Origin of the sequence: Pantoea sp. UBA5035 (assembly GCF_002415245.1) — a bacterium.
In the GTDB taxonomy this organism is placed as follows: Bacteria; Pseudomonadota; Gammaproteobacteria; order Enterobacterales; family Enterobacteriaceae; genus Pantoea; species Pantoea septica.
Genome location: NZ_DICD01000012.1, coordinates 1 through 56865, shown reverse-complemented (window position 1 = coordinate 56865; position 56865 = coordinate 1). Strand labels below are relative to the sequence as shown.

52 protein-coding genes and 1 riboswitch (1 of these 53 only partly in view) are annotated in these 56865 nt (G+C 59.6%); of the genes, 27 read left to right on the top strand and 25 right to left on the bottom strand.

All coding sequences use genetic code 11. The annotated features are described in order from the left end of the window. From B3229_RS09380 to B3229_RS09360, 5 genes are all read right to left on the bottom strand, one after another. A protein-coding gene (locus B3229_RS09380; protein ID WP_286870437.1) for a sugar phosphate isomerase/epimerase family protein crosses the window boundary here: on the bottom strand, positions 1-293 show its start. 457 nt of this gene lie to the left of the window's left edge; 293 of the gene's 750 nt are visible here — the first part of the coding sequence; it begins with the start codon at positions 291-293; its stop codon lies off the left edge, out of view. A 139-nt stretch (positions 294-432) separates the two neighbouring features. Further along, positions 433-1458, bottom strand: a complete 1026-nt coding sequence (locus B3229_RS09375; RefSeq protein ID WP_286870436.1) for a LacI family DNA-binding transcriptional regulator — start codon at positions 1456-1458, stop codon at positions 433-435. Positions 1459-1525: 67 nt separating this feature from the next. Next, positions 1526-2512, bottom strand: a complete 987-nt coding sequence (locus B3229_RS09370; protein WP_286870435.1) for a LacI family DNA-binding transcriptional regulator — start codon at positions 2510-2512, stop codon at positions 1526-1528. 161 nt (positions 2513-2673) lie between these two features. Then, complete coding sequence (locus B3229_RS09365) at positions 2674-3336, bottom strand: OmpA family lipoprotein (protein ID WP_033755493.1); 663 nt, start codon at positions 3334-3336, stop codon at positions 2674-2676. A gap of 88 nt (positions 3337-3424) precedes the next feature. Further along, entirely contained in the window at positions 3425-4006 is a 582-nt protein-coding gene (locus tag B3229_RS09360; RefSeq protein ID WP_286870434.1) for a DNA-3-methyladenine glycosylase I, read from the bottom strand. Positions 4007-4146: 140 nt separating this feature from the next. Here B3229_RS09360 and B3229_RS09355 point away from each other — a divergent pair, with 140 nt between their 5' ends. The 5 genes from B3229_RS09355 to B3229_RS09335 all read left to right on the top strand — a co-directional run bounded on the left by B3229_RS09355 (position 4147) and on the right by B3229_RS09335 (position 8269). Continuing rightward, positions 4147-4836, top strand: coding sequence for an autotransporter (locus B3229_RS09355; RefSeq protein WP_286870433.1), 690 nt, complete (start codon positions 4147-4149; stop codon positions 4834-4836). 76 nt (positions 4837-4912) lie between these two features. Further along, positions 4913-5590, top strand: a complete 678-nt coding sequence (locus B3229_RS09350) for a hypothetical protein (protein ID WP_286870432.1) — start codon at positions 4913-4915, stop codon at positions 5588-5590. Between the two features lie 103 nt (positions 5591-5693). Then, the gene (gene dnaT / locus B3229_RS09345; protein WP_277268681.1) at positions 5694-6230 is read left to right on the top strand and encodes a primosomal protein DnaT; all 537 of its coding nucleotides are present in this window, start codon (positions 5694-5696) and stop codon (positions 6228-6230) included. Continuing rightward, complete coding sequence (dnaC, locus tag B3229_RS09340) at positions 6230-6970, top strand: DNA replication protein DnaC (protein ID WP_048784757.1); 741 nt, start codon at positions 6230-6232, stop codon at positions 6968-6970. Before dnaT ends, dnaC begins: the two co-directional genes overlap by 1 nt. Before the next feature lie 222 nt (positions 6971-7192). Beyond that, positions 7193-8269, top strand: a complete 1077-nt coding sequence (locus tag B3229_RS09335; protein ID WP_239670416.1) for an ROK family protein — start codon at positions 7193-7195, stop codon at positions 8267-8269. A gap of 31 nt (positions 8270-8300) precedes the next feature. Here the strand turns inward: B3229_RS09335 and xylR are convergent, their stop codons facing one another. The 4 genes from xylR to xylF form a co-directional block, all read right to left on the bottom strand. Beyond that, positions 8301-9479, bottom strand: coding sequence for a D-xylose utilization transcriptional activator XylR (xylR, locus tag B3229_RS09330; RefSeq protein ID WP_033793021.1), 1179 nt, complete (start codon positions 9477-9479; stop codon positions 8301-8303). A 92-nt stretch (positions 9480-9571) separates the two neighbouring features. Beyond that, positions 9572-10747 (bottom strand): xylose ABC transporter permease XylH, encoded by a 1176-nt coding sequence (xylH, locus tag B3229_RS09325; RefSeq protein WP_048784761.1) that lies wholly within the window; start codon positions 10745-10747, stop codon positions 9572-9574. Then, positions 10740-12260: a xylose ABC transporter ATP-binding protein gene (locus B3229_RS09320; protein WP_286870431.1), complete on the bottom strand. Its 1521-nt coding sequence runs from the start codon at positions 12258-12260 to the stop codon at positions 10740-10742. The genes xylH and B3229_RS09320 overlap by 8 nt, the downstream gene beginning before the upstream one ends. 29 nt (positions 12261-12289) lie before the next feature. Next, positions 12290-13282 (bottom strand): D-xylose ABC transporter substrate-binding protein, encoded by a 993-nt coding sequence (gene xylF / locus B3229_RS09315; protein ID WP_033755515.1) that lies wholly within the window; start codon positions 13280-13282, stop codon positions 12290-12292. Positions 13283-13623: 341 nt separating this feature from the next. On the opposite strand from xylF, the gene xylA reads away from it, so the two are divergent. The 4 genes from xylA (at position 13624) to B3229_RS09295 (ending at position 17996) form a co-directional block, all read left to right on the top strand. Further along, positions 13624-14946 carry a xylose isomerase gene (gene xylA / locus B3229_RS09310; RefSeq protein ID WP_033755517.1) on the top strand — a complete coding sequence of 441 codons (1323 nt, stop codon included), beginning with the start codon at positions 13624-13626 and terminating at the stop codon, positions 14944-14946. Between the two features lie 18 nt (positions 14947-14964). Continuing rightward, positions 14965-16407: a xylulokinase gene (gene xylB / locus B3229_RS09305; RefSeq protein ID WP_048784766.1), complete on the top strand. Its 1443-nt coding sequence runs from the start codon at positions 14965-14967 to the stop codon at positions 16405-16407. A gap of 99 nt (positions 16408-16506) precedes the next feature. Beyond that, on the top strand, positions 16507-17046 hold the full coding sequence (locus B3229_RS09300) for an isochorismatase family protein (RefSeq protein ID WP_048784768.1): 540 nt from the start codon (positions 16507-16509) through the stop codon (positions 17044-17046). Between the two features lie 17 nt (positions 17047-17063). Further along, positions 17064-17996 carry a GlxA family transcriptional regulator gene (locus B3229_RS09295; protein ID WP_286870430.1) on the top strand — a complete coding sequence of 311 codons (933 nt, stop codon included), beginning with the start codon at positions 17064-17066 and terminating at the stop codon, positions 17994-17996. Here the strand turns inward: B3229_RS09295 and B3229_RS09290 are convergent. Beyond that, the gene (locus B3229_RS09290) at positions 17981-18976 is read right to left on the bottom strand and encodes an acyltransferase (RefSeq protein WP_286870429.1); all 996 of its coding nucleotides are present in this window, start codon (positions 18974-18976) and stop codon (positions 17981-17983) included. The two genes, B3229_RS09295 and B3229_RS09290, sit on opposite strands and share 16 nt — an antisense overlap. A gap of 192 nt (positions 18977-19168) precedes the next feature. Here B3229_RS09290 and glyQ point away from each other — a divergent pair, with 192 nt between their 5' ends. From glyQ to B3229_RS09270, 4 genes are all read left to right on the top strand, one after another. After that, positions 19169-20080, top strand: coding sequence for a glycine--tRNA ligase subunit alpha (glyQ, locus tag B3229_RS09285; RefSeq protein WP_033755527.1), 912 nt, complete (start codon positions 19169-19171; stop codon positions 20078-20080). Positions 20081-20089: 9 nt separating this feature from the next. After that, positions 20090-22159 carry a glycine--tRNA ligase subunit beta gene (gene glyS, locus B3229_RS09280; protein WP_286870428.1) on the top strand — a complete coding sequence of 690 codons (2070 nt, stop codon included), beginning with the start codon at positions 20090-20092 and terminating at the stop codon, positions 22157-22159. A gap of 151 nt (positions 22160-22310) precedes the next feature. Further along, on the top strand, positions 22311-22595 hold the full coding sequence (locus tag B3229_RS09275; protein ID WP_286870427.1) for a type II toxin-antitoxin system RelE/ParE family toxin: 285 nt from the start codon (positions 22311-22313) through the stop codon (positions 22593-22595). Between the two features lie 96 nt (positions 22596-22691). Further along, the gene (locus tag B3229_RS09270) at positions 22692-23009 is read left to right on the top strand and encodes a helix-turn-helix domain-containing protein (protein WP_048781293.1); all 318 of its coding nucleotides are present in this window, start codon (positions 22692-22694) and stop codon (positions 23007-23009) included. Positions 23010-23178: 169 nt separating this feature from the next. Here the strand turns inward: B3229_RS09270 and B3229_RS09265 are convergent, their stop codons facing one another. From B3229_RS09265 to fdnG, 5 genes are read right to left on the bottom strand one after another with little or no spacing between them, the layout of a single operon-like run. Then, positions 23179-23790, bottom strand: a complete 612-nt coding sequence (locus B3229_RS09265; protein WP_286870426.1) for a glutathione S-transferase — start codon at positions 23788-23790, stop codon at positions 23179-23181. Positions 23791-23818: 28 nt separating this feature from the next. Beyond that, positions 23819-24745, bottom strand: coding sequence for a formate dehydrogenase accessory protein FdhE (gene fdhE, locus B3229_RS09260; protein WP_048781295.1), 927 nt, complete (start codon positions 24743-24745; stop codon positions 23819-23821). Then, positions 24745-25386 (bottom strand): formate dehydrogenase cytochrome b556 subunit, encoded by a 642-nt coding sequence (fdoI, locus tag B3229_RS09255; RefSeq protein WP_048781296.1) that lies wholly within the window; start codon positions 25384-25386, stop codon positions 24745-24747. The genes fdhE and fdoI overlap by 1 nt, the downstream gene beginning before the upstream one ends. Continuing rightward, positions 25383-26267: a formate dehydrogenase subunit beta gene (gene fdxH, locus B3229_RS09250; RefSeq protein WP_033793003.1), complete on the bottom strand. Its 885-nt coding sequence runs from the start codon at positions 26265-26267 to the stop codon at positions 25383-25385. Before fdxH ends, fdoI begins: the two co-directional genes overlap by 4 nt. Before the next feature lie 12 nt (positions 26268-26279). After that, positions 26280-29330 carry a formate dehydrogenase-N subunit alpha gene (gene fdnG, locus B3229_RS09245; RefSeq protein ID WP_286870425.1) on the bottom strand — a complete coding sequence of 1017 codons (3051 nt, stop codon included), beginning with the start codon at positions 29328-29330 and terminating at the stop codon, positions 26280-26282. Between the two features lie 455 nt (positions 29331-29785). On the opposite strand from fdnG, the gene fdhD reads away from it, so the two are divergent. The 3 genes from fdhD (at position 29786) to B3229_RS09230 (ending at position 32498) form a co-directional block, all read left to right on the top strand. Continuing rightward, positions 29786-30550, top strand: coding sequence for a formate dehydrogenase accessory sulfurtransferase FdhD (gene fdhD, locus B3229_RS09240; protein WP_048782155.1), 765 nt, complete (start codon positions 29786-29788; stop codon positions 30548-30550). A gap of 184 nt (positions 30551-30734) precedes the next feature. Next, positions 30735-31352, top strand: coding sequence for a superoxide dismutase [Mn] (sodA, locus tag B3229_RS09235; protein WP_048782153.1), 618 nt, complete (start codon positions 30735-30737; stop codon positions 31350-31352). Positions 31353-31535: 183 nt separating this feature from the next. Beyond that, positions 31536-32498 (top strand): VirK/YbjX family protein, encoded by a 963-nt coding sequence (locus B3229_RS09230; protein WP_286870424.1) that lies wholly within the window; start codon positions 31536-31538, stop codon positions 32496-32498. Between the two features lie 8 nt (positions 32499-32506). On the opposite strand, the gene B3229_RS09225 is transcribed toward B3229_RS09230, so the two are convergent. From B3229_RS09225 to argE, 7 genes are all read right to left on the bottom strand, one after another. After that, complete coding sequence (locus B3229_RS09225) at positions 32507-32869, bottom strand: YibL family ribosome-associated protein (protein ID WP_048784883.1); 363 nt, start codon at positions 32867-32869, stop codon at positions 32507-32509. Positions 32870-32956: 87 nt separating this feature from the next. Then, entirely contained in the window at positions 32957-33490 is a 534-nt protein-coding gene (locus B3229_RS09220) for an MltR family transcriptional regulator (protein WP_033755552.1), read from the bottom strand. Between the two features lie 82 nt (positions 33491-33572). Continuing rightward, positions 33573-34721, bottom strand: a complete 1149-nt coding sequence (gene mtlD / locus B3229_RS09215; RefSeq protein ID WP_048784879.1) for a mannitol-1-phosphate 5-dehydrogenase — start codon at positions 34719-34721, stop codon at positions 33573-33575. Between the two features lie 94 nt (positions 34722-34815). After that, positions 34816-36750, bottom strand: coding sequence for a PTS mannitol transporter subunit IICBA (locus tag B3229_RS09210; RefSeq protein WP_286870423.1), 1935 nt, complete (start codon positions 36748-36750; stop codon positions 34816-34818). Positions 36751-37197: 447 nt separating this feature from the next. Then, positions 37198-37914, bottom strand: a complete 717-nt coding sequence (locus B3229_RS09205; RefSeq protein ID WP_033755558.1) for a DUF3053 domain-containing protein — start codon at positions 37912-37914, stop codon at positions 37198-37200. Positions 37915-38066: 152 nt separating this feature from the next. Next, positions 38067-40718, bottom strand: coding sequence for a phosphoenolpyruvate carboxylase (ppc, locus tag B3229_RS09200; protein ID WP_286870422.1), 2652 nt, complete (start codon positions 40716-40718; stop codon positions 38067-38069). Between the two features lie 285 nt (positions 40719-41003). Beyond that, complete coding sequence (gene argE, locus B3229_RS09195) at positions 41004-42152, bottom strand: acetylornithine deacetylase (RefSeq protein WP_033755562.1); 1149 nt, start codon at positions 42150-42152, stop codon at positions 41004-41006. 167 nt (positions 42153-42319) lie between these two features. Here argE and argC point away from each other — a divergent pair, with 167 nt between their 5' ends. From argC to B3229_RS09165, 6 genes are all read left to right on the top strand, one after another. Further along, positions 42320-43324, top strand: a complete 1005-nt coding sequence (gene argC, locus B3229_RS09190) for an N-acetyl-gamma-glutamyl-phosphate reductase (RefSeq protein ID WP_286870421.1) — start codon at positions 42320-42322, stop codon at positions 43322-43324. A gap of 15 nt (positions 43325-43339) precedes the next feature. Further along, entirely contained in the window at positions 43340-44116 is a 777-nt protein-coding gene (argB, locus tag B3229_RS09185; RefSeq protein ID WP_286870420.1) for an acetylglutamate kinase, read from the top strand. Between the two features lie 23 nt (positions 44117-44139). Further along, complete coding sequence (locus tag B3229_RS09180) at positions 44140-45357, top strand: argininosuccinate synthase (RefSeq protein WP_048784873.1); 1218 nt, start codon at positions 44140-44142, stop codon at positions 45355-45357. Between the two features lie 87 nt (positions 45358-45444). Beyond that, the gene (gene argH, locus B3229_RS09175) at positions 45445-46818 is read left to right on the top strand and encodes an argininosuccinate lyase (protein ID WP_286870419.1); all 1374 of its coding nucleotides are present in this window, start codon (positions 45445-45447) and stop codon (positions 46816-46818) included. A gap of 325 nt (positions 46819-47143) precedes the next feature. Further along, on the top strand, positions 47144-47476 hold the full coding sequence (locus B3229_RS09170; protein ID WP_286870418.1) for a hypothetical protein: 333 nt from the start codon (positions 47144-47146) through the stop codon (positions 47474-47476). 63 nt (positions 47477-47539) lie between these two features. Continuing rightward, positions 47540-47869: a hypothetical protein gene (locus B3229_RS09165; RefSeq protein ID WP_286870417.1), complete on the top strand. Its 330-nt coding sequence runs from the start codon at positions 47540-47542 to the stop codon at positions 47867-47869. Between the two features lie 136 nt (positions 47870-48005). Here the strand turns inward: B3229_RS09165 and B3229_RS09160 are convergent, their stop codons facing one another. Then, entirely contained in the window at positions 48006-48740 is a 735-nt protein-coding gene (locus tag B3229_RS09160; RefSeq protein ID WP_286870416.1) for a glutathione peroxidase, read from the bottom strand. A 126-nt stretch (positions 48741-48866) separates the two neighbouring features. Here B3229_RS09160 and oxyR point away from each other — a divergent pair, with 126 nt between their 5' ends. After that, positions 48867-49784: a DNA-binding transcriptional regulator OxyR gene (gene oxyR / locus B3229_RS09155; protein ID WP_033755571.1), complete on the top strand. Its 918-nt coding sequence runs from the start codon at positions 48867-48869 to the stop codon at positions 49782-49784. Here the strand turns inward: oxyR and sthA are convergent. Continuing rightward, positions 49767-51167 carry a Si-specific NAD(P)(+) transhydrogenase gene (gene sthA, locus B3229_RS09150; RefSeq protein ID WP_033755573.1) on the bottom strand — a complete coding sequence of 467 codons (1401 nt, stop codon included), beginning with the start codon at positions 51165-51167 and terminating at the stop codon, positions 49767-49769. The two genes, oxyR and sthA, sit on opposite strands and share 18 nt — an antisense overlap. Positions 51168-51358: 191 nt before the next feature. Here sthA and fabR point away from each other — a divergent pair, with 191 nt between their 5' ends. Beyond that, entirely contained in the window at positions 51359-52003 is a 645-nt protein-coding gene (fabR, locus tag B3229_RS09145; RefSeq protein ID WP_033755575.1) for an HTH-type transcriptional repressor FabR, read from the top strand. Between the two features lie 17 nt (positions 52004-52020). Then, a complete protein-coding gene (locus B3229_RS09140) occupies positions 52021-52377 on the top strand; it encodes a YijD family membrane protein (RefSeq protein WP_048784868.1) in 357 nt (118 codons plus the stop codon). Positions 52378-52463: 86 nt separating this feature from the next. Here B3229_RS09140 and trmA read toward each other — a convergent pair whose 3' ends face one another. Then, on the bottom strand, positions 52464-53576 hold the full coding sequence (trmA, locus tag B3229_RS09135) for a tRNA (uridine(54)-C5)-methyltransferase TrmA (RefSeq protein WP_048784867.1): 1113 nt from the start codon (positions 53574-53576) through the stop codon (positions 52464-52466). A 112-nt stretch (positions 53577-53688) separates the two neighbouring features. Then, a riboswitch (cobalamin riboswitch) is annotated at positions 53689-53868 on the top strand. A 70-nt stretch (positions 53869-53938) separates the two neighbouring features. On the opposite strand from trmA, the gene btuB reads away from it, so the two are divergent. Both btuB and murI read left to right on the top strand, forming a co-directional pair. Beyond that, complete coding sequence (gene btuB, locus B3229_RS09130; protein WP_286870415.1) at positions 53939-55816, top strand: TonB-dependent vitamin B12 receptor BtuB; 1878 nt, start codon at positions 53939-53941, stop codon at positions 55814-55816. After that, a complete protein-coding gene (gene murI / locus B3229_RS09125) occupies positions 55761-56612 on the top strand; it encodes a glutamate racemase (protein WP_286870414.1) in 852 nt (283 codons plus the stop codon). Before btuB ends, murI begins: the two co-directional genes overlap by 56 nt. Positions 56613-56865: the final 253 nt, after the last annotated feature.

Sequence of the window (56865 nt, the reverse complement as noted above, 5' to 3'; positions counted from 1 at the left end):
GCGTTCAGCTGCTGGGCTTCTTTAAGGTAGTTCTCCAGCTGGGGATTTAACGCGCCGTCGTCACAAAACAGCGTGTCGGGCACCGAGTAGCTGGCGCGCAGCTGATGTTGCTGAATGGCCTGGGCCAGCGCGGGCAGACTGGCGAGCGTCGCATTGTCGAAGAGTTCGCGGCGGATTTCGACGCCGTCAGCGCCGGCCTGCTGGATCAGCGGCAGCAGCGCCTGCTGACCGCCCAGCGCGGCGACCTGTTGCTGTCCGTAGGCGGCGGTCACCACAATAATTTCAGCGTTCATCGTTACCCCTGGAATGCGCGTTAAGCAAAAGTTACAGGGAAAACGTTAATTGGAACCGGTTCCAAAGCAAAGAGGCAGAGGCTGAAACTATGATCGTGCTCACGAAGCGAGCACGAGAGAGGGAAAACAAGAGGGGAGATCAGGCGAGGGGCTGGCTGGAGCCGCGCACCACCAGCTCGCCGGAGAAAACCTGTTCGGCGGCGGGCCCGGCGCTGCCGTCGATACGGGCGATCAGCCGCTCCAGCGCCGCATAGCCGATTTGCCAGGTGGGCTGCCGCAGCGTGGTGATGCCGACGCCGGCCAGCGCGGCCCACTCCAGCTCGTCGAAGCCGAGCAGGCCAATATTTTCACCCCAGCGCAGGTCGACGCGCTGCATCGCGCGCGCAACCTGCAGCGTCATGGCGCCGTTCGCCACCATCACCGCCGCGCGTTTTCCGCGCTGACGCCGCGTATAGTCCAGCAGCAGCGCATCCAGCGCCGCAGGCTGATGCAGCGGCACCTCGGCGTTCTCATGCGCAATCTGAGGCCAGGCGGCGAGCCGCTGACGGAACGCCTGCAGGCGTTCGCGGCGCGTGTTGACGCTGCCCAGCGGCTCGCTCAAAAACAGCAGCGCCTCATAGCCGTTATCAAGCAGATGCTGCGTCGCGATCTCCGTAGCTTCGGCGTTGTTCAGGCCGACGACATCGCAGGCAAAATCGGGAATTTTTCGGTCGATCAGCACCATCGGCAGCAGCGACTGCTGCAGGCGGCTCAGCGCCTCTTCGCGCATGCCGACGGCATTTACCACTACCCCTTCCACCTGATAGCTGCTCAGCAGCTGCAGATAGTGCTGCTCCAGGTCCACTTCATTGTTGGTGTTGCACATCAGCAGCGTAAAGCCGCGCGCGCGGCAGGCGGCCTCAATGCCGCACATCACGTCGACGGAATAGGGGTTGGTGATGTCTGCGATAATCAGTCCGATCAGCCGCGTGCGGCCGCGCTTTAGCCCACGCGCCATCTGGCTGGGGCGATAGTCGAGCTCGGCGATTGCCTGTTCGATGCGGGCTTTTAAATCGGCGGAAAGAAGATGCTGCTCGCCGTTGAGATAGCGAGACACGCTGGTTTTACCGGTTCGCGCGCTGCGAGCAACATCGCTAATGGTGGCGCGAGGCGGTCTGTTCTTCATGTCGGTACCTGCAAAAAGAGAAACAGGCAGAGACTAGCACAGGCGCGGTCCGTCGCAAAAAGCGCGATCAGCGCGGCGCGCTATCCAGCCAGGGCTGGCGCAACAGCTGAAGCGCTTCCAGCGGCGCGCCGTCAAGCATCTGCACCACCAGATCGGCAAGCTGATCGCCGGTTTCGCGATCCGAGGCCTGACGGATGGCGATCGCCGGCGCCTCGACGATCGCTTCGCGCGGCAAGCCTTCCCAGGCATAGAGGCGAATCGCTTTGCTGCCGTGCAGCCGGTTCGCCTGCTGCATCGCCAGCGCCGCGCCCTCCGCCAGCGCGCTGCTGTCGGCAATAATCGCCTGCAGCGACGCATCCTGCGCCAGCCAGGCGGCGGTTTGCTGATAGCCGACGCGACGCGACGGCGGCACGGCGACGATATCGAACGGCGCAACGGCGCCCATCGCGTCGAGGAAACCCTGACGGCGGTCGCGTACAAAGGTGGTGCCTTCGTCGCTGCCCAGCCAGGCGATGCGGGTCAGCCCCAGCTGCAGACAGGCTTCTACCGCCAGGCGCGAGCCGTGGTGGTGATCGACGTCGAGCCAGGCGTAGGGCTGCGGCAGATCGCTACGGCCAAGCGTGATAAAGCGAAAGTTTTTTTGCTGCAGGCTCAGCAGGCGTTCATCCTGCGGCAGGGTATGGGTAACGATAAGCGCATCCAGCACCCGGCTACGCAACAGACGTGTCAGGGTGCGCGGTCCGTCATGGGGCTTATCCACCAGCAGCAGCAGATCGATCTCTCGCTGCGCCAGGCGCTGATCGAGCGTCAGCAACATCTCGCTGAAGCGGCAGTCGCTGATGGGCGAGGTGCTGACAGGGAAAACTAAACCTACCGCATTGGCGCGGCCGGTTTTCAGACGGCGCGCAGCGGCGTTGGGGCGATAGCCGCGACGCTGCGCTTCTGCTTCCACGCGTTTACGGGTCTCCTCCGCCACATCCTCATAGCCGTTTAACGCCCGGCTAACCGTGGTAACGGACAACCCTAATTCACTGGCAATGGCTTTTAGTGACATGCTGGACGACTCGCTGAACACGTTTTTTTCACGCTAACATAAAGTCTGTTTTGGCACTACAGGTTGCATGTCATCCGCCCTGTTTTGTCGAAAAAAGCGCGAAAAAATGCCAAAAAAACCGCATTGTGACGAAAAACGCCCCGTTTAGGGGCGTTTTCGCATCAGCCGATCGGGCTAAGCGTGATTTCCACGCGGCGGTTTTGCGCCTTGCCTGCTTCGGTGCTGTTGGTGGCGACCGGATTGTCCGGGCCCAGGCCTTGAGTGCGCAGACGATCCGCCGCGACGCCCTGGGTAATCAGCGCACCGGCGACGCTCTCGGCGCGCTGCTGCGACAGACGCATATTCAGCGCGCGCGAGCCGGTGCTGTCGGTGTAGCCCACCACATTTACCGCGGTTTTCGGATACTCTTTCAGCACCATGGCCACGCCGGTCAGGGTATTGGCGCCCGCCGCTTTCAGGCTGCTGCTGCTGGAGTCGAAGGTGACGTTATTCGGCATATTCAGCACGATGTTGTCGCCCTGACGCGTCACGCTGACGCCGGTGCCGCGCATTTTTTCGCGCAGTTTGGCTTCCTGCACATCCATGTAGTAGCCGATGCCGCCGCCAAGCGCCGCGCCGGACGCCGCGCCAATCAGCGCGCCTTTGCCGCGATCTTTCTTCGAGGAGGAGAGAACGCCGACCCCGGCGCCCATCAGTGCGCCAAGGCCCGCGCCGATGCCGGATTTGCCGGCCTGGGATTCATTGGTGTATGGATTAACGGTACAACCTGACAGTACCAGACTGCCGCTCAGTAACAGGCAAAGCGAAAACGATTTTTTATACATGCTCATTCCCTAAATCAAACAAAGACATTACGTCTTTAAAGCGGCGAGATTATGCCGCTTAAAAAGAGAGAAGGAGTGAGGGAAACTCTTATTTTGTCTGGTTTGCGCGTAAAAGGTTGTCAGGATGGCAAAAACAGTCAGTCTGATGGTCGCTAATCAGCCCGCAGGCCTGCATAAAGGAGTAGCAAATTGTCGGGCCGACGAATTTAAAACCACGCTGCTTTAAGGCCTTCGACAGCGCGATAGCCTGCTCTGAGGTGGTCGGCGCCTCTTTGTAGTGGGTAAAGCGATGCACAACCGGCTGGTTATCGACAAAACTCCACACGAAGCGCGCGAAATCTTCGCCTTTCGCCTCCATTGCCAGATAAGCGCGCGCGTTGCCGATAATGGCGGCGAGTTTGCCGCGATGGCGTATCAGTCCGCTATCCTGCATCAGACGCGCCAGATCCTCTTCATCCATTAAGCTCACCGCCTGAGGGTCGAAGGCGTGAAAGGCGTGGCGATAGCGATCTCGTTTCTTCAGTACGGTGATCCAGGATAACCCCGCCTGTTGACCTTCCAGACAAAGCATCTCAAACAGCGCCTGCTTATCGTTTTGCACAATGCCCCACTCGCGATCGTGGTAGGCCAGGTAAAGCGGGTCCTGAGTGACCCAGCCGCATCGTTGCATGTTCTTTATCCTGATAAAGAGAAAATTTTGTGACGTCGCTTGATCTTACGTTTAGTCGGTTAATAGTTAAACAGCAGGCGTGATAAAACAGTTTCTCAAATAGCGCCGATCGTTCTCTTCAGCGTCGTCTGGAGTTTTTCATGTTGCAGAAAAGTCAGTGTGCCAGCCAGCGCCTTGCTGCGCTGGGGCTGAGTAGTGCGTTGCTTTTTTGTTCTGCGACGCCCCTGTTTGCCTGGAGCGGCGAGACCCTGTCATCGCCGGAGGATCGCCTGCGCGATCGGCCCGATTACGACACTATCCTTGCGGAAAAGATTTCCCGAAATCATCTGATCGTCGGCAGCGACGCGCAGATGAACTTTCTGGACGCGGCGCTCAATTCGTCCCCGTCCCCCTTCACGCTGCGCGCCGAGCCGGTGCCGACCGGCACGCGCTACAGCGCCGGCTGGGAGCTGCCGCTGGGCGCGTCGCTGACGACCGGGCCGGTGGCGCAGTATGCGCCCGCGACCGCGCCGCTCAGCTGTCCGCAGTGCGATTTCAGTCGCGACGGCGTCGCGAGCTTAGGCTGGCGGGTCGATACCCGGCTGGGCGGGATAGCGCCTTACGCGCAGCTTAGCTATAGCTATCAGCCCGGCGATAGCCTGACCGGCGAGTCGCGCGATCGTTCACCGGACGATCCGGCCGCGCGCGAAGCGGGCTGGGTCGACGTCAGCGTCGGTGCGCAAATTCCCCTGAATCACAACGTTGCGGCATTCGCGGCATTTTCGCAAAACGACGCGCTAAACAGCGGCGAGCAGTTTATTTACAGCCTCGGCGTTAGCGCCAGTTTTTAACATGGGGCATAAAATGAGAAAGGGCGGGTGAGTAACGCCATATAATAAGCGCGCTAATCATAATAGTGGTAATAATATGCGCGAACAAATTTCAATCCTCGGCCGTGAATGCGCGGCTTTTTTATTTGCAACACTGTTTCTTGTGCTGATGATGTCGGGCATCTATATCGACGTAAACTGGATGAACGACGCCATGCATGAAACGTCGATTACGGAGACGCTGCAGGAAGTGATGCTCGCCTCCATCGCGGCGATGTTCTTCTGGTCGGCGCATCGGCGTCCCGATCAGCGCGGCGCGCTGATCCTGATCGGCGGCTTCTACAGCTGCATGCTGATCCGCGAGCTGGACTTCGTATTCGACGTCGTCGAGCACGGCAGCTGGGTGTGGTTTGCGCTGGCGACCGCTGCGGCCTGTCTGGCGATGGCGCTGCGGTCGCCGCGCAGCACGCTGGACGGGCTGCTCGCCTTCGTGACGGATCGCTGCTGGCTGATGACCGCCAGCGGCATGCTGATCGTGCTGGTGTTCTCCCGCCTGTTCGGCATGCATCAGCTGTGGCAGCACCTGATGCTGGACGGCTACAACCGCGTGGTGAAAAACATCGCCGAAGAGGGCACCGAGCTGCTGGGCTACAGCATCTGCTGGCTCGCCTCGACGCGCTACCTGTGGCAAACCCGCCCGACGCGCGTCAGGGCAGAAGCCGCCAAACCCGTTCAGACCGCCCTTTCCGCAGAGTCCGCTTCCTGGTCCTCCTGACCGACGCCTTTTTTGGCGATCCAGGACGCTAAAAAAGGTACAATAAAGACTTGTGCGCCGGCGCTCTGCCGGCGCAGCGTGCAGGTCAACGTCAGGTTTCATCATGTCAGTCAAAATTCTTACTTCTACGCTTATTGGTCTGGACGCCTTCCGCCAGGATCCGCGTCAGGCGCTGCAGCAGGCGGAAAACGGCACGCTGGCGGTGCTGGATAATTACGCGCCGGCGTTTTACGCCGTGACGCCCGAGCGGCTGGCGCATCTGCTGGCGCTGGAGGCGGCGGCGGCGCATCCCAGCGACGTAACGCTGGACGACAGCTTATATGACGACCTGCCAGCCTCTCTGCCGACGCCGGCGGGCAAGTTCGCGATGTATGCCGGCTGGCAGCCCGACGCCGATTTTCAGCGCCAGGCCGCTATCTGGGGCGTGGCTCTGAGCGAGCCGGTAACGCCTGCCGAGCTGGCCGCTTTCGTCGCCTACTGGCAGGCGGAAGGCCGGCTGTTCCACCATGTGCAGTGGCAGCAAAAGCTGGCGCGCAGCGTGCAGATGAACCGCGCCGCCAGCGGCGGCCAGCCCAAACGCGATATCACGCAAATCAGCAATACTGATTACAACATTCCCGATGGGTTTCGAGGTGAGTAATGAAAACGCCGACCGATCTGTTCAGCCGTCTGAAAAAAATGATGCCCGCCAACGTCCAGCCAAAGTTCACCAGCGGTGAAGAGCTGCTGGCCTGGAACCAGGAGCAGGGCCGCCTGCGTTCGGAGTCTATCGTGCGTGAAAACCGCGCCATGAAAATGCAGCGCGTGATGGGACGCTCCGGCATTCGCGAGCTGCATATGAACTGCTCGTTCGATAACTATCGCGTCGAAAATGAAGGCCAGCGCAGAGCGCTGACGATGGCGCGCCAGTATGCGGACGATTTTGAGGGCAGCATCGCCAGCTTCGTCTTTTCCGGCCGTCCCGGCACCGGCAAAAACCATCTGGCGGCGGCTATCGGCAACGATCTGATTCTGCGCGGCAAAAGCGTGCTGATCGTCACCGTCGCGGATCTGATGTCGAGCATGAAAGGCACCTTCAGCGGCGGCAGCGACGTCACCGAAGAGCGACTGCTGCAGGATCTCAGCAGCGTCGATCTGCTGGTGATTGACGAGATCGGCATGCAGAGTGAGTCGCGCTACGAAAAGGTGATTATCAACCAGATCGTCGATCGACGCTCCTCTTCGAAGCGTCCGACCGGGATGCTCTCTAACCTCGATCCCGCCGGTATGAATACCCTGCTCGGCGAGCGCGTAATGGACCGCATGCGTCTCGGCAACAGCATGTGGGTGCGCTTCGACTGGGAAAGCTACCGCAGCCGCGTGCGCGGCGACGAATATTAATTTTCTCTTCCCTGCAAGAAACCGGGCGCGTCCCGGTTTTTTTACGTCTCTTTCCTTTGCGCCGCCCTCTGCTGCGACTTGTGTGAAACAGCGCGCAAAAGTGCCAGATAAGAGGCGTCCCGGCGCTGTTACACTGAAAGATACGTTGCCCGTCAGATGAGCGCTGTAATGAATATGGGTAAAGGCCCTGCACTACTCAGACTTAACAACCAGAAGCGAGTGATGACGCAGCTTCGTCGGTTGCGCGTAACGTCGCGTCAGGATTTAGCCCACATCTTGTCGCTCAGCAAAAATACGGTGTCGCTGATCGTAGATGAACTGCTGGAAAGGTCGCTGCTTCAGGAGTTGGGGCCGATCAGCGTGGCCGCCGCCGGACGTCCGAAGATTGAGATCGCCCTGCGCCCGGAACAGTTGAAAAGCGCGGGCGTGATGGTGGAGCGCAACGCTATTTACTGGCGCGTCTGCGACTACTTTTCGCAGGTGATGGTGGAGCAGACGCGTCGCGTCGATACCGCTAACCCTAAAAAGCTGCTGGATGAGGTAGCAAGCCTGTGCGGCGAACTGGCGGAGAAGCATCCGCAGCTGCTGGGCATCGGGCTGGGTTTTCCCGGTATCGTCGATCCCGAACGCGGCTGGATGCACCTTTCAACCCATCTGGGCTGGCAGGATGTCGATCTGCTGACGCCGATCAAACAAAAGGTGGATGTGCCGCTGCGCGTGATGAATAACGTCAAGGCCTCGGCGCTGCTGGCGGTACAGCAGCTTGGGCTGAGAGCGGCGGGCAGCCACTTCTACCTGCGGATTGCCGAAGGTATGGGCGGCGCGCTGGTGCAGCAGGGCGAAGTGGTGACCGGCAACAGCTGGACCGCGGGCGAAGCAGGGCATCTCAGCGTGCAGCCGGACGGCCCGCGCTGTCGCTGCGGACGTCAGGGATGCGCCGAAGCGCTGCTTAGCAAACCGGCGATAGAGCAGCAGCTGGCCCAGCGCCGTCCCGGCTTAAGCTGGCAGACGCGCGACGAGGCGCCGAAGGTGGTGGATGAGGTGATGCAGCAGGCGGGCGGTTTTCTCGCTAAGGCGATGAGCCAGATTATCCTGCTGCTCAATCCGGCCACGATTATTATCGACGCGCCCTGGAATGTGCACCCGATGTTTTGCGACACGGTGCGCAAAAGGATCGCGTCCAGTACGCCAGCCTTCACCTTCCAGAACACCACGCTGCATTTTTTACAGACGCGTCTCGATCCGGCGGTAGGGCTGTCGCTGGCGGTGATTGAGCAGTATGAACAACGTCAGGGATGAAGAGAGGCGGCTTTATCACGCCGCCGCCATTTTACATCAGGCTTTCGCCGTGATGCTGCCGGTACTCTTTTGGCGTGCTGGCATAGCTTTTCTTAAATACCGAATAAAAATATTGCAGCGAAGGGTAGCCGCACATCTGGGAAATCTCATTAATGTTCAGCGAGGAAGAGGCCAGCAGCTCGCGCGCTTTTTCCAGTTTCTCGCGGTGGATCATGGCGTGAATAGTATCGCCGGTTTCATCGCGAAAGCGTTTCTCAAGATTAGAGCGCGACAGGCCGATCGCATCCAGCACCTGCTCTACTTTGATGCCTTTACAGGCGTTGAAGCGAATGTAGTGCATGGCCTGAATCACCGCCGGATCGCGCAGCGAGCGGAAATCGGTCGAGCGTCGGGCGATCACTTTCATCGGCGGCACCAGAATGCGCTGCAGCGGCAGCGGCTGTTTGTCCAGCAGGCGATGCAGCAGTTTGGCGGCCTGATAGCCCATCTGCCGCGTGCCTTGCGCTACCGACGAGAGCGCGACGCGCGACAGATAGCGCGTCAGCTCTTCGTTGTCGATGCCGATCACGCTCAGCTTTTCCGGCACCGGAATTTTGAGATATTCGCACGCCTGCAGCAGATGACGCGCGCGGGCGTCGGTGACCGCGATAATGCCGGTCTGCTGCGGCAGGGTTTGCAGCCAGTCGGCCAGCCGGTTCTGCGCATGCTGCCAGTTTTCCGGCGCGGTATTCATGCCCTGATAGACCACGCCCTGATAGCGTTCGCGCTGCACCAGCTGACGAAAGGCGTGTTCGCGCTCCTGGGCCCAGCGCTTGCCGCTGGAGGCGGGCAGCCCGTAAAAGGCGAAGCGGTTGATACCCTTCTCTTTGAGATGAAGAAAGGCGCTCTCCACCAGCGCCGCGTTGTCGGTGGCGATATAGTGCACCGGCGGATAATCCTGCTGGCGATGGTAAGAGCCGCCGACGCCGACAATCGGCACCTCGACGTTCGCCAGCAGCTGCTCGATCGAGCTATCGTCATAGTCGGCGATCACGCCATCGCCCAGCCATTCGCGGATATTGTCGATGCGGCAGCGGAAATCCTCCTCGATAAAAATATCCCAGTCGGTTTGTGACGCCTGTAAATACTCGCCGACACCCTCTACCACCTGACGGTCGTAGACCTTATTGGCATTGAACAGCAACGTAATGCGATAGCGTTTTTCATGCATAGTGGCGCGCTCTCCTGAATCCCAGCGCAATGCATAGCACGGCCGGATGAACAGCAGAAATTGTTTGCGCCAGGTTGTGATCCCCGACGCGATTAGACCCGGCGACGCGTGGCGGTATCCATCCACACCGCCAGCAGCAGAATCGCCCCTTTGACGATGTACTGCCAGAAGGTGGGCACGTCCATCATGCTCATGCCGTTATCCAGCGAGGCCATGATAAAAGCGCCCATGACCGCACCCGCGACCGACCCCACGCCGCCCGCCAGGCTGGTGCCGCCGATGACGCAGGCGGCGATGGCGTCCAGCTCGGCGATATTGCCCGCCGACGGCGAGCCGGCGCCGAGGCGCGAGCTGAGGATCAGCCCGGCGATCGCCACCATCACGCCGTTGATGGCGAATACTGCCAGCTTGGTGCGCGCCACGTTAATGCCCGACAGGCGCGCGGCGTCCAGATTGCCGCCGATGGCGTAGATGCGGCGACCAAAGGCGGTGCGCGTCGCCATAAACATGCCGCCCAGCAGCAGCAACGCCAGCAGCAGCACCGGCGTCGGCACGCCGCGGTAGTCATTCAATAGCCAGATCGCGCCCAGCACCAGCACCGCGGTAAGCGCCTGACGCGCCACGGTGCCGCCGGCGGCGGACTGCGTCAGTCCGAGCTGCTGACGGCGCAGCCGCAGCCGCCACTGCCACAGCATAAACAGCGCCAGACCGGCGATGCCGAAACCGAAGCCAACGCCGTCTGAAAGATAGCTCTGCCCGATCTGCGACATGGCAGGCGTGGTCGGCGCAACCGTGGTGCCGTTGGTGATCCCCACCAGAATGCCGCGGAACGCCAGCATGCCAGCCAGCGTAACGATAAACGACGGCACTTTGCGGTAGGCGACCCACCAGCCGTTCCAGGTGCCCAGCAGCAGCCCCATCAGCAGCGTCACCGCTATCGTCAACGGCAGCGGCCAGCCGAGCCAGACGTCGAAAATCGCCGCCGCGCCGCCCAGCAGGCCCATCATCGAGCCTACCGACAGATCGATCTCCGCCGAAATAATCACGAACACCATGCCGACCGCCAGAATGCCGGTGATCGCGGTCTGTCGCAGCAGGTTAGAGACGTTGCGCGGGCTGAGCCAGGCGCCGTCGGTGGTCCAGGTGAAGAACAGGGCGATCACCAGAATGGCGCCCAGCATTACCAGCACCTGCAGGTTGGGCAGCGAGAATTTGCCTGGCGACGGCGCGCCCGGCAACGTGCCCTGACGACTTTCGGTTTTAAGCATAATGTTCACTCCGCAGGGCCGCTTCCATCACTTGCTCCTGAGTCAGGTTGTTGTTTATCAGATCGGCTTTTATCCGCCCTTCATGCATCACCAGAACGCGATCGCTCAGGCCCAGCACTTCAGGGAGTTCGGACGAGATAACGATCACGGCGATCCCCTGCTGCACCAGGTTGTTGATCAACTGATAGATCTCCTGGCGCGCGCCGACGTCGATGCCGCGCGTCGGCTCATCCAGGATCAGGATCTGCGGGTTTAGCAGCAAACATTTGGCGATAATCGCCTTCTGCTGGTTACCGCCGCTCAGTCGGCCGATTGGCAGCTCCGGCGATGAGGTTTTGACCCGCAGCCGCGCGATAGCGTCATTGATGACATGCTGCTCGCGCGTCTCGTCCAGCGGCGCGAAGCGGCGGCTGAACTGATCCAGCGCCGCGAGGGTAATATTTTTGCCGACGCCCATCAGGGGCACGATGCCATCTTTTTTGCGGTCCTCCGGCACCATGGCGATGCCCTGGGCTATTGCCTGCTGGCAGTCGCGAATCTGTACCTTCTTATCGTTAATCCAGATATCGCCCTGCCAGCGTCCCGGCCAGACGCCGAACAGGCACTGAACCGTTTCGGTGCGGCCGGCGCCGACCAGCCCGGCGATGCCGAGGATCTCGCCGCGCTTCAGGGTGAAGGAAACGTCGTTGACGCGGCGCACGTGCCGGTTAACCGGATGCCAGGCGGTAAGGTGTTCAACGCGCAGCACCGTGTCGCCGATGGCATGCCGCTGATGCGGATAGAGCGCGGTCAGCTCGCGTCCCACCATCATGGTAATAATGTCATCCTCGCTGAGTCCGGCGGCTGGCCGGGTGGCGATGGGTTTGCCGTCGCGAATGACGCAGATGGTATCGGAGATCGCTTTCACCTCGTTTAGCTTGTGAGAGATGTAGATGCAGGCGATGCCATGATCGCGCAGGTTGTTGATAATGCTCAGCAGCACCTCGGTTTCACGCTCGGTCAGCGACGAGGTCGGCTCATCGAGGATCAGCAGCCGCACCTGCTTATTGAGCGCGCGAGCGATCTCGACCAGCTGCTGCTGCCCCAGCCCCAGATCGCCAACCCGGGCGTCGGGCGAGACGTCGAGCCTGACGCGCGCCAGCAGCTGCTGGCAGCGCAGCGTCATGGTTTCGTCGTCGACGATGCCGAAGCGGCCCAGCTCCGCGCCGAGAAAGATGTTCTCCATAACCGTCAGCTGCCGCACCAGCGCCAGCTCCTGATGGATAATCACAATGCCTCTGCGTTCGGTATCGCGGATGGTCTGCGCCTGAATCTCGTCTCCGGCGAAAGTGATCTCTCCGTCGAACTCGCCGTGCGGGTAGAGCCCGCACAGGATTTTCATCAGCGTGGATTTGCCCGAGCCGTTTTCGCCGCACAGCGACATCACTTCGCCGCTGTCCAGCCGCAGGCTGACGTTATCCAGCGCCTTCACCGCGCCGAAACGCTTGGTGATATTGTTCATTTCCAGCAGCATCGATCTCTCCTCTTCGCGGCCGCGCGCGCTCAGAGCTCGCTCTTTTTATGGAAACCGTCTTTCACCACGGTGCTGTCGATGTTCTCTTTATTGACCGGAATCGGCGTCAGCAGGCGCGAAGGCACCTCTTTCAGGCCGTTGTTCAGCTTGCCGTTGCTGGCGGGCGTTTTGTCGTTGCCCAGTTCGATGGCGATGTTGGCGGCCTCGGTGGCGAGCTGGGTGATGGGCTTATACACCGTCATGGTTTGCGTGCCGTTGATGATGCGTTTGATGGCGGCGAGGTCGGCGTCCTGACCGGAGATGGCGACTTTGCCCGCCAGCCCCTGCGCGCTGAGCGCCTGGATCGCGCCGCCTGCGGTGGCGTCGTTGGAGGCGACGACGGCGTCGATGTGGTTGCTGTTGGCGGTCAGGGCGTTTTCCATGATTTTTAGCGCGTTTTCCGGCAGCCAGGCGTCGACCCACTGGTCGCCGACGACTTTAATGCTGCCGTTGTCGATGTAAGGTTTTAACACCTTCATCTGACCGGCGCGAAACAGATGCGCGTTATTATCCACCGGCGAGCCGCCCATCAGAAAATAGTTTCCTTTGGGCACCTGCTTAACAATACTTTCCGCCTGAAGTTCGCCGACTTTTTCATTATCAAACGAAATATAAAAATCGATATCCGCGTTATTTATCATACGGTCATAGGCCAGCACTTTAATGCCTTCGCGTTTCGCTTCGGCGACGACGTTGCTTAATACCTGGCCGTTATAGGGAATGATCACCAGCACATCGACGCCGCGGTTGATCATATTTTCTATTTGCGACATTTGCGTCTCTTCATTGCCGTTGGCCGACTGCACGAACACTTTCGCGCCCTGCGATTCCGCCTGCTTAACGAAGATGTCGCGATCTTTTTGCCAGCGCTCAAGGCGCAGGTCGTCAATCGCCATGCCGATCTTCACTTCTTTCGCTGCGCCGGCGTGGCTGAAAAGCGCCAGCGCGGCGCAGGCGGCTAACAGCGTAAGTTTCATTTTCATGATGTTCATCCTGTCTGTAGGTTGAGGCTGTTGTCGTTATCGCATGAGTCCAGGCGGTTGAATTGTTGACCTGGCTTTCCGGCAACATCAATTACTGATTTTTATCCGGCGATTACGTTTTTTGGTTTATTTCTGTTTTTATGAGCGGGATCGAGATTTAACGCTTTTAAGAGCGGCGGAGGGCGAACGCGCACGGCGTTCTTATTAATTTGCGAACGGGAGCACAAATATTAATTATCTGAAGCGTGGTGTGAAATATCGTAATTGAGCCAGTGGAAAAGGCGCAAGCAATATAAAGGCTCACGGCCGACTGTCCGGGTTTTCACGCTGAGGAGCGAAACATGCACGCCTATTTCGACCAGATCGAACGCGTTCGTTTTGAAGGGGTAAAGAGCACTAATCCACTGGCTTTCCGCCATTACAATCCTGACGAGGTGATCCTCGGCAAAACCATGGCCGAACACCTGCGTTTCGCCGCCTGCTACTGGCATACCTTCTGCTGGAACGGCGCGGATATGTTCGGCGTCGGCGCATTCGACCGCCCGTGGCAAAAGAGCGGCGACGCGCTGCAGCTGGCGAAGCTGAAAGCGGACGTGGCGTTTGAGTTTTTTCACAAGCTGAACGTGCCTTACTACTGCTTCCACGATGTCGACGTCGCGCCGGAAGGGGACTCGCTGCGCAGCTATCAGGAAAATTTCGCGGTGATGACCGACAAGCTGCTGGAAAAACAGCAGGAGAGCGGCGTGAAGCTGCTGTGGGGCACCGCTAACTGCTTTACCCATCCGCGCTACGGCGCCGGCGCGGCGACCAGCCCCGATCCGGAAATCTTCGCCTGGGCGGCGAGCCAGGTGTGCAGCGCCATGCAGGCGACGCAGACGCTGGGCGGCGAAAACTACGTGCTGTGGGGCGGCCGCGAGGGCTATGAAACTCTGCTGAATACCGATCTGCGTCAGGAGCGCGAGCAGATTGGCCGCTTTATGCAGATGGTGGTGGAGCATAAGCATAAAATCGGCTTCCAGGGCATGCTGCTGATTGAGCCGAAGCCTCAGGAGCCGACCAAACATCAGTATGATTATGACGTGGCGACGGTGTACGGCTTCCTGAAGCAGTTCGGGCTGGAGAAAGAGATCAAGGTTAACGTCGAGGCGAACCACGCCACGCTGGCGGGTCACTCGTTTCATCATGAGATCGCCACCGCCATCGCCTTAGGCATTTTCGGCTCGGTGGACGCCAACCGCGGCGACGTTCAGTGCGGCTGGGATACCGACCAGTTCCCGATCAGCGTCGAAGAGAACGCGCTGGTGCTCTACGAGATTATTAAAGCGGGCGGCTTCACCACCGGCGGTCTGAACTTCGACGCCAAAGTGCGTCGCCAGAGCACCGACAAATATGACCTTTTTTACGGCCATATCGGCGCGATGGATACCATGGCGCTGGCGCTGAAAGCGGCGGCGCGCATGGTGGAAGCGGGCGAGCTCGATAAGCGCGTGGCGCAGCGCTACAGCGGCTGGAATGGTGAGTTCGGCCAGCAAATCCTGAAAGGGGAGTTTTCCCTCGCCTCGCTGGCGGCGCATGCTCAGCAGCAGCAGTTCAATCCGCAGCATCACAGCGGCCGCCAGGAGCAGCTGGAGAACCTGGTGAACCACTATCTTTATGATTTCTGAGATAAGCGGGAGCAAGGCATGTATATCGGGATCGATTTAGGCACGTCCGGGGTCAAGGTGGCGCTGCTGAATGCGCAGGGCGAGGTGGCGGCGATCGGCAGCGCGCCGCTGCAGGTGTCGCGTCCGCACGCGCTCTGGAGCGAGCAGGATCCCGAAAGCTGGTGGCTGGCGACCGACCAGGCGATGCAGGCGCTGGCGCAGCAGCATGCGCTCAGCGAGGTAAAGGCCATTGGCCTGAGCGGTCAGATGCACGGCGCGACGCTGCTGGACAACGCGCATCGCGTGCTGCGTCCGGCCATTTTATGGAACGACGGGCGCAGCGGCGAACAGTGCCGCGAGCTGGAGCAGCGCGTGCCCGCGTCGCGCCAGATCACCGGCAACCTGATGATGCCCGGCTTTACCGCGCCCAAACTGCTGTGGGTGCGGCAGCATGAGCCCGATATTTTTCAGCGGGTGGCGAAGGTGCTGCTGCCGAAAGACTACCTGCGCTGGCGGCTGAGCGGCGACTTCGCCAGCGATATGTCCGATGCGGCAGGCACGATGTGGCTGGACGTGGCGCGCCGCGACTGGAGCGACCTGATGCTCGACGCCTGCGGCCTGACGCGCGACCAGATGCCGCGACTGTTCGAAGGCAATGTTGTTACCGGTTCGCTGAGCGGCGAGATCGCGGCGCGCTGGGGTATGCCGGCGGTGCCGCTGGTGGCTGGCGGCGGCGACAACGCCGCGGGCGCAGTGGGGGTCGGCATGACCGAGCCGGGGCAGGGCATGCTGTCGCTTGGCACCTCCGGCGTCTATTTTGTGGTCAGCGACGGCTACCTCAGCAATCCACAGCGCGCGGTGCACAGCTTCTGCCATGCGCTGCCGCAGCGCTGGCATCTGATGTCGGTTATTCTCAGCGCCGCCGCCTGTCTCGACTGGGCGGCGGCGCTGACCGGCTGCGCCGACGTGCCGCAGCTGCTGGCGGAAGCGGAACGCGCCGATGAAAACGGGGCGCCGCTGTGGTTTCTGCCCTATCTCTCCGGCGAGCGCACGCCGCACAACAACCCGCAGGCGACGGGCGTCTTTTTCGGCCTGACGCACCAGCACGGTCGGCCGGAGCTGGCGCGCGCGGTGCTGGAAGGCGTCGGCTACGCGCTGGCGCAGGGCATGGATGCGGTGCACGAGTGCGGCGTCGCGCCCTCCAGCATTATGCTGATCGGCGGCGGCGCACGTAGCGCGCTGTGGCGGCAGATGCTGGCGGATATCAGCGGCCAGACGCTCGATTACTGTCAGGGCGGCGAGGTCGGGCCGGCGCTGGGCGCGGCGCGTCTGGCGCAGCTGGCGCTCGAACCGCAGACGACGCTGCCCGCGCTGACGCGGGTGCAGCGCCATCAGCCCGATGCGGCGCGCCATCAGCGCTATCAGCCGCTGCGCGACACCTTTGCCCGCCTCTACGCGCAGCTGGCGCCGCTGATGCGGTAAGCGTGTCCCGCACTGTCGCCATCTTGTCCCGATTTGGCCTTCTTCCTGCGCGTCAGGCCCGTCATGATGGGCCTGAATTCATTTCTCAGGAGGCCGAAAATGGCACAGGCAGCGCTGTTGGTAATAGATGTTCAGCAATCTTTTTTACACCGCGAGTTCTGGCAGGAAGCCGATGTCCCGGCGTTTCAGCGCAATATCAGCGCGCTGATCGAAGGCTGTCAGGCGAAAGGAATGCCGGTGGTGGACGTGTTTCACGTCGCGCCGCAGGGCCCCTTCTCGCTGGCGTCCGGCTGGGTTAAGCGAATGGACTTTTTGCAGCACGAGGCGACGTTCAGCGTGCAGAAACACGTACATAACGCGCTGACCGAATCGGGGCTGCTGCCCTGGCTGCAGGAACGCTCAATCGATACTCTGATTATTAGCGGTATCCGCACCGAGCAGTGCTGCGAAACCACCGCGCGCGTGGCGTCCGATCTCGGTTTTAAGGTACTGTTTGTCTCTGAGGCGACGCTGACTTTTCCGATGACGCACAACGGCGTCACCCTCAGCAGCGCCGAACTGACTCACCGTACCGAAACCGTACTGGTTAACCGCTTTGCCGAAGTGGTGAGCGTGGAAGCGTGCCTGGCGCGCCTTTAATAACAAGGAGTGGCGCGATGGCGCAAACCGTCCTGTTTCTTACCTTGCCTGGCGTGATGGCGCTCGATCTGACCGGACCGGCGGAGACGCTGCGGCTGGCGGGGGATCGCTTCGCGCTGCGCTATATTGGCCCGCAGGAATCGGTTGTAAGCTCCACGCAGATGACCATTGCTGGCATTGAGCCGCTGCCGGAAAGCCTGCCGCCCGACAGCCTGCTGGTGGTGCCGGGCGTCTGCGACTCCGCCATCTGGTTCGCCACGCCGCAGGCGGAAGCGGCGCGACGCTGGCTGCAACGTCAGCAGCCGCTGCTGCGCGCGCGACAGCTCTCTTTGATCTGCGTCTGTTCCGGCGCCCTGCTGGCGGCGCAGGCCGGGTTGCTCAACGGCGTGCAGTGCACGACCCATCACGAGGTGCTCTCAAGGCTGAAAGCCGCCGCGCCCGCCGCGCTGGTGAAGGAGAACCGCGTCTTCGTCGACGACGATAATATCTGGACCAGCGCAGGCATCACCGCCGGAATCGACCTCTCGCTGCACCTGATTAACCGGCTGTGCGGCGCGCAGACGGCGCTGGAGGTGGCGCGTGAAATGGTGGTGTGGTTCCGCCGCTCTGGCGACGATCCGCAGCTGTCGCCCTGGCTGCGCTACCGCAATCATCTTCATCCGGCGATACATCGCGCGCAGGACGCGATGATCGCCCATCCCGAGCATGGCTGGCCGCTGGAGGATCTCGCCGCGCGCGTCCACGTCAGCAGCCGCCATCTGGCGCGGCTGTTTCGTCAGCATCTGGGCATCAGCGTGCGCGACTATCACGAGCAGCTGCGGCTGGGCATCGCGCGCCAGCGCCAGCAGCAGGGCGAAGGCGCGGAAAAAGCGGCGCTGGCGGCGGGGTTTTCTTCGGCGCGCCAGCTGCGGCGCGCCCGCGATCGCTGGCGCGATCAGCTTACCCAGTGACGCCTGTCGAGGCGCTGCAGGCCTATCGCCAGCAGCAGGCTGCCCGCCAGCGTCACGCCGAACACCCAGGGCAGATCGAGCAGCGGCCGCGACATATCGTCATAATGGCGGGTGCGCAGGAAGTGAATAAAGAGCGCGTGAAAGCCGTAGATCGGCAGCGAGTAGCGTGAAAGCGTGCCGAGCACCGGCAGCGTGCGGGCGTTCAGGGCGTTCTTGAACAGCACCAGCAGGCTAATGGCGGCGATAAACACCAGCGGGCCGCAGTAGAGATACCAGCGGTCGTTGAAGGCGCCGTTAGCGATCAGCGCCTGTTTCGTGCCGAAGGTAATGCCGATAACGCAGGCGGCGAACAGTCCCGCCGCCAGCGGCGTCACGCCGCGCTTTGCCGTCTCCATGGTGCCGATGGCGCGTCCCAGCAGGGCATAGAGCAGATAATAGATACTGTCGCCGCTGACGTAGAGATTTACCGGCAGCCAGTGAAACGGCCCCACCGCCTGATCCACCGTGTTCGGGTTCGCCAGCACCGCCAGCACAATGACCAGCAGCGCCACATAGCGCGCCTGCACCGCTTTCACCTGAATCAGCGGCGACAGCAGATAGATGCCGATCAGCGCAAAGAAAAACCACAGATGATAAAACACCGGCTTTTGCAGCATCTTCAGCAGCGAGCGCCCTTCGCTGATGGGCGTCAGCCAGGTGATATAGGCCAGCGCCACCGCGCTGTAAAACAGCAGGCAGAGCACCAGCCGCAGCAGATGGCGCGGCTGCGCGCTGCGTTCGCCGAAGAACAGGTAGCCGGAGATCATAAAAAAGAGCGGCACGCAGACGCGCGACGCGGAATTAAGCAGGTTGGCGATATCCCACCAGTGTCCGGTCACCGCCATCGGGCCGGTGATATACCAGGTGGTGGTATGGATCACGATCACCATCAAACAGGCGACCGCGCGTAAATTGTCGATCCAGCAAATCTTGTGCGACATCGGGTCCTCTTGCGCATCACGATAGTGCGAAGAAGGGTAGACAGTCGCGATGCGCGCGACAACTTTTCGCGGCAGGATTCGGAGCCGTCTGGCACGCCCGCGCCCGGCAGGATTTCCGGCTGCACATCGCGCGGTCAAAGGGTATACTGACGCACTCTTTTTTCATCTACCCGAATCGCGTGCGAAATCATCATGCAAAAGTTTGATACCAAAACCTTTCAGGGCCTGATCCTGACATTGCAGGATTACTGGGCGCGTCAGGGCTGCACCATCGTTCAGCCGCTGGACATGGAAGTGGGCGCTGGCACTTCACACCCTATGACCTGCCTGCGCGCACTCGGACCTGAGCCGATTGCCGCAGCCTACGTGCAACCGTCGCGCCGTCCGACCGACGGGCGCTACGGCGAAAACCCGAACCGCCTACAGCACTACTACCAGTTCCAGGTGATCATCAAGCCGTCGCCGGACAACATTCAGGAGCTGTATCTCGGATCGCTGAAAGAGTTGGGCATCGATCCCACCGTGCATGATATCCGCTTCGTGGAAGATAACTGGGAAAACCCGACGCTTGGCGCGTGGGGCCTCGGCTGGGAAGTGTGGCTCAACGGCATGGAAGTGACGCAGTTTACCTACTTCCAGCAGGTGGGCGGCCTGGAGTGCAAGCCGGTGACCGGCGAGATCACCTACGGCCTTGAGCGCCTGGCGATGTATATCCAGAGCGTCGACAGCGTTTACGATCTGGTCTGGAGCGACGGCCCGCTGGGTAAAACCACCTATGGCGACGTGTTCCATCAGAACGAAGTCGAGCAGTCTACCTACAACTTCGAATACGCTGACGTCGATTTCCTCTTTACCTGCTTCGAGCAGTACGAGAAAGAAGCGCAGCAGCTGCTGGCGCTGGAAAAACCGCTGCCGCTGCCGGCCTATGAGCGCATCCTGAAAGCCGCGCACAGCTTTAACCTGCTGGACGCGCGCAAGGCGATCTCCGTGACCGAGCGCCAGCGCTATATTCTGCGCATCCGCACCCTGACCAAAGCCGTGGCTGAAGCCTACTACGCCTCCCGCGAGGCGCTGGGCTTCCCGATGTGCAATAACAACAAGTAAGAGGCAGCCATGACTGAAAAAACGTTTCTGGTGGAAATCGGCACCGAAGAGCTGCCGCCGAAAGCATTGCGCAGCCTGGCCGAAGCCTTTGCTGCGCAGGTTACCGCCGAGCTGGACAGCGCCGGCCTGGCGCACGGCGAAGTGCGCTGGTACGCCGCGCCGCGCCGTCTGGCGCTGAAAGTGGCGAGCCTGAGCGCCGCGCAGCCCGATCGCGAAGTCGAAAAGCGCGGCCCGGCGGTCTCCGCCGCCTTTGACGCCGACGGCAAACCGACCAAAGCGGCGGAAGGCTGGGCGCGCGGCAACGGCATCACTGTCGATCAGGCCGAGCGCCTGAGCACCGACAAAGGCGAATGGCTGGTTTACCGCGCGCAGGTGAAAGGCGAATCCGCCCAGTCGCTGCTGCCCGGCATGATCGCCACCGCGCTCGGCAAGCTGCCGATCCCGAAACTGATGCGCTGGGGCGCGAGCGACGTGCAGTTTGTCCGTCCGGTGCACACCGTGACGCTGCTGCTGGGCGACGAGCTGATCCCGGCGACCATCCTCGGCATTGCGTCAGGACGCACGATTCGCGGCCACCGCTTTATGGGCGAGCCTGAGTTCACCATCGACCATGCCGACCAGTATCCGGAGATTCTGGAAACGCGCGGCAAAGTTATCGCCGACTACGCCGTGCGCAAGGCGCAGATTAAAGCCGATGCCGAAGCGGCGGCGCGCCAGCTGGGCGGTAACGCCGACCTGAGCGACAGCCTGCTGGAAGAGGTGACCTCGCTGGTGGAGTGGCCGGTGGTGCTGACGGCGACCTTCGAAGAGAAATTCCTCAAGGTGCCGGCGGAAGCGCTGGTCTACACCATGAAGGGCGATCAGAAATATTTCCCGGTCTATGACGACGCGGGCAAGCTGCTGCCGAACTTTATCTTCGTCACCAATATCGCCTCAAGCGATCCGCAGCAGATTATCGCCGGCAACGAGAAGGTGGTGCGTCCGCGTCTGGCGGATGCTGAGTTCTTCTTTAATACCGACCGCAAAAAGCGTCTGGAAGATCATCTGCCGCGCCTTGAAACCGTGCTGTTCCAGAAAGAGCTCGGCACGCTGCGCGACAAAACCGATCGCATTCAGGCGCTTGCGGGGTGGATCGCCGCGCAGATCGGCGCGGACGTGAATCACGCGACGCGCGCCGGCCTGCTCTCCAAGTGCGACCTGATGACCAATATGGTGTTTGAGTTTACCGACACCCAGGGCGTGATGGGCATGCACTACGCGCGTCACGACGGCGAAGCCGAAGATGTGGCGGTCGCGCTCAACGAGCAGTATCAGCCGCGCTACGCCGGCGACGATCTGCCTTCTAACCCGGTGTCCTGCGCGCTGGCGATCGCCGACAAGATGGATACCCTTGCGGGCATCTTCGGCATCGGTCAGCATCCGAAGGGCGACAAAGATCCGTTTGCGCTGCGCCGCGCCGCGCTGGGCGTGCTGCGCATCATCGTTGAGAAGAACCTGCCGCTCGATCTGCAGACCCTGACGGAAGAAGCAGTGCGCCTGTACGGCAGCAAGCTGAGCAACGGCAAAGTAGTCGATGACGTTATCGACTTTATGCTGGGCCGCTTCCGCAGCTGGTATCAGGAAGAGGGCCATAGCGTCGATACGCTGCAGGCGGTGCTGGCGCGTCGTCCAACCCGTCCGGCTGATTTCGACGCGCGTATGAAGGCGGTATCGCATTTCCGCACGCTCGACGAAGCGGCGGCGCTGGCAGCGGCGAACAAGCGCGTCTCCAACATTCTGGCGAAATCGACCGAAACGCTGAACGACAGCGTGCAGGCGTCGCTGCTGAAAGAGAACGAAGAGATCCAGCTGGCGACCTTCGTGACCGCGCTCGGCGATAAACTGCAGCCGTACTTCGCAGAGGGCCGCTATCAGGATGCGCTGATCGAACTGGCGCAGCTGCGCGAGGCGGTCGATAACTTCTTCGACAAGGTGATGGTCAATGCCGACGACGCTGAAGTGCGCGTCAACCGCCTGACGCTGCTGGCGAAGCTGCGCGAGCTGTTCCTGCAGGTTGCGGATATTTCGCTGCTGCAGTAAGCCTGTAACCAGGTTTAAGCCAGTAATAAACGTTAAAGGCCGACATGATTGTCGGCCTTTTTGTTTTCAGAGAAGCGCGGCAGCCTGATTGATCCAACCTGTAAGGAAGACTATAGTAGCCGTTACGGGTTACAGGGATGTAGAGGGATATATGGGCGTCTATTTAACGCCTGAGTTCGACGCAGAGCGCAGGCGGTTGGGCATTACGGATAAAATTATTTGTAAAACCGCCCGAAAGGTTTTTAGCGGGCTAAAGGGAAGTCAGCTGGGGAAATTTACCTATAAAAGGCGAATGGCCCTGCCGAAGGTAAGCGAAAGAGATGGCGCGCGCTCAATCGTTTTCTTTAATGACGGTGAGCATCTGTATTTTTTTACCTTTATGCGAAAAGCTCGCTTACTAAAAAGAAACGTAAAGAAATTGAAGACGCCGAAATAGACATTTTTTGCAGCATCGCGTCGGATTTTATAGAAATGGATAAGAGCAGGATAAAAGCGCTTCTTGAAGAGAAAGAACTATTTGATGTTAATTGCGATGAGTGATGATTTGAAAAATATCTATGCTATGGCGAAACGCTATAACAAGCACGGCGTTGTGAAAGACGAAACCCTCAAAACGATTGAAGCTCGCATTAAAGCCGCGGATATTCCTGAGGTTCGTCCGATGACAGGCGAAGAAATTAAGGCGGTCCGCCTGCGCTGGAAGCTTTCTCAGTCTGTGCTGGCGCGCACGACCGGCATGTCCGTTGAAAGCGTGTCAAAATGGGAGCGTGGAGAAAGTAAACCGAATCAGGCCGTGTTGCGCATTATTAATATGATCTCCGATAAAGGCCCGGAAATATTTATGTGTTGAGGCGCTGACAGCTAAAAGAATTAACAGCGTTTTTCGCTGTGCATGTCATCTTCCTTTCTCTAAAAGCGCACAATCAATATTGTTTCCCTCGGCTCGCTTGCCATCATGCTACAGCGCTCAGATCGCGCTTTATAATCTAAGCGCTAAGCATGGCCACTTGCGATACGCATTACGCAGCCGGCGGTGCGGTGCGCGCAAAGCTCTCGCGCTGAAACAGCTGCTCCGCCAGCTTCACCAGCGCCGGGCGATCCACGCACCAGTTCGGCACTACATGACGAAAGTTGATATAGCCGATAGTGCAGCCCACGGCGATATCGGCAAGATTCAGCGTGCCGTTATTCAGCAAACGACCTTCCGCCGCAATGGCTTCCAGCTTATCCAGGCCGCGCAGGATCTTTTCCCGGTTGCGCGTCAGCACCTCGGCGGACTGCTGCTCTGGCGCGCGCAGCTTCTCGCGCACGATGATACTGGCGCAGTCGCTGACGCCGTCCGCCAGCCGCTCGGTCTGCCGAATATGCAGCGCCAGCCAGGCGTCCTCCGGCAGCAGCGCGGGCGCGTCGCCGCGCAGTTCCAGGTACTGCGCGATAATCGAGGAGTCGAACCAGGCCTGCTGGCTATCGTCAATCAGCGTCGGCACTTTGCCCAGCGGATTGTGGAGCGCGACGTGGCTGTCAGGACTGTAGGGCGCATCGTTAACAAATTCGAACACGATGCCTTTTTCCAGCAGGATGACAGATATTTTCCGTACAAAAGGGCTGGTATAGCTGCCGATCAGTTTCATCGCACTCCTCCGCCGTTAAAGGATTGAGTCAGCTCTCATCCGGGAAAAGAAAAGGGTTCAGGCTGCTGCGTGAGAAGCCTTCCTGCTCCATGCGCGCATCCAGCACCAGCGAGGCGAGATCGTCCGCCACTGGCTCTAGCGCCGGATCCTTTTCCTGATAGAGCATCTTCAGATAGGTGCCGCAGTCGCCGCAGCTCTCCGCTTTGACCGCCGCCTGCTCGCTGTCCAGCGACCAGTAGTGGAGATCGCGCGTCTGCTCGCAGTTGCTGCACTTGCTGCGCGCTACATACCATTCGCTTTCGCACAGGTTGCAGTGCAGATAGCGCAGGCCCTGCTGCGTGCCGAGATGCACCACGCTCGCTACCGGCATGCTGGCGCACACCGGGCAGAACTGGCGCTGCTCGCCATATTCGGCGCGCGCTTTGCCGGGGATCAGCGCCGCCATCTGCGCCCAGTAAACCGACAGCGCCGCCCAGATAAAGGGCGCTTTGTCGCTGCTGACCAACGCGAACTCGCCCGCCAGCAGCGCGCTGGCCAGGGTTTCCAGTTCGCCCGCGGCGGTTTTTTCCAGGTTTTCCAGCACCGCCAGCGCCTGGCCGGTCATCTCCGGCTTCAGCTCGGCGATCAGCGAGTGCAGCAGACGCTGCCAGTGCGCGTCGCGCGGCAGGCTGTGAATATCGAGCGGCGGTTTGCCTTCAGCGGCGCTCTGCACCAGGCGATCGTAGAGATCGCGGTGCAGCGGATGGTCGTACAGAACGATCTCCTGCGCCTGGGCGATTTTGGCGGCGAAACGTAAATAGTCGCCCAGCGGATTTTTAGCCGCCAGATCGCGCAGCCGCGCGGCGCGGCGGCTATAGAGGTTCTTCAGCCGTGGAAAAAGTAACGGCGGAATGGTATCCGCCGTGTTTTTTTCGCTCTTCTCCAGCTGGTCCTGCGGGATAATGCGAATACTCATCAGGGGCGTTTTTCCTGTTGTGTTGAGCGGTTACGCTGCTCGCGATACCAGCGAGGATGGTGCTTTTCCGCCCATGCGGGGCTTACCCAGCCTTCGACCATCGCCGTAATGGTGCCTTTGACCCACAGCGCCGCATAGATGTGCACCATAATGACCACGATCAGGCCCACGGCGGAGAGAGAATGCACCAGCAGCGCCGCGCGGATCAGCGGAATGCTGAAGGCGCCGGCGAACCAGGGACGCCAGATCACCACGCCGCTGAGCAGAAGCAGCACTAAGCTGATGATAGCAGCCCAGAACACACACTTCTGGCCAAAATTATAGCGGCCAGTATCACCGACCTCCTCATTAAGGGCAATTTTGTGGATATTGCGCGCCCACAGCAGGTCTTCTTTATTCACCAGATTGTGATGCCAGTAGCGGAAAAACATCAGCAGAAAGGCCGCGAACATAGTCACGCCGATAAAGGGATGCAGGATGCGCGCCAGCTGCGGCGTGCCTAACACATTCATCAGCCAGTTGAACGAGGGGAACAGAAAGCCCAGCCCGCTCAGCGCCAGCAGCACGAAGCAGATGGCGACAATCCAGTGATTGATACGCTCCGCCGCGCGGTAGCGTATGATGCGCTCGCTTTTTTTCATTCCTCCTCCTCCTTGTGCTGCTCCTCATCGACCCGGTTCGGGCCTACGCCGACATAGTGGAACACCGAGGCGGCGAAGGTGGCGGCGAAGCCTATTGCCGCCAGCGGTTTCCAGACGCCTTTCCAGAACGTCACGGTCGGGCTGATGCCGGGGTTTTCCGGCAGTCCGTGGTAGAGCTGCGGCTTATTGGCGTGATGCAGCACATACATCACATGAGTGCCGCCAACGCCTGCCGGATCGTACAGGCCGGCATTTTCAAAGCCGCGCGATTTAAGATCGGCGACGCGCTCCGCCGCCAGCTGCTGCATCTCCTCTTTGCTGCCGAAGTGGATCGCGCCGGTCGGACAGGTTTTGACGCAGGCAGGTTCCTGTCCGACATTGACTCGATCGACGCAGAGCGTGCACTTATAGGCGCGGTTGTCCTCCTGGCTGATGCGCGGCACGTTGAACGGGCATCCCGCAATGCAGTAGCCGCAGCCGATGCAGTGGTCAGACTGAAAGTCGACGATACCGTTAGCGTACTGCACGATGGCGCCCGCCGACGGGCAGGCTTTCAAACAGCCGGGATCGGCGCAGTGCATACAGCCATCCTTGCGGATCAGCCATTCCAGTCGGCCATTCTCCTCAACCTCCGAGAAGCGCATCACCGTCCAGGCTTTGGCGTCGAGATCGGTCGGGTTGTCGTAAACGCCGATATTGTGCCCAACCTCGGCGCGAATATCGTTCCACTCCGAGCAGGCGACCTGACAGCCTTTACAGCCGATACAGGTGGTAACGTCGATCAGCTTGGCGACCTGCTGCCGGTGATCGCGCGCCTGCGGCGCGGGCGTGAGCGAGCTGGTCGCGGAGCGACGAATAATGTCCTGTGTGGGGTAAGCCATGTTCGTTCTCCGTTACGCCTTTTCCACTTTCACTAAAAATCCTTTGTACTCCGGCGTTTGCGAATTAGCGTCGCCCACTGACGGCGTCAGCGTGTTGGCGAGGAAGCCTTTGCGCGTCGCGCCTTCGAAGCCCCAGTGGCAAGGAATGCCGACGGTATCGACCGGCTTGCCGTCAATGTGCAGGCGCTGCAGACGCCGCGTCACCACCGCTTTGGCTGTGATATAGCCGCGGCGGGAAGAGACCCTGACTTTGTCGCCCGCCTTGATGCCTTTCTCCGCTGCCAGCTCCGCGCCGATCTCCACAAACTGTTCCGGCTGCGCGATGGCGTTCAGCAGGGCGTGCTTGGTCCAGTGGCGGAACAGCTCGGTAATGGAGTAGGTGGTGGCGACGCAGGGATACTCGGCCGCTTCGCCCAGCAGGGCGGCGTCGCGCGCAAAGAGGCGCGCCACCGGGCTGTGGCTCTGCTGCGGATGCAGCGGATTGGCCTCCAGCGGGCTCTCCATCGGCTCGTAGTGCTCGGGGAACGGGCCGTCTGCCATTTTGTCGAGCGCGAAGAGATGCCCCAGGCCGTCCGGCTGCATGATAAAGGGACCTGCCTGCTGCTGCGGCGCCAGCGTCAGCGGATAGTCCGGCACGTCGATGCCCTGCCAGCGCTGGCCGTCCCACTCGATCAGGCGACGGTTCGGGTCCCAGGCTTTGCCCTGTTCGTCGGCGGAAGCGCGGTTATAGAGAATGCGGCGGTTGGCCGGCCACGCCCAGGCCCAGCCGGAAACTGCGCCCAGGCCTGAAGGATCGGCGTTGTCGCGACGCGCCATCTGGTTGCCCTGCGGCGTCCAGCTGCCCGTATAGATCCAGCAGCCGCTGGCGGTGCTGCCGTCGTTGCGCAGCTCGGCGAAGGCGTTAAGCTGCTGGCCTTTTTTCAGCAGCAGCTTGCCGCTGGCGTCGTAAACGTCCTGCAGCGCGCGGCCGTTGCTCTCCTGCGCCACCTCTTCCGGCGACGGATCGGCGGGATTGCTGTAGTCCCAGCGCATCGCCATCAGCGGCTCCGGCGCGACGCCGCCTTCCTGGCGGTAGAGTTCGCGCAGACGCAAAAAGAGATTGCCGAGGATTTTTCCGTCGTGCAGCGCCTCGCCCGGCGGTTCGGCCGCCGCCCAGTGCCACTGCAGCCAGCGCGACGAGTTGGCGACCGAGCCGTCCTCTTCGGCGAAGCAGGAAGAGGGCAGGCGGAACACTTCCGTCGCGATCTGCGCGGGATCGACGTCGTTGAATTCGCCATGAGGCTGCCAGAAGCTGGCGGTTTCAGTGCTGAGCGGATCGATCACCACCATATACTTCAGGCGTGAAAGCGCGCGACAGGCTTTGTTTTTGTCGGGGAAGGCGGCAAGCAGGTTAAAGCCCTGAATCAGTGCGCCGTTTATTTCGCCCTGCTCCATCATCTCTGCCTGCGCCATGCAGTCGTAGCTTTTATCCCACTTGGGCAGCCAGTCGTAGCCCCACTGGTTGTCCGCCGTGGCGGCATCGCCGTAAAAGCTCTTCATCAGGCTGATAAAGAATTTATCGGTGTTTTGCCAGTAGTTGACCTGGCCCGGCAGCGACGCGGCAGGCGTCGCTTTTTGCAGGTAGTCCGCCAGCGTCGCCATCTTTTCCGACGGCAGCGGCAGATAGCCCGGCAAACTTTGCGACAGCAGGCCGAGATCGGTATAACCCTGCACGTTGGAGTGGCCGCGCAGCGCGTTGATGCCGCCGCCCGGCATGCCAATATTGCCCAGCAGCAGCTGGATCATCGCCGCGGTGCGGATAATCTGCGAGCCGTTAGTATGGTGCGTCCAGCCCAGCGCGTAGAGAATGGTGGCGGTACGGTTGGGCGCGCTGGTGGTCGCCAGCTGCCGACAGATAGCGAGAAAGGTCTCATGGGGCGTGCCGCACAGGCGCGTCACCATCTCCGGGGTATAGCGGCTGGCGTGCGCTTTCAGCAGATTCAGCACGCAGCGCGGATGGCTAAAGCTGTCGTCGCGGCGCGCATGGCCGTTTTCATCCATTTCATAGCGCCAGCTGGCGCGGTCGTACTGGCGCGTCTCCGCGTCGTAGCCGCTGAACAGCCCCTCTTCAAAGCTATAGCCCTCGCTGACGATCAGCGCGGCGTTGGTGAAGGCGCGCACGTACGGCTGCTGAATCTGATTGTGCTGCAGCAGATAGTTGATGACGCCCATCAGAAACACCACGTCGCTGCCCGCGCGCACCGGCGCATAGAGATCCGCCACCGACGCCGAGCGGTTGAAGCGCGGATCCACGACGATGACCTGCGCGTTGTTGCGCGTCTTCGCCTCGATCACCCACTTAAAGCCCACCGGATGCGCTTCCGCCGGGTTGCCGCCCATAATCAGCACCACGTTGGCGTTTTTGATGTCGTTCCAGTTGTTGGTCATCGCGCCGCGGCCGAAGCTGGGCGCCAGCGCGGCGACCGTCGGGCCGTGGCACAGCCGTGCCTGGTTCTCTAGCGCCACGATGCCGAGCGCGCGTGCGAATTTATGGTCGAGCAGGCCGGTTTCATTGCTGGCGGCCGACGAACAGAACATGGCGGTGGTAGGCCAGCGGTTGACCGTGACGCCGGCGGCGTTGGTTTGCTGGAAGTGGGCATCGCGATCCTGTTTCATCAGCCGGGCGATGCGTTCAAAGGCCTCCTGCCAGCTGATGCGCTGCCATTTGTCGCTGCCCGGCGCGCGATACTCCGGATATTTCAGCCGCTGGTCGCTGTGAATATAGTCGAGCACGCCCGCGCCTTTCGGGCAGAGCGAGCCGCGGCTGACGGGATGATCGGGATCGCCTTCGATATGGTAGATAGCGGCGCTGGCGTTTTTCGCACCGTCGCCGAGGCTGTAGATCAGCATGCCGCAGCCGACGGAACAGTAGGTGCAGTTATTACGCGTCTCTCTGGCGCGTACGAGCTTATATTCCCTGACGCCAGCTAGCGCGGATTCCGGGGCGAAGCCCAGCAGTGCCGCGCTGGTTCCCGCCATTCCGCCAGCGCAGATTTTGAAAAAACTCCGTCTGGTAATTTGCATTTATCTTTCTTCTTTATTGGCTCCATTGCGAAGCTATGCAAAATAACAAGCCTGTCTGCGTATTATTTGATGAAGGTCAATAAGTTAGCCTTTAGTAATGCTTTTTTTAAATTCTGTTTAAATTTGTTTAGAGTGCGGGCAGCGGAGCGCGCCTTTTTTCAGAGGCCGGTAAAAATAGCATTCCTTTATTTAAATCGATGTTAAAGCGTGATGGGAAATCATTCTCATTTACCTCGCAGAGGCGCGCCGCAGCGCTATTGGCTATCTTTTCGCCGCATAATTTGTATAGCGGTTTTTTTGCGCTGCCGGTGACAACAGGGCAAACTTAACCGCGCGGCTGGCCGCCTTTGCGGCCGTGCAAAATTTAATTTCTTGTTAATAACAGGTCGTACTCCTTGAACGTTATCCCGCAAACTCCCGGCGAAAATTTAACAACTCAGAGCGGTGCCAGCGAAATGCCGGTGTGGCAGCGTGCCGATCTGACTGTGGCCCAGCCCGACTGGCTGGCGGATGAAGTGCCGGTCGCCCTGGTCTATAACGGCATCTCCCACGTGGTGATGATGACCACGCCGAAAGATCTGGAGGCGTTCGCTATCGGCTTTTCCCTGTCGGAAGGCATTATCGACGCGCCAGGCGATATTTTTGGTCTGGACGTGGTGCCGGGCTGTAACGGCATCGAGGTGCAGATCGAACTTTCCAGCCGACGTTTTATGGCGCTGAAAGAACAGCGTCGCGCGCTGGCGGGACGCACCGGCTGCGGCGTGTGCGGCGTAGAGCAGCTGGATCAGATCGGCAAGCCGGTGCAGCCGCTGCCTTTTACGCAGACCTTCGACCTGGCGCAGTTGGATCGCGGTCTGAGCCAGCTGAAGAGCGTTCAGCCGGTCGGCCAGCAAACCGGCTGCACCCATGCGGCGGCCTGGCTGCGTCCAGACGGCGAGCTGGCTGGCGGCTGCGAGGATGTGGGCCGCCACGTCGCGCTGGATAAGCTGCTCGGCTACCGCAGCGGCGCGGCGTGGGGCGACGGCGCGGTGCTGGTCTCCAGCCGCGCCAGCTATGAGATGGTGCAGAAATCCGCGATGTGCGGCGTCGAGATCCTGTTCGCCGTCTCGGCGGCGACGCGTCTGGCGGTCGAGGTGGCGGAGCGCTGCAACCTTACCCTGGTTGGCTTTAGCAAGCCGGGACGCGCCACGGTCTATACCCATCCGCAGCGCCTGCGTTAAAGGGCATTCAGCGGCGGCAGGCTGTAAAAACAACAGTTTGTTTATATCAGATTTGTAAATTCCTTATGTTTAATGGGGCATTGATTACCCTTTTCCGGATCATGAATTTAACTATAATGGTTCGACTGCTTACGCGGCACGCCATCAGGCGGCGCCGCTCAAATATGAAATGGAGAGGAAGAACATGAGTTATTCACTGCCATCCCTGCCTTACGCATACGACGCACTGGAACCGCACTTCGACAAGCAGACGATGGAAATCCATCACACCAAACACCACCAGACCTACGTTAACAACGCTAACGCAGCGCTGGAAGGAACCGAATTCGCTGACCTGCCGGTTGACGAGCTGATCACCAAACTGGATCAGGTTCCGGCAGACAAAAAAACCGTGCTGCGCAACAACGCTGGCGGCCACGCTAACCACAGCCTGTTCTGGAAAGGCCTGAAAATCGGCACCACGCTGCAGGGCGACCTGAAAGCGGCTATCGAAAAAGATTTCGGCAGCGTTGAAAAATTCCAGGAAGAGTTTGAGAAAGCCGCCGCTACCCGCTTTGGTTCAGGCTGGGCGTGGCTGGTGAAAAAAGGCGACAAACTGGCCGTGGTCTCTACCGCTAACCAGGACAACCCGCTGATGGGCGAAGCGATCTCCGGCGCGTCAGGCTACCCGATTCTGGGCCTGGACGTCTGGGAGCACGCCTACTACCTGAAGTACCAGAACAAACGTCCTGACTACATCAAGGCGTTCTGGAACGTGGTGAACTGGGACGAAGCTGCAGCGCGTTTCGCCTCTGCAAAATAAGTTCGTCCGTTAAAAAAGCCAAAACCGGTGAAGCGATTCGCCGGTTTTTTTATGGCTGAAATAGCGGTAATTAAACCGCAGCTAAACATGGGCGCAGTTGGCTTTTAACCTTTCAAGACATTAACCTGCCGTTGAATTTCAGGCGCGTAGGCTAAATAACATTCCACCAGAGAATGTAACATCATGTCTATTATAACTACGCCTGCGCCGGCCACCGAGTCGTCGGCTTCGCTGTTTTTTCAGTTAATCAGCGGAAAATATATCCCGAATAAACTGTGGTTGAGTAAACAATTCCGCCTGAAGTTCGCGCTGCGAACGGTGGCGTTTCCCATGACGACGCTGCGTTATTTACACCAGCTGTCGCGCCTGCCCGATTTGCATCAGGTGATGAGCGTGCAGGGGCTGTTACCCGCGAAGCCGCATCGCCCCTATTTGCGCGCGGGGTTCAGCGTGGCGGCACGCGCTCAGGCGATCCTTGATCACTATCAGCTGGTCGCCGCATTGCAAAACGGTCGGCTGCGCCAGCTGCTGCAAAGCCCCGGCGATAATTTACTGGCGACGCTGAGCGGGAAAAACGGCGAGACCTTCGAGCTCTTTTCCTGTCCAGGACGTTTCGATCGCGAAGGGGAAATTACGCTGGTGCTGCGCTATCAGAATGAAGCTATCGCCTCGCTCTCGTTTTCGCTGATCAAGGAAGCGGGGCTGCGCACTCTGCTGATCGGCGGCCTGCAGGGGCCGCGCAAACATATCTCCAGTGAGATGATCCGCGAGGCGACGAAAGCGGCGCACGGGCTGTTTCCCAAACGTCTTGTTATGGAGGTGGTCTGTATGCTGGCGCAGTGCTGCGCGGCGGAGAAGATTATCGCCGTTGGCGATACCACGCATGTGTTCCGCAGCCTGCGCTATCGTCACAGCAAAAGCGATTACTTTTTCGCCAGCTACAGCGAGTTCTGGGCATCGCTGGGCGGCGAGGCGCGCAAAGACGGGCTTTATCAGCTGCCGCTCAGGCTGCCGCGTAAAGCGCTGGAGGAGATCGCCAGTAAGAAGCGCGCAGAGTATCGGCGACGTTATGAACTGCTGGATGCGCTGGCGCAGCAGGTGTCAGCTGCCGTCGGCCAGCGCGGAGAGGATCAGGCGGGCGCCTGATCCCGAACTCAGAACGGCTTCTTCGCGAAGCCGGTCATGACCTTCAGGCCCATTTCGCGGCCCAGCGCGGTCATTGGATGCACGACCACCAGACCGCGCACGCTTTTCTTCAGCGTACCCATATCGGCCTGTTCTTTTTTGGTGATCTCGCGGCTGAACGGTAGATCCATCAGCTTTTGCGCTTCTTTGCTCAGCTTGTCGTCGCGCTTGTCGCGCAGACGTTCAATCTCGGTAACCAGCTTCTCTTTTTCTTTCAGCAGCGCGCCCAGCTTCTCGGCGTCGCCCGCTTCCAGCAGCTGCGGCTCTTTACGATTCAGGGCGTCCAGCTGATCGCTCAGACGTTTAATCTCGGCTTTTTCTTGCTCTTTCATGGCGAAAACTCGTTGTGGAAAACAGGCAAAGGATACACGAAAAGCGGCGCAAATTCGCGCGCGGTGAGAGACCAGGGCGCCTGAACGTCAGGCGCCGGGACGTTTGAACGCCTGTTTTAGGCTGATACGCGAGATCAGTTCGGTCAGAGAGAGCACCATGGTTGAGCGCACCATTTGCAGATAGCGCTGTTGCTGCATGGCGCGCAGCTCGGCGTCGTCGGGATGAAAGTCCGGTTTCGGCGGCCAGGCGGCCACGCAGTGCAGCTCGCCGAACGGGCCGAGGATCTCATCGTCGGTAAAACGGTAATCGTTTCGATCGTGGTTAAGCTCTTCGCGCAGCGCCAGCAGCAGCTCGCAATCTTCATACTCATGGCGGCTGATGACGCCCAGACCGTAGATCAGCTTAAGGCGCACCGGCAGTTCGCCGAGCGGGCCGTCGCCTAACAGCAGCGGCTCGACCGCATACTTCACCGCGTAATCGTCTTTGCGAAACACCTGCAGCACCAGCAAATTCACTGCTTCGGCCAATAGCTCGACGGCGGCGATCAGGAAGCTTCTCACCGAGCGTCCGGCGTTCAGGCGCTCAAGCACCCGGTTTTCAAAAGCTTGCTTCTCTTCCATTGTCGCCTGCAGAATTCTGATACCGTCAACGGGCGCCGCGTCGCCGCGCCCGTACCGCTTGTGCGTAACTGACACGCGCCTGTCAGGCCATCGCGTTGTACGCGCTGACCGCCGCCGCCACCACTTCGCTGTCGGCATCCAGACCGGATACCTGCGCCAGCGTCGCCTGCGGGCCTTTCTCGTTAATCAGCGCTTCCAGCTCCTGCGCCTGCGGATCCTGCGCGCTGCGATAGTGCATCGCGGCGGCGATGCCCTGCACCAGATGCGCGTTCGGCAGCTGATACTCCAGCGTGCCCAGCGTCGGTTTGATCAGGCGATCGCCCGCGCTCAGCTTACGCAGCGGCTGACGGCCTACGCGCTCTACGTCATCTTTCAGGTAAGGATTCTCGAAACGGCCGAGAATTTTTTCGATATAGGCGGCGTGCTTGTCGGCGTCGAAACCATAGCGCTTGATCAGCACCGCGCCGCTCTCTTCCATCGCCCCTTTGACCACCGCGCGGATTTTCTCATCCAGGATGGCGTCGCGAATGGTCTGATGCCCGGCGAGCTGGCCGAGATAGGCGGTGATGGCGTGACCGGTGTTAAGGGTAAACAGTTTGCGCTCGACGAACGCCATCAGATTGTCGGTAAGCTCCATGCCCGCAATGGCAGGCAGCTCGCCTTTGAACTGGGTTTTATCGACGATCCACTCGCTAAAGGTTTCCACGGTGACTTCCAGCGGATCGTTGCTGCCCGCTTCGGACGGCGGCACAATGCGGTCCACGGCGGAGTCGACGAAGCCGACGTGCTGCTCGACCCAGGCGTGATGCTGCTCCGGCAGCGCTTTCAGCACGTGCTGCTTCAGCTGGCTGGTGCCGCGCACCATGTTTTCGCAGGCAATAATATTCAGCGGGCGATCGTTGCCCTGGTCATGGCGTTTCACCAGGCCTTTAGCCACGCTGCCCGCGATGCGCTCCAGGATTTGCGGGCCGACGGCGGTGGTCACCAGATCGACCTCTGCAACCAGCGCGATAATGTCGTCGCTGGTGCTGTTAACAGCGCTGACGCCCTTCACGATTTCCACTTTCGCCTGCTCGCCAACCACATGTACTGGATATTCATGACGCGCGTTCAGTGCATCCAGCACCACCTGGTTAACATCGGCGAACACCAGTTCAATGCCTGCATCCGCCAGCAGCTTGCCAATAAAGCCGCGACCGATATTACCTGCTCCAAAATGTAACGCTTTCATAATATTGACCCATATCAAATGACGATGGGGCGGGCACGCCCGCCCCGGAAATCGGGACGGGCTTACCCGCCCCAGGGAAATTCACGCAGGACGTTTAGGCGGTCGCCGGGCTGCCCGAGAGCAGATCCAGCACTTCCTGCACGCTGGTGGTGTGCGCCAGCTTCTCAATCACGCTTTCATCATCCAGCGCGTTGGTGAGGCTGGTGATCACCTGGATATGCTCATTGTTGCGCGCCGCGATGCCGATAACCAGGCGGGCCACGTCGTCCGCATCGTCGCCGAACAGCACGCCCTGCGGATACTGACAGAACACCACGCCGGTTTTCAATACGCGATCTTTCGCTTCCACCGTGCCGTGCGGCACTGCGATCGACTCGCCGAGATAGGTCGGGGTGAGTTTTTCACGCGCCAGCATCGCTTCAACATATTCCGGCTGAACGTAGCCGCCTTTCACCAGCTGCTCGCCGGCGAAGCGGATCGCCTGCTCTTTGTTGCTGGCGCTCAGGCCGAGGAAGACGTTGTCCGCGCCCAGCTTAAACAGATGCGGGTTGCTGGTGTCGTAGCTGTCCGCCAGCGTGGTCTGTACGACTTCGCGGTGCGCTTCGCTGCGGTTTGCCGCCACCAGACGATCGGTCAGATTGCTATAGAGCGCGCTGTCGAGGAAGTTGTTCAGTGAAATATGCTGCGCCTGCGGCGCCTGGCGCATCGCGCGCTCGGTGAGGTCGCGGTGGGTAATCACCAGATCGACGTCGCCCGGCAGCGAGTTAATCGCGCTGTTGGTGACGGACACGTTCGTGAGTCCCGCATCCTGCACTTTCTTACGCAGCACGCCTGCGCCCATCGCGCTGGAACCCATGCCGGCGTCGCAGGCGACGATGATTTTACGCACGTGGCTGACGTCAACGCTGCTGGCGTCGGCGACGACCGGCGCGCCCGCGACGGCCTGGCCTTTCGACTGGGCTTTCATGTCATGCATGCGTTTGGTCGCCGCTTCGATATCGTCTTCCTCTTTAACTTTGCTGGTTTTCAGCAGGATAGAGGAGACCACGAAGGAGACCGCAAAGGCCGCGATAATCGCCGCGATATTGGCGAAGTAGGCGCCTTTCGGCGTCATCGCCAGCACCGCCAGGATAGAGCCTGGAGAGGCCGGAGAAACCAGACCGCCATTGAGCAGCGTCAGAGTGAAGACGCCGGTCATGCCGCCCAGGATTACCGCCAGCAGCAGACGCGGCGCCATCAGCACGTACGGGAAGTAGATTTCGTGAATGCCGCCCAGGAAGTGAATGATCGCTGCGCCGCCCGCAGACTGCTTAGCGCTGCCGCGGCCAAAGATCATATAGGCCACCAGCACGCCCATGCCCGGGCCCGGGTTCGCCTCGATCAGGAAGAAGATCGACTTGCCCGCTTCGCTTGCCTGCTGGATGCCCAGCGGCGAGAAGATGCCGTGGTTAATGGCGTTGTTGAGGAACAGGATTTTCGCCGGTTCAACGAAAATCGAGGTCAGCGGCAGCAGGTTGTTCTGCACCATCAGGTTGACGCCTGCGGCGAGAATATGCGACAGACCTTCCACCAGCGGACCGATAGCCAGAAACGCCAGCAGCGCCAGCAACATGCCGATAATGCCGGCGGAGAAGTTGTTGACCAGCATTTCGAAGCCGCTTTTGATCTTACCGTCAACGGCGCGGTCGAAAGATTTGATCGCCCAGCCGCCCAGCGGACCGGCAATCATCGAGCCAAGGAACATCGGCATATCGGCGCCGACGATGACGCCCATGGTGGTGATCGCGCCGACCACGCCGCCGCGATCGCCGCCAACCAGACGTCCGCCGGTGAAACCGATCAGCAGCGGCAGCAGGTAGGTGATCATTGGGCCGACCAGCTTCGCCAGCGTCTCGTTGGGAATCCATCCGGTCGGGATGAACAGCGCGGTGATGATACCCCAGGCGATAAACGCACCGATGTTAGGCATCACCATATTACTCAGAAAGCGACCAAAGCTTTGAACCTTGACCTTGACTGATGAGGACATAAAGCCACCCCTTATCGAGACGCGCTGCAATAAGAGAGCGCGTTTGTTTTTGTTAAGCCAGCACGGCGTCGAACCGTCGCTATTACTGTATGCAGGCGGACTCTAGCACGCGAATATGACGCTGCGTAGCGGGTGGCTTAAGTGTGATCCGGATCACTGAATTAAGGTGGGGTCAGGGGCTGTTTTAGTGAGTCAGATCACATAATTACGGTGTAAAAAAACCACAAAGACTATTTTTTCGCCGTAAAACAGGGGTAAATGTGACTGATATCACATTTAGATCTCTCTTGTTTGTTTCATATATGTGACTAAGATCACAAACTATTTTTGGTCGAAAATGCGCCAGATCACACTCCTGACGGCGCGTTTCTCCGACTGGCGATAATCTGAAAGGAAGCAACAGCGGAAAGGCCGAGACAAGCGCGAGGGCTTGTCTCGGAAGAGCGATTACTGCAAGCCGTTTTGAACGGCGGTCTGCGCCTGGGTTAACGCCTGCGCGTTGGCGGAGATAGTGCTCATCAGCGCGTTATATTGCGTGACCTGATCGGGGGTCGGGAACTGAACGGCGTTATTGTTGAAGCTGACGCGCGGTCCCTGCTGCTGCAGGAAGTCGCCCGCCTGCGCCGCGCCCTGGCTCAGCGCCTGTAGCTTCGGCAGCAGCGGCACCAGCTGAGTGGCCGGCTGCGTGACGACTTTGTCGTAAGCGGCGTCGTAGACCTTTTTCAGGTCCTCTTCCTGCTTAAGCGAGGCTTTGCTGCTGTCCGCCTGCATTTTGGCGCTCTCCAGCTGCTGCGTGACAATCACCAGCGCGCCGTTCGCCTGGCGCAGCGCGTCGCGGCGCGTCAGATAATCCTGCGGCACGCGGATCGCCGACAGCTCATCGACCACCGGACGCATGCCCTGATCGATCGCCTTATTCACCTGCTGGGAAAAGCCGTAAAGAATGGCGTAGTCGCCTGCGTATTTACCAAAATTCTGTTTCTGGCTTTCGCTCAGGCTTGGCAGATGTTCGCCGCTGCGCATAACGGTGTTTTGCAGAAAATCGATAAAGGCTTTGCGCTGATCGCCCTCTTTGTCGCCGCACGCGGTGAGGTTAAGCACCAGTAACGCGGCGCCGAGCAACATGCCGGTACGCATCCAGATGCGAGAAATTCCTGATGCCATAAGGGCAACTCCTGTAAATGAGAATGTAGATAACCGAGGAATGGTCCTAAAGAATAGAGCAAAGTAGCGCTCAGGCACAACGCCGGCAAGCGCGAAACGCGCAGCGGCAGAGAGGTATCCGGGCAGTCGCCTGCCCGGAAGGGTCGGAAGGATTAACCGGTATTGCGCATGCCCGCCGCGACGCCCGCGATGGTCACCATCAGCGCCTGCTCGACGCGCGGATCGGCCTCTTCGCCGCGCGCTTCCTGCGCGCGCGAACGCTGCAGCAGCTCCGCCTGCAGTACGTTGAGCGGATCGGTGTAGACGTTACGCAGCGCGATCGACTCGGCTATCCACGGCTGATCCGCCATCAGATGCGCGTCGTTGGCGATGGTCAGCACCGCTTTGATGTCGGCGTCAAGCTGGTCGCGCAGCTGTTTGCCCAGCGGCCACAGCGCGGTGTCCACCAGACGCTGATCGTAATATTCCGCCAGCCACAGGTCGGCTTTGGCGAATACCATCTCCAGCATGCCGAGCCGCGTCGAGAAGAACGGCCAGTCGCGGCACATCGCTTCGAGCTGATCCTGATGGCCCTCGTCCATCGCCTTTTGCAGCGCCGCACCCGCGCCGAGCCAGGCGGGCAGCATCAGACGGTTCTGCGTCCAGGCGAAAATCCAGGGAATGGCGCGCAGCGATTCGACGCCACCGGTCGGGCGACGTTTTGCCGGACGCGAGCCGAGCGGCAGCTTGCCCAGCTCCTGTTCCGGCGTGGCGGAGCGGAAGTAGGGCACGAAGTCCGGATTTTCACGCACGTAGCCGCGATACATGGCGCAGGAGTGCTGCGAGAGCTGATCCATAATGCTGTGCCACTCTTTTTTCGGTTCCGGCGGCGGCAGCAGGTTCGCTTCCAGGATCGCGCCGGTGTAGAGCGACAGGCTGGCGATGGTGACTTCCGGCAGGCCATATTTAAAGCGGATCATCTCGCCCTGTTCGGTCACGCGCAGGCCGCCCTTCAGGCTGCCCGGCGGCTGAGAGAGCAGCGCCGCGTGCGCAGGCGCGCCGCCGCGGCCGATGCTGCCGCCGCGTCCGTGGAACAGCGTCAGGGCGATGCCGGCTTTCTCGCAGGTTTTGATCAGCGCGTCCTGCGCCTGATATTGCGCCCAGCTGGCGGCCATCACGCCGGCGTCTTTCGCCGAGTCGGAGTAGCCGATCATCACCATCTGCTTGCCCTGAATAAAGCCGCGATACCAGTCGATATTCAGCAGCTGGCTCATGACGTCGTTAGCGTTGTTGAGGTCGTCGAGGGTTTCAAACAGCGGCGCCACCGGCATCGCGAAGGTGATGCCCGCCTCTTTCAGCAGCAGATGCACCGCCAGCACGTCGGACGGCGTCTTCGCCATAGAAATAACGTAGGCGGCGATAGAGCCTTGCGGCGCCTCGGCGGCGACGCGGCAGGTTTCCAGCACTTCGCGCGTTTCGTCGCTCGGCTCCCAGTGGCGCGGCAGCAGAGGACGCTTGGAGTTCAGCTCGCGCACCAGGAAGGCCTGCTTATCCGCTTCCGACCAGCTTTCATAGTCGCCGAGGCCGAGATAGCGGGTCACTTCGGCGATCGCTTCGGTATGGCGCGTGCTCTCCTGACGCAGATCGATGCGCACCAGCGGCACGCCGAAGCACTTCACGCGGCGCAGCGTATCCAGCAGCTGACCGTTGGCGATAATGCCCATGCCGCACTGCTGCAGCGACTGATAGATAGCGTAAAGCGGCGTCCAGAGCTGATCGTTGGAGACCAGCAAATCAGCCGGACGCGGCAGACGCTCGCCCTTCAGGCGGCGCTCAAGGTAAGCCTGGGTATTCAGCAGCTGGCTGCGCATGCGCTTCAGAATGACGCGGTAAGGCTCAATCGCCTCCGGGTCGCCGCACAGCTCGCGCACCTCTTCGCTGCATTCGGACATTGAGAGCTCGGAGATCAGCACGCCGACATCGCGCAGAAAGAGGTCGGCGGCTTTCCAGCGGCTGAGCTGCATGGCGTGGCGCGTCACCGTGGCGGTGACGTTCGGGTTGCCGTCGCGGTCGCCGCCCATCCAGGAGGTAAATTTCACCGGCACGAAGTCCACCGGCAGCTTCACGCCGAACGCCTCTTCCACCTGCTCGTTCAGCTCGCGCAGAAAGGCGGGCACGCCTTCCCACAGACTGTTCTCCACTACGGCAAAGCCCCATTTCGCCTCGTCGATCGGCGTCGGGCGATATTTGCGGATCTCATCGGTGTGCCACGCCTGCGCCACCAGCTGACGCAGGCGGCGCATAATCTGGTTGCGCTCGTAGTCGGAGATATCGCTGTGATCGAGCTGCTGCAGGCAGCTATTCACCTCGACCAGCTTGTGGATCAGCGTGCGGCGGGTGATCTCGGTCGGATGCGCGGTCAGCACCAGCTCCAGAGATAGCGATTCGATGGCAGCGCGAATGGCGCTTTCGCTGACGTCGGGCTGCTGTTTAAGACGGTCAAAGGTGGTTTTCAGCAGTTCGGGATGGTTCGCGCCGTCGCCGCTGCGTGAAATGGTCTGATACTGTTCGGCGACGTTGGTCAGGTTAAGAAACTGGCTAAAAGCGCGCGCTACCGGCAGCAGCTCGTCGTTCGACAGGTTTTGCAGCGTATTAAGCAGTTCCTTGCGATGAGCGTCATTTCCCGCGCGGGATGACTTTGAGAGTTTGCGGATGGTCTCCACCCGGTCGAGGATGTTCTCTCCTAGTGCATCCTTGATCGTATCCCCGAGCAGTTTGCCGAGCATACTGACATTACTTCGCATTGCGGAATATTGTTCGTTCATGTGACCCTGACACCCTTATCGTCTTTGTAAACTTCTACACCCACAGTTCGCGGCAAGGCCGAAACTGCATGAGTAATCACCCACCGGGCATAACATCGTCTTTTATCTAGCCACGTAAACCCTGCGGCGTCAATGCGCATAAGCGCCCGGTAACATGCGGCTAACTGCTGGAAATTCAAAGATTTTAACTGGAGGGGAGCGGGATAAGTTATTCTTATCAACAAATCCCGCGTATAGAACAGGAAATTTACTTTCTTAACAGTGAATTGCCCTGTTTATTGCGAATCAGTGGCAAAAGTGCTGCACAACCTGCGCGATCAGGGCGCGAGTCGGCTTAATAAATGCGGTATCGATAAATTCATCCGGCTGGTGCGCCTGGTTGATTGATCCCGGCCCCAGCACCAGCGTCGGGCACAGCTCCTGAATAAACGGCGCTTCGGTGCAGTAGTTCACTACTTCGGTCGGCGTGCCAAGCAGTTTTTCCACCACGGCGACCAGTTCGTGATTAGCGGGACATTCGTAGCCCGGGATTGGCGGATGCAGCTCGCCGACCGTAAGACGGCCTGGCCAGCGCGCGCTGACCGGCGCCAGCGACTCGTTCAGCAGCCCTTCCAGATCGCTCAGCGTCAGGCCCGGCAGCGGGCGAATATCCATGTGCAGCTCGCAGCAGGCGCAGATGCGGTTCGCCGCGTCGCCGCCGTGAATATGGCCGAAGTTCATGGTCGGATAGGGAATGGCGAAGCCGTCGTGGTGATAGCGCTCTTTCAGGGTGTTGCGCAGCTGCATCAGATGACCGATGGCGTCGTGCATCAGTTCGATAGCGTTGACGCCGCGCGCCGGATCGCTGGAGTGGCCGGACTGGCCCTGCACGCGAATCACGTGGGAGAGATGGCCTTTGTGCGCGCGCACCGGCTTCAGCGAAGTCGGCTCGCCGATAATGGCGCAGTCCGGGCGAATGCTCGCCGTTTCAGAGAAGTACTTAGCGCCCGCCATAGTGGTCTCTTCGTCGGCGGTGGCGAGAATATAGAGCGGCTTGCTGAGTTTGCTGACGTCGACGTCGCGCAGGGTGTCGAGAATAAAGGCGAAGAAACCTTTCATGTCGGCGGTGCCCAGGCCGTAGAGCTTGTTGTCATGCTCCGTCAGGGTAAAGGGATCGCGCGTCCAGCGCCCGTCATCGAACGGCACCGTGTCGGTATGACCCGCCAGCAGCAGGCCGCCGGCGCCCTCGCCGGTGCGCGCCAGCATATTGAATTTATGGCGCGTGCCCGGCACGGGCTGCACTTCGACGCTGAAGCCCAGATCGCGAAACCAGCCTGCCAGCAAATTGATTAAAGTTTCATTGCTCTGATCGAGCGCCGCATCGGTTGCGCTGATGGTCGGAGTCGCAATCAGCTGGCGGTAGAGTTCGATAAAAGGCGGTAATTTTGTCTTCACTGTTGACGGTCCTTGAGTTAGGATGTATCAATATTCATGCATTAATAGTGAATAAAAATACATTAACGCCGCTTGGCTGGGAAGCAGAAATCCTTCGCAAACGGCATCGTGGGCAGCGGGCAAGGCCGCGACCCGGAACGTGTGACTGTAAAAAGGGTTACAGCCTGATGTTGAATACGCTGATCGTTGGTGCCAGTGGTTACGCTGGCGTAGAGCTCGCCACCTTCATTCATCGCCATCCACATATGAACATAACCGCTTTGGCGGTTTCAGCGCAAAGCCCGGATGCCGGAAAGCCTCTGTCGGATCTGCATCCGCAGCTAAAAGGCGTGGTGGATCTGCCGCTGCAGCCGCTGAGCAGCGCGGCCGAGTGGGCGGACAAGGTGGACGTGGTGTTCCTGGCGACCGCGCACGAGGTCAGTCACGATCTGGCGCCGGAATTCCTGAAAGCCGGCTGCGTGGTGTTCGATCTCTCCGGCGCGTTCCGCGTCAAAGACGGCGAATTTTATCAGCGCTATTACGGCTTTACCCATCAGCACGGCGACTGGCTCGATAAAGCAGTCTACGGCCTGGCGGAGTGGAACCACGCGCAGATCAAAGAGGCGCAGCTGGTGGCGGTGCCGGGCTGCTATCCCACCGCGGCGCAGCTGGCGCTAAAGCCGCTGATCGCAGGCGATCTGCTTAACGCCGATCAGTGGCCGGTGATCAACGCCACCAGCGGCGTGAGCGGCGCTGGACGCAAAGCGAGCGTCGCCACCAGCTTCTGCGAAGTGAGCCTGCAGCCATACGGCCTGTTTAATCATCGTCATCATCCGGAGATCGTCGCGCACCTTGGCGCGCCGGTGATTTTTACGCCGCACCTCGGCAATTTCCCGCGCGGCATTCTGGCGACCATCACCTGCCGCCTGAAATCGGGCGTCAGCCACGACGACGTGGCGGCGGCGTTCCATAACGCTTACCACGACAAGCCGCTGGTGCGCGTCTATGAGCAGGGCGTGCCGGCGCTGAAGGCGGCTATCGGCCAGCCGTTCTGCGACATCGGCTTCGCGGTGCAGGACGAGCATCTGATCGTCGTCGCGGCGGAAGACAACCTGTTGAAAGGCGCCGCGTCGCAGGCGGTGCAGTGTATGAATATTCGCTTCGGCTTCCCTGAAACGCAGTCACTGATTTAACGGACAAGGACGCACATGACAACTCCATTAATCATCAAACTGGGCGGCGTGCTGCTCGACAGCGAAGAGGCGCTGGCGCGCCTGTTCGACGCGCTGCTGGCTTATCGCAGCGCCCATCAGCGTCCGCTGCTGATCGTTCACGGCGGCGGCTGCGTAGTCGACGAGCTGATGAAAAAGCTGTCGCTGCCGGTGAAGAAGAAGAACGGCCTGCGCGTCACGCCTGCCGATCAGATCGACATTATTACCGGCGCGCTGGCGGGGACCGCCAACAAAACCCTGCTCGCCTGGGCGAAAAAGCACGGCATCAAGGCGGTCGGGCTGAGCCTGGGCGACGCCGACCTGGTCAAGGTGGCGCAGTTCGATGAAGAGCTGGGACACGTTGGCCACGCCGAGCCAGGCGATCCGGCGCTGATTAACACGCTGCTGGCCGCGGGCTATATGCCGATCGTCAGCTCTATCGGCATCACCGACGACGGCGCGCTGATGAACGTTAACGCCGACCAGGCGGCGACCGCGCTGGCGGCCACGCTGGGCGCCGATCTGGTGCTGCTCTCCGACGTGAGCGGCATCCTCGACGGCAAAGGTCAGCGCATCGAAGAGATGACGGCCGCCAAAGCCGAGCAGCTGATCGCGCAAGGCATCATTACTGATGGCATGATTGTAAAAGTGCACGCGGCGCTCGACGCGGCGCGCACGCTGGGCCGCCCGGTGGATATCGCCAGCTGGCGCCACGCGGAGCAACTGCCCGACCTGTTTAACGGCGTGTCGATCGGCACCCGGATCCTCGCTTAACGACTTAGATTTAGGATGACGACATGAGCACGCAAAATATCAAAAAAATCGTACTGGCCTATTCCGGCGGCCTGGATACCTCCGCCATTATTCCGTGGCTGAAAGAGAACTACGGCGGCTGCGAAGTCGTGGCGTTCGTGGCCGATATCGGCCAGGAGCGTAGCGATCTGGAAGGCGTGGAGAAGAAAGCGCTGCAGTCCGGCGCTTCCGAGTGCCATGTGGTCGATTTGCGTGAAGAGTTTATCAGCGACTACGTTTACCCGGTTCTGCAGACCGGCGCGCTGTATGAGGGCACCTATCTGCTGGGTACCTCAATGGCGCGTCCGATTATCGCTAAGGCGCAGGTCGAGCTGGCGCTGAAAGTCGGCGCGGATGCGCTGTGCCACGGCGCGACCGGCAAGGGCAACGATCAGGTGCGTTTCGAAACCACCTACACCGCGCTGGCGCCGCAGCTGAAAGTGGTGGCGCCGTGGCGCGAATGGAACCTGCGTTCGCGCGAAGCGCTGCTGGACTATCTGAAAGAGCGCAATATCCCGACCACCGCGTCGCTGGAAAAAATCTACAGCCGCGACGAGAACGCCTGGCACATCTCGACCGAAGGCGGCGTGCTGGAAAGTCCGGCTAACGCGCCGAATAAAGATTGCTGGGTGTGGACCGTGGATCCGCTGGAAGCGCCGGATCAGCCGGAAAACGTCACCGTCACCGTGGAAAAAGGCCGCGTTGTCGCCGTCAACGGCGAAAGACTGAGCCCGTTCCAGTGCCTGGAAGCGCTTAACGCCATCGGCGCGAAGCACGGTGTAGGTCGTATCGACATCGTGGAAAACCGTCTGGTCGGCATCAAGTCGCGCGGCTGCTATGAAACGCCTGGCGGCACCATTATGGTGAATGCGCTGCGTGCGGTTGAGCAACTGGTGCTGGATCGCGACAGCTTCAAATGGCGCGAGCAGCTGGGTCATGAGATGTCTTACGTGGTTTACGACGGACGCTGGTTCGCGCCGCTGCGTAAGTCAATTCAGGCCGCCGCCGAGTCGCTGGCCGAAGAGGTAAACGGCGAAGTGGTGCTGCAGCTCTATAAAGGCCAGGCGACGGCGATTGAGAAGCGCTCCTCCAACAGCCTCTACTCGGAAGAGTTCGCCACCTTCGGCGAAGACGAGGTTTACGATCACCGTCATGCAGGCGGCTTTATCCGTCTGTTCTCGCTCTCTTCGCGCATTCGTGCCCTGAACGAGCAGAAGAAGTAATAACCGGCGAGGCGCAGGCCTCGCCCAGGCAGATTTCGCAGAGGCGGCTTCGGGCCGCCTCTGGTTTAAGGATTGAAGGAGTTTCACATGGCACTTTGGGGCGGACGTTTTACCCAGGCAGCAGACCAACGTTTCAAACAGTTCAACGATTCGCTGCGCTTCGACTATCGTCTGGCGGAGCAGGATATTGTCGGCTCCATCGCCTGGTCCAAAGCGCTGGTGACGGTCAACGTACTGAGCGCCGACGAGCAGCAGCAGCTGGAGCAGGCGCTGAATGCGCTGCTGGCCGAGGTGCAGGCGGATCCGGAACAGATTCTGCAAAGCGATGCTGAAGATATCCACAGCTGGGTTGAAGGCCAGCTGATCGAGAAAGTCGGCGCGCTGGGCAAAAAACTGCATACCGGCCGCAGCCGCAACGATCAGGTCGCGACCGATCTTAAACTCTGGTGCAAAGCGCAGGTGGAGGCGCTGTTGGGCGCGACGCGCGAACTGCAGCAGGCGCTGACGGCGACCGCCGAAGCGAATCAGGATGCAGTGATGCCGGGCTATACCCATCTGCAGCGCGCGCAGCCGGTGACCTTCGCGCACTGGTGTCTGGCCTATGTGGAAATGCTGGCGCGCGATGAAAGCCGTCTGCAGGATACGCTGAAGCGTCTCGACGTCAGCCCGCTCGGGTGCGGCGCGCTGGCGGGCACCGCCTACGCCATCGATCGCGACCAGCTGGCCGGCTGGCTGGGCTTCGCCTCCGCCACGCGCAACAGCCTCGATACTGTATCCGATCGCGACCATGTGCTGGAGCTGCTGGCTGACGCCTCTATCGGCATGGTGCACCTGTCGCGCTTCGCCGAAGACTTAATCTTTTTCAATACCGGCGAAGCGGGCTTCGTTGAGCTGTCCGACAAGGTGACGTCCGGCTCGTCGCTGATGCCGCAAAAGAAAAACCCGGACGCGCTGGAGCTGATCCGCGGCAAGTGCGGCCGCGTACAGGGCGCGCTGACCGGCATGATGATGACGCTGAAAGGGCTGCCGCTCGCCTACAACAAAGATATGCAGGAAGACAAAGAGGGACTGTTCGACGCGCTCGATACCTGGCTCGACTGTCTGCATATGTCGGCGCTGGTGCTGGACGGCATTCAGGTAAAACGCCCGCGCTGCCAGGAAGCGGCGGAGCAGGGCTACGCCAACTCCACCGAGCTGGCAGATTATCTGGTGGCGAAGGGCGTGCCGTTCCGTGAAGCGCACCATATCGTCGGCGAAGCGGTGGTGGAAGCGATCGGGCAGGGCGTAGCGCTGGAAGCGCTGTCGCTGGCGCAGCTAAAGCAGTTCAGCGCGGCAATTGAAGAGGACGTTTACGCCATTCTGGCGCTGCAGTCCTGTCTGGAAAAACGTAATGCCAAAGGCGGCGTCGCGCCGCAGCAGGTAGCGTTTGCCATCGCCGAAGCGAAAAAGCGTCTCGGCTGAATCTATAATTTAATTATGACTGGCAAAGCAAAGCCTTTGCCAGCTCCTCACAGCAGACAATAAACCCTTTTATTTTTCTCCAAAACTCTTAGCTTCTCTCTTATCCCATTTAAGACCTATTTTATTCCATATTTGCAATCAACTTTAATTGGTTGTTATTTGTTCTTATGGATATTTTTTATTTATTTGAGGTTATAGAGAAATAACTTTTTGCTATATGAGTATGGCGTTTTTACTATTCACCTTAAAGACAAATGGATTTAGTTTATCATCGCACCGGACAGGTGCTTATTTTGAATAACCTTAATGTGAGCCAGGAGGGCTTATGCGCGAGTTAACAATGGGTGAAACCTTAAATGTCTCAGGAGCTGCTGTAACACCTAATGATGTTGCGCTTTTCATCGGCGACCATTTAGCTAGCTCCGTTATTGGCGGAGTTGCTGCTGCCGTCGCAGGCGGCGCGATTGGCTATTTACACGGCGGCGATGCAATGGGAATGTTAGGTTTGGGTGTAATTGGACAGCTGGTAGGCGCCGTTGGCGGTGCGATAATTGGCGGAGTAGGCGGCGTAATCGGCGGTGCGCTGGTATCGCTATCCTATAGCCTTCCTCTTGTCGAGCAATTAGCACAGACAATTATTTCAGGCGGCATTCAGTAATTTCCGAATATTTATTAAATAGCAACTATTGTTTTCTAAAAACTGCTAAACAGGCAATATATTATGCGTATATTAAATAGTACTGAATTGAATTCTGTGTCCGGAGCTTATGGCGATAATCTGCTGGCGAATGTTGCCGAAGGTATTGCATGTTCAATTGGCGGAGCTGTACTGGGCTCCTGGACATTAGCTATTTTAGGCGGCCGTGGCGCCAGTTCGGCGGATGTTATTGGTATTGGCGGCGGAATTACCGCTTTGGTCGGCATGATTGGCGGCGCGATTAGCGGAGCTGTAGCCGGCGCTATTTATGGTCCTTACGTTGGCTGGGACGACGGACTTGTTATGGCGCAGGATTTACTTGGTGATTTGATGAAGGGCCTGCCTGGAGCATAATTTCAGTCGTTTAGGCCTGATCGCCAGGCAAAAAAAAGCGGGCAATAATTGCCCGCTAACCTCTAGCTTCGGAATTTCATTTTTATTTTAGGCACATCATCAGAGGGCCAGCGCTCCGGCTGACACAGTGATTCTTTTAGGCTGACAGCAGGTACTGCTCCAGATCGTCGCTGCCGCCGATATGACGACCGCCGATAAAGACCTGCGGCACCGTGGCGCGGCCTGATACGGCGCGCAGGCTGACGGTGGTGGCATCCTGACCCAGCACAATCTCTTCAAACTGCATATTGTTGTCGATCAGCATCTGTTTCGCTTTGGTGCAGAACGGGCAGCCAGGTTTGGTAAATAGCGAGACGGATTCCTGTACTTTAAATTCAGGCGCCAGATAGCGCAGCAGGGTATCGGCGTCGGAAACCTCAAAGGGATCGCCCGGCTTGTTCGGCTCAACGAACATCTTTTCGATCACGCCGTTGCGCACCAGCATCGAATAACGCCACGAGCGCGCGCCGAAACCGACGTCCGCTTTCTCGACCAACATCTCCATCCCACGCGTGAACTCGCCGTTGCCGTCGGGAATAAAGGTGATGTTTTCCGCGCGCTGCTCCGCTTTCCAGGCGTTCATCACAAAGGTGTCGTTGACCGACACGCAAAGAATGCTGTCAACGCCATGCTGCGCGAACACGCTGTAAAGCTCGTTGTAGCGCGGCAGATGGCTTGATGAACAGGTAGGCGTAAAGGCGCCCGGCAGCGAAAAGACGATAACCGTCTTGTCTTTGAACAGCTCATCTGTGGTGACATCTACCCAGCGATCGCCCTGGCGGGTGTGAAATACGACCTGCGGAACCGGCTTACCTTCCTGAGTTGCAAACATATTTTCTCCTTGAGAGCAAATCGCCTGAATTTGATGCGTGCATTATTCTGATCATTGCTTGATAGGGCTAATCGTTCATTGCTATCCTATCTATCGCCACGGGCTATCGTGGTCTGGAGGATAACAATGAACATTCGCGATCTTGAATACCTGGTTTCGCTTGCCGAGCATCGCCACTTCCGCCGGGCGGCGGACGCGTGCCACGTCAGCCAGCCGACGCTTAGCGGACAGATCCGCAAGCTGGAGGATGAGCTGGGCGTGATGCTGCTGGAGCGAACCAGCCGTAAAGTGTTGTTCACCCAGGCGGGCATGCTGCTGGTCGATCAGGCGCGCACCGTGCTGCGGGAAGTTAAAGTATTAAAGGAGATGGCGAGCCAGCAGGGCGAAGCTATGTCCGGCCCGCTGCATATCGGGCTGATCCCCACCACCGGCCCCTACCTGCTGCCGCAAATTATTCCTATGCTGCATCGCACTTTTCCCAAGCTTGAGATGTATCTGCACGAGGCGCAGACGCAGCAGCTGCTGGCGCAGCTCGACAGCGGCAAACTCGACTGCGCGATTCTGGCGCTGGTGAAAGAGAGCGAAGCCTTTATTGAGGTGCCGCTGTTTGACGAGCCGATGAAGCTGGCGGTCTATCAGGATCACCCGTGGCGCGACCGCGATCGCGTGCCGATGTCCGATCTGGCGGGCGAAAAGCTGCTGATGCTGGAAGACGGCCACTGTCTGCGCGATCAGGCGATGGGTTTCTGCTTTGAAGCGGGCGCTGACGAAGATACGCATTTCCGCGCCACCAGCCTGGAGACGCTGCGCAATATGGTTGCGGCCGGAAGCGGCATCACGCTGCTGCCTGCGCTGGCGGTGCCGCAGGAGCGCGTGCGCGACGGCGTCTGCTATCTGCCGTGCTATAAGCCTGTGCCGCAGCGCACTATTGCGCTGGTCTATCGTCCCGGTTCGCCTCTGCGCAGCCGCTATGAGCAGCTGGCAGAAGCGATTCGCACGCACATGCAGGGCTATCTCAACACCACGTTAAAACAGGCGGTTTAAGCCGTTCAGCGCGGCCACGCGATAGGCTTCGGCCATGGTGGGGTAGTTAAAGGTGGTATTGACGAAGTACTCGATGGTATTGCCGCCGTTTTTCTGCTCCATAATCGCCTGGCCGATATGAATGATTTCCGCCGCGCGTTCGCCAAAGCAGTGAATGCCCAGGATCTCTTTGGTTTCGCGGTGGAACAGAATCTTCAGGCTGCCCACGTTCATGCCGACAATCTGCGCGCGCGCCAGATGCTTAAACTGCGCGCGGCCCACCTCATAAGGCACCTTCATCGCCGTCAGCTGCTGTTCGGTTTTGCCCACCGAGCTGATTTCCGGAATGGTATAGATACCGGTCGGGATATCTTCCACCAGGTGCGCGCTGGCTTCCCCTTTGATAATCGCCTGCGCGGCGATGCGGCCCTGGTCATAGGCGGCTGACGCCAGGCTCGGATAACCGATAACGTCGCCTACCGCATAGATGTGCGGCTGCGCGGTCTGATACATGCTGTTTACCTTCAGCAAGCCGCGTCCGTCCGCCTCCAGCCCGACATTTTCCAGCGCCAGCGAATCGGTGTTGCCGGTTCGGCCGTTGGCATAGAGCAGGCAGTCGGCTTTCACCTTTTTGCCCGACTTCAGGTGCATAATCACGCCGTCTTCAACGCCTTCGATCTTCTCGAACTCCTCGTTGTGGCGGATAACGACGCCGCTGTTCCAGAAGTGATAGGAGAGCGAATCGGACATCTCCTGATCGAGAAACGCCAGCAAACGGTCGCGGGTGTTGATCAGATCGACCTTGACGTTCAGGCCGCGGAAAATCGACGCATACTCGCAGCCGATGACGCCCGCGCCATAGATAATGACGTGGCCTGGCTCGTGGTGCAGGTTAAGAATAGAGTCGGAGTCGTAAATGCGCGGGTGGGTAAAATCGACATCTGCCGGATGGTAAGGACGGGAACCGCAGGCGATAACGAATTTTTCCGCCGTCAGGCGCTCGCGCGTGCCGTCGTAATGCTCGACTTCAATGGTATTGGCATCGATAAAGTGCGCGTTGCCCTGAAACAGTTCGCAGCGGTTGCGCTCGTAAAAGCCCTGACGCATCGCGGTCTGCTGGCTGATGACGTTCTCCGTGTGGTTCAGGATATCGGCGAACGAGGAGCGCAGCAGGCGAGTGTGATCGCTGTAAAGCGGGTTTTGGTTGAATTCAATAATGCGACTGACTGCATGGCGAAGCGCTTTGGAGGGAATGGTGCCCCAGTGGGTACAACCGCCGCCGATGTTATGGTAGCGTTCGATCACTGCGATGCGCGCTCCCTGCTTCACCAGGCCCATGGCTGCACCTTCACCTCCAGGACCGGAGCCAATCACGATGGCATCGTAATCGTAAGACTTTTGCATACCAGTACGTCCTATTTTCTATACATTTTTACAACGAGATTCTAACATCTCGCCGCGCACATCTGAATTCTAACAGTGAAATTCCCCACGGTTTGACAAAGCGTGAGGTTCACAGGCAGTCACAAACTTTGACCTGTGTACGCTGAAAAGTTTGTTATAGTGCCCTCTTAACTCGTCACAAGGCAGAGAGAATGGGCGTCAGAGCGCAACAAAAAGAACGTACAAGACGTACGCTGATAGAGGCGGCATTTAGCCAGCTCAGCGCCGAGCGCAGCTTCGCCAGTTTGAGTTTGCGCGAGGTCGCCAGGGAGGCCGGTATCGCGCCCACCTCTTTTTATCGTCATTTTAAAGATGTTGATGAGCTGGGTCTGACCATGGTCGACGAGAGCGGCCTGATGCTGCGTCAGCTGATGCGTCAGGCGCGTCAGCGCATCGCCAAAGGCGGCAGCATCATCAAAACGTCGGTCTCTACCTTTATGGAGTTCATCGGCAATAATCCCAACGCGTTTCGACTGTTGCTGCGCGAACGCTCCGGCACCTCCGCCGCGTTTCGCGCCGCCGTGGCGCGTGAAATCCAGCATTTTATCGCCGAGCTGGCGGACTACCTTGAAGTCGAAAACCGCATGCCGCGCAGCTTTACCGAAGCGCAGGCGGAAGCGATGGTGACAATTGTCTTTAGCGCAGGCGCGGAAGCGCTGGATGTGGATATCGAACAGCGTCGCAAGCTTGAAGATCGCCTGGTGCTGCAGCTGCGCATGATCGCCAAAGGCGCCTATTACTGGTATCGCCGCGAGCAGGAACGTCTGGCGGTCACCCTGGAAAAACCCGAAGAGTAAATGATAAGGATAATGCCATGACACAACCGACTTCCCGCGATAGAGGCACGCTGCTGCTGGCTTTTATTACCGGTTTAGCGATTAACGGCTCATTTTCCGTGCTGTTCAGCGCCTTTGTACCTTTTTCTATCTTCCCGATTATCGCGCTGGGGCTTGCGGTCTGGAGCCTGCATCAGCGCTATCTGAACCGCAATATGCCGGATGGCATGCCGGGTCTGGCGGCGGCGTTTTTTCTGCTGGGCATTCTGGTGTATAGCGCGCTGGTGCGCGCCGAATATCCGGATATCGGCTCCAACTTTATTCCGACGCTGCTGATGGTGGCGCTGGTGTTCTGGATCGGCGTAAAGATAAAGCGTCGTAAGAACAACGACTGATAAACAAAAACGGGAACCTGAGGTTCCCGTTTTTGTTTCTGGCGCGGGACGCTTTGCTCTTCCGTCCACGCCATCTGCGTTTTTCGTTATTCTGCGGCCTGCTTACGCGTCAGCCACACGCCGCACTCCATATGGTGCGTATAGGGGAACTGATCGAACAGCGCCAGACGTGAAACCTGATGCGTCTGCGCCAGCGTTTGCAGATTGTTGCACAGCGTCTCGGGGTTGCAGGAGATGTAAAGGATGCGCGGATAGGCCTGCACCATCTTCACCGTTTCGTCATCCAGCCCGCTGCGCGGTGGATCGACAAAAATGGTTTCGCACTCATAGCTCTTCAGGTCGATGCCCTGTAAGCGGTTGAAGCTGCGCACGCCGTTCATCGCCTGGGTAAACTCTTCCGCCGCCATACGAATAATCTGCACGTTATCGATCTGGTTGGCGTCGATATTGAACTGCGCCGCCGCCACCGACGGTTTGGCGATTTCGGTCGCCAGCACGCGGCGGAAATTGCGCGCCAGCGCCAGCGAAAAGTTGCCGTTGCCGCAGTAAAGCTCCAGCAAGTCGCCGCGCGATCCGCTGGTGACGTCCAGCGCCCACTCCAGCATCTGAATGTTCATCGCCGCGTTGGGCTGCGTGAAGCTGTTCTCTACCTGACGGTAGATCATCTCGCGGCCCGCCACCGGCAGACGCTCGTCGATAAAATCGCGATCGAGGCAAATCTTGGTTTTCGTGGCGCGGCCAATCAGCTGTGCCTTATACCCCTTCGCACGCAGCGCGTCGCGCAGGGCGCTCGCCGCTTCCACCCAGTCCGCTTCCAGCTTGCGGTGGTAGAGCAGCGAGATAACGATCTCGTTGCTCATCGTCGAGAGATAGTCGATCTGAAACAGCTTATGGCGCAGCACGCGGTTATCGCGGATCGCCGCGATCATTTCCGGCATCACCGCATTGATCAGTTCGCTGGCGGCGGGAAAGCGATCGACGCGAATACGCTCGCGCGTCGCCTGATCGAAGATGATGTGGTAGAGATCGTCGCCATCGTGCCAGAGACGAAACTCCGCGCGCATCCGGTAGTGGCTGACCGGCGAGCGAAACACCTCCGTTTCAGGCGCGGCGAACGGCGTCATCATCGTTTGTAAACGGCTGACTTTCTCGGCCAGTTGCGCGTCGTACTGTTCAGTCGGGAGATGTTCGGGTGTCATGTTCGATCCTGGTTAATAGCAAACTTGCCGGGCGATTGTAGGCATTCACCTGGCATTGTCCAGTCCTGCGCGCGCTGGGCGGTATGGCAGTCTGGACTTCCATTATCACTCCTGTAGACTGCCTGCGCCGGCCTCAGCCTGAGTTAATAGGGAATCCAGTGCGAATCTGGAGCTGACGCGCAGCGGTAAGGAATGTCGTGGCGATCGCCTTGCAGACACTGTCCAGCTGGATGGGAAGTCTTCGCCACTTATGGTTCCCAGCCCGAAGACCTGCCGGCGTGACGTCGCAACTCGTACGGTCATCGCGTGCTATCGATCGTATACCTGCGGCATCCTGTTTCGTCTTTTGGATGCTCATAACAATGAAAAAATACTCCGCTTCGCTGTTTGCGTTTAGCGCAACGGCGCTTGCTCTCTGGGCGCAACCTGGTTTCGCTCAGGGTAATGATGATACGCAAGTTGTTACCGCCAACCGTTTCGCCCAGCCGGCCTCCTCGGTGCTGGCGCCCACTACGGTAGTGACGCGCGCCGAGATCGACCGCTGGCAGGCGAAGAGCCTGACCGATGTGATGCGTCGTCTGCCCGGCGTCGACGTGGCGCAGAACGGCGGCCTGGGGCAAAGCAGCTCGCTGTTTATTCGCGGCACCAATTCCAGCCACGTGCTGATCCTGATCGACGGTATTCGCCTTAACCAGGCGGGTATCTCTGGATCGTCCGACCTCAGCCAGATCCCGCTTTCGCTGGTGCAGCGTATCGAATATATCCGCGGCGCGCGCTCGGCGGTTTATGGGTCGGACGCTATCGGCGGCGTGGTGAATATTATTACCGGCCGTGCGCAGCCCGGCACCACGCTCACCGCAGGCGTCGGCTCTAAAGGCTATCAGTCTTACGACGGTTCTACGCAGCAGATGCTGGGCGACGCCACAAAAGTGACGCTGGCCGGCAACTACACCTATACCCGCGGCTTCGACGTCGGCGCGGGCTATCCTAACGACTATGGTCCGGCGCAGGGCGACAGAGACGGGTTTATGAGTAAGACCCTCTATGGCAACCTCGAGCACCAGTTCAGCGATGAGCTGAGCGGATTTGTGCGCGGCTACGGTTTCGACAACCGCACCGCCTATGATGGCTCCTGGACCTACGACAAGGATTTTAACGTTATCGGCCTGGCGGGTACGCGTCAGCTCTATAGCCAGACCTGGGATACCGGCCTGCGCTTCAACCGCGACATCTATTCGACGCAGCTGATCGCCAGCTACAGCCGCACCAAAGATATCAACTACGATCCGCGCAACGGGCGCTATGGCGCCGCATCCACTTTTGATGACGTCGCCCAGTACAATCTACAGTGGGGCAACACCGTGCAGGTCGGCCAGGGCGCGATTAGTGGCGGCATCGACTGGCAGAAAGAGACCACCGAACCGGGCACCAACTACCTGGCGGACGGTTATGAGCAGCGCAACACCGGCCTCTATCTCACCGGGCAGCAGCAGTTCGGCAGCGTGACGCTGGAAGGGGCGCTGCGCGGCGACGACAATAACCAGTTCGGCTGGCACAACACCTGGCAAAGCGCCGCGTCCTGGGAGTTTATTTCAGGCTATCGCGCCTTCGCCTCGTACGGCACCGCCTTTAAGGCGCCGAACCTGTCGCAGATTTATAGTCCGGGCTATGGCAATCCCGACCTCGATCCCGAAAAGAGCAAGCAGTGGGAAGGGGGCTTTGAAGGGCTGACCGGACCGGTTAACTGGCGGGTATCCGGTTATCGCAACGACATTAATAACCTGATTGACAGCGATCCGACCACCTATCGCTACTACAACATCAGCAAAGCACGTATTAAAGGCGTTGAGGCGACCGCTTCATTTGATACCGGTCCGCTGGGTCATCAGATCTCCTATGACTACGTTGACGCGCGCGACGGCGAAACGAATCAACAGCTGGTGCGGCGCGCTAAGCAGCAGGTGAAGTATCAGCTCGACTGGACGATTTATAACCTTGACTGGTCAGTGACGTATCACTATCTCGGCGATCGCTTCGATAACGACTACAACAGCTATCCTACCCGTCGCGTGAAACTGGGCGGCGTCAGTTTGTGGGATCTCGCAGCGTCGTATCCGGTCACATCTCAGCTGACGGTTCGTGGTAGAATTGCCAACCTGTTTGATAAAGACTACGAGACAGCGTATGGCTATCGAACTCCAGGAACGGAGTATTACCTCAGCGCCAGCTACAGCTTCTGATCTGCGCCCCACCGTGCTGGTGTTTGACTCCGGCGTGGGTGGGCTCTCTGTCTATGATGAGGTCCGGCAGCTCCTGCCGGATCTGCACTATCTTTATGCGTTCGACAACGCCGGTTTTCCCTATGGGGAGAAGAGCGAAGAGTATATTGTCGAGCGCGTCCTCGATATCGTCGGCGCCATTGCCAGCCGCCATCCGCTTTCGCTTTGCATCATCGCCTGTAATACCGCCAGCACGGTCTCCTTGCCGGCGCTGCGCGCACGCTTCGGCTTCCCCGTCGTGGGCGTCGTGCCGGCGATTAAGCCCGCGGCGCGCCTGACGCGCAACGGCGTGGTGGGGCTGCTGGCGACGCGCGCGACGGTACGTCGTCCTTATACGCACGATCTGGTGGCGCAGTTTGCCACCTCATGCCGGATTGCCATGCTGGGCTCGGCGGAGCTGGTGGAGCTAGCCGAGCAGAAGCTGCATGGTCAGACTATCGCGCTGGAAGATGTGAGACGTACCGTCCAGCCCTGGCTACGGATGACCGAGCCGCCGGACACAGTGGTGCTGGGCTGCACGCACTTTCCTTTACTGCGCGAAGAGCTGCAGCAGGTCTTGCCCGAAGGCACGCGATTAATTGATTCGGGCGCGGCGATAGCGCGTCGCACCGCCTGGCTGCTGGAGCATGAATCGCCTGGCGCGTGCTCTTCTCAGGCTAACTGCGCATTTTGCACCGATCTCAACGGTGAAGCGCTGCAATTGTCGCCGGTTTTACAGCGTTATGGCTTCCCATCGCTGGAAAAAGTGGCAGTTTAGGGTGGTTTTGCTGAAAAAATCGGCACTCGGAAATTAATTTGAAATTAGCGCTTGTCAGCCCGGAAGAACTCCCTATAATGCGCCTCCACTGACACGGCACAACGGCTTACGGAATGCGGTGTTAAGTAAGATTCGACAAGGTTCGAATCGTCAGGAAAGCAAAAATAAATGCTTGACTGATAAAGCGGAAAGCGTAATATACGCAGCCCGCGCCGCTGAATAATCGCGGCATGCTCTTTAACAATTTATCAGA

Bases quoted from the DNA above. Each gene is read 5' to 3' on its own strand.
- B3229_RS09170 (WP_286870418.1), top strand. From the start codon at position 47,144: ATGCGCGAGTTAACAATGGGTGAAACCTTAAATGTCTCAGGAGCTGCT.
- B3229_RS09140 (WP_048784868.1), top strand. From the start codon at position 52,021: ATGACACAACCGACTTCCCGCGATAGAGGCACGCTGCTGCTGGCTTTT.
- fdnG (WP_286870425.1), bottom strand. From the start codon at position 29,330: ATGCAAATTACCAGACGGAGTTTTTTCAAAATCTGCGCTGGCGGAATG.
- B3229_RS09360 (WP_286870434.1), bottom strand. From the start codon at position 4,006: ATGCAACGATGCGGCTGGGTCACTCAGGACCCGCTTTACCTGGCCTAC.
- xylF (WP_033755515.1), bottom strand. From the start codon at position 13,282: ATGAAAATGAAACTTACGCTGTTAGCCGCCTGCGCCGCGCTGGCGCTT.
- trmA (WP_048784867.1), bottom strand. From the start codon at position 53,576: ATGACACCCGAACATCTCCCGACTGAACAGTACGACGCGCAACTGGCC.
- B3229_RS09290 (WP_286870429.1), bottom strand. From the start codon at position 18,976: ATGTCGCACAAGATTTGCTGGATCGACAATTTACGCGCGGTCGCCTGT.
- B3229_RS09205 (WP_033755558.1), bottom strand. From the start codon at position 37,914: ATGGCATCAGGAATTTCTCGCATCTGGATGCGTACCGGCATGTTGCTC.
- argH (WP_286870419.1), top strand. From the start codon at position 45,445: ATGGCACTTTGGGGCGGACGTTTTACCCAGGCAGCAGACCAACGTTTC.
- B3229_RS09295 (WP_286870430.1), top strand. From the start codon at position 17,064: ATGGCGCAAACCGTCCTGTTTCTTACCTTGCCTGGCGTGATGGCGCTC.
- xylH (WP_048784761.1), bottom strand. From the start codon at position 10,747: ATGCTTAAAACCGAAAGTCGTCAGGGCACGTTGCCGGGCGCGCCGTCG.
- xylA (WP_033755517.1), top strand. From the start codon at position 13,624: ATGCACGCCTATTTCGACCAGATCGAACGCGTTCGTTTTGAAGGGGTA.
- B3229_RS09355 (WP_286870433.1), top strand. From the start codon at position 4,147: ATGTTGCAGAAAAGTCAGTGTGCCAGCCAGCGCCTTGCTGCGCTGGGG.
- B3229_RS09225 (WP_048784883.1), bottom strand. From the start codon at position 32,869: ATGAAAGAGCAAGAAAAAGCCGAGATTAAACGTCTGAGCGATCAGCTG.
- B3229_RS09230 (WP_286870424.1), top strand. From the start codon at position 31,536: ATGTCTATTATAACTACGCCTGCGCCGGCCACCGAGTCGTCGGCTTCG.
- fdhE (WP_048781295.1), bottom strand. From the start codon at position 24,745: ATGAGTATTCGCATTATCCCGCAGGACCAGCTGGAGAAGAGCGAAAAA.
- fdxH (WP_033793003.1), bottom strand. From the start codon at position 26,267: ATGGCTTACCCCACACAGGACATTATTCGTCGCTCCGCGACCAGCTCG.
- dnaT (WP_277268681.1), top strand. From the start codon at position 5,694: ATGTCAGTCAAAATTCTTACTTCTACGCTTATTGGTCTGGACGCCTTC.
- fdoI (WP_048781296.1), bottom strand. From the start codon at position 25,386: ATGAAAAAAAGCGAGCGCATCATACGCTACCGCGCGGCGGAGCGTATC.
- B3229_RS09160 (WP_286870416.1), bottom strand. From the start codon at position 48,740: ATGTTTGCAACTCAGGAAGGTAAGCCGGTTCCGCAGGTCGTATTTCAC.
- xylR (WP_033793021.1), bottom strand. From the start codon at position 9,479: ATGCATGAAAAACGCTATCGCATTACGTTGCTGTTCAATGCCAATAAG.
- murI (WP_286870414.1), top strand. From the start codon at position 55,761: ATGGCTATCGAACTCCAGGAACGGAGTATTACCTCAGCGCCAGCTACA.
- mtlD (WP_048784879.1), bottom strand. From the start codon at position 34,721: ATGAAAGCGTTACATTTTGGAGCAGGTAATATCGGTCGCGGCTTTATT.
- glyQ (WP_033755527.1), top strand. From the start codon at position 19,169: ATGCAAAAGTTTGATACCAAAACCTTTCAGGGCCTGATCCTGACATTG.
- B3229_RS09275 (WP_286870427.1), top strand. From the start codon at position 22,311: ATGGGCGTCTATTTAACGCCTGAGTTCGACGCAGAGCGCAGGCGGTTG.
- ppc (WP_286870422.1), bottom strand. From the start codon at position 40,718: ATGAACGAACAATATTCCGCAATGCGAAGTAATGTCAGTATGCTCGGC.
- B3229_RS09180 (WP_048784873.1), top strand. From the start codon at position 44,140: ATGAGCACGCAAAATATCAAAAAAATCGTACTGGCCTATTCCGGCGGC.
- glyS (WP_286870428.1), top strand. From the start codon at position 20,090: ATGACTGAAAAAACGTTTCTGGTGGAAATCGGCACCGAAGAGCTGCCG.
- sodA (WP_048782153.1), top strand. From the start codon at position 30,735: ATGAGTTATTCACTGCCATCCCTGCCTTACGCATACGACGCACTGGAA.
- B3229_RS09270 (WP_048781293.1), top strand. From the start codon at position 22,692: ATGAGTGATGATTTGAAAAATATCTATGCTATGGCGAAACGCTATAAC.
- B3229_RS09165 (WP_286870417.1), top strand. From the start codon at position 47,540: ATGCGTATATTAAATAGTACTGAATTGAATTCTGTGTCCGGAGCTTAT.
- B3229_RS09300 (WP_048784768.1), top strand. From the start codon at position 16,507: ATGGCACAGGCAGCGCTGTTGGTAATAGATGTTCAGCAATCTTTTTTA.
- B3229_RS09365 (WP_033755493.1), bottom strand. From the start codon at position 3,336: ATGTATAAAAAATCGTTTTCGCTTTGCCTGTTACTGAGCGGCAGTCTG.
- dnaC (WP_048784757.1), top strand. From the start codon at position 6,230: ATGAAAACGCCGACCGATCTGTTCAGCCGTCTGAAAAAAATGATGCCC.
- B3229_RS09265 (WP_286870426.1), bottom strand. From the start codon at position 23,790: ATGAAACTGATCGGCAGCTATACCAGCCCTTTTGTACGGAAAATATCT.
- argB (WP_286870420.1), top strand. From the start codon at position 43,340: ATGACAACTCCATTAATCATCAAACTGGGCGGCGTGCTGCTCGACAGC.
- fabR (WP_033755575.1), top strand. From the start codon at position 51,359: ATGGGCGTCAGAGCGCAACAAAAAGAACGTACAAGACGTACGCTGATA.
- B3229_RS09370 (WP_286870435.1), bottom strand. From the start codon at position 2,512: ATGTCACTAAAAGCCATTGCCAGTGAATTAGGGTTGTCCGTTACCACG.
- B3229_RS09320 (WP_286870431.1), bottom strand. From the start codon at position 12,260: ATGCTGCTGGAAATGAACAATATCACCAAGCGTTTCGGCGCGGTGAAG.
- xylB (WP_048784766.1), top strand. From the start codon at position 14,965: ATGTATATCGGGATCGATTTAGGCACGTCCGGGGTCAAGGTGGCGCTG.
- B3229_RS09220 (WP_033755552.1), bottom strand. From the start codon at position 33,490: ATGGAAGAGAAGCAAGCTTTTGAAAACCGGGTGCTTGAGCGCCTGAAC.
- B3229_RS09335 (WP_239670416.1), top strand. From the start codon at position 7,193: ATGACGCAGCTTCGTCGGTTGCGCGTAACGTCGCGTCAGGATTTAGCC.
- oxyR (WP_033755571.1), top strand. From the start codon at position 48,867: ATGAACATTCGCGATCTTGAATACCTGGTTTCGCTTGCCGAGCATCGC.
- B3229_RS09375 (WP_286870436.1), bottom strand. From the start codon at position 1,458: ATGAAGAACAGACCGCCTCGCGCCACCATTAGCGATGTTGCTCGCAGC.
- B3229_RS09350 (WP_286870432.1), top strand. From the start codon at position 4,913: ATGCGCGAACAAATTTCAATCCTCGGCCGTGAATGCGCGGCTTTTTTA.
- btuB (WP_286870415.1), top strand. From the start codon at position 53,939: ATGAAAAAATACTCCGCTTCGCTGTTTGCGTTTAGCGCAACGGCGCTT.
- argC (WP_286870421.1), top strand. From the start codon at position 42,320: ATGTTGAATACGCTGATCGTTGGTGCCAGTGGTTACGCTGGCGTAGAG.
- B3229_RS09210 (WP_286870423.1), bottom strand. From the start codon at position 36,750: ATGTCCTCATCAGTCAAGGTCAAGGTTCAAAGCTTTGGTCGCTTTCTG.
- fdhD (WP_048782155.1), top strand. From the start codon at position 29,786: ATGCCGGTGTGGCAGCGTGCCGATCTGACTGTGGCCCAGCCCGACTGG.
- sthA (WP_033755573.1), bottom strand. From the start codon at position 51,167: ATGCAAAAGTCTTACGATTACGATGCCATCGTGATTGGCTCCGGTCCT.